General features: G+C 70.4%; 56 protein-coding genes and 1 pseudogene (1 of these 57 cut by a window edge). 42 read left to right on the top strand and 15 right to left on the bottom strand.

Translation table 11 applies throughout. The annotated features are described in order from the left end of the window. The 8 genes from ACIBHX_RS43050 to ACIBHX_RS43015 all read left to right on the top strand — a co-directional run. Positions 1-982 carry the 3' portion of an NAD(P)/FAD-dependent oxidoreductase gene (locus ACIBHX_RS43050; RefSeq protein ID WP_397073597.1) on the top strand. Its footprint begins 146 nt before the window's first position, so 982 of the gene's 1,128 nt are visible here — the last part of the coding sequence; its start codon lies off the left edge, out of view; it ends in the stop codon at positions 980-982. Continuing rightward, complete coding sequence (locus tag ACIBHX_RS43045) at positions 979-1,221, top strand: (2Fe-2S)-binding protein (protein WP_397073596.1); 243 nt, start codon at positions 979-981, stop codon at positions 1,219-1,221. Before ACIBHX_RS43050 ends, ACIBHX_RS43045 begins: the two co-directional genes overlap by 4 nt. After that, positions 1,218-2,630, top strand: coding sequence for an NAD(P)/FAD-dependent oxidoreductase (locus tag ACIBHX_RS43040; RefSeq protein WP_397073595.1), 1,413 nt, complete (start codon positions 1,218-1,220; stop codon positions 2,628-2,630). Before ACIBHX_RS43045 ends, ACIBHX_RS43040 begins: the two co-directional genes overlap by 4 nt. Further along, the gene (locus tag ACIBHX_RS43035) at positions 2,614-3,507 is read left to right on the top strand and encodes a dihydrodipicolinate synthase family protein (protein WP_397073593.1); all 894 of its coding nucleotides are present in this window, start codon (positions 2,614-2,616) and stop codon (positions 3,505-3,507) included. The genes ACIBHX_RS43040 and ACIBHX_RS43035 overlap by 17 nt, the downstream gene beginning before the upstream one ends. After that, the gene (locus tag ACIBHX_RS43030; protein WP_397073592.1) at positions 3,504-4,505 is read left to right on the top strand and encodes a proline racemase family protein; all 1,002 of its coding nucleotides are present in this window, start codon (positions 3,504-3,506) and stop codon (positions 4,503-4,505) included. The genes ACIBHX_RS43035 and ACIBHX_RS43030 overlap by 4 nt, the downstream gene beginning before the upstream one ends. Before the next feature lie 13 nt (positions 4,506-4,518). Next, on the top strand, positions 4,519-5,499 hold the full coding sequence (locus ACIBHX_RS43025) for a proline racemase family protein (protein ID WP_397073590.1): 981 nt from the start codon (positions 4,519-4,521) through the stop codon (positions 5,497-5,499). Positions 5,500-5,983: 484 nt separating this feature from the next. Beyond that, complete coding sequence (locus ACIBHX_RS43020) at positions 5,984-6,931, top strand: ornithine cyclodeaminase family protein (RefSeq protein ID WP_397073588.1); 948 nt, start codon at positions 5,984-5,986, stop codon at positions 6,929-6,931. A 94-nt stretch (positions 6,932-7,025) separates the two neighbouring features. Then, on the top strand, positions 7,026-7,700 hold the full coding sequence (locus ACIBHX_RS43015; protein WP_397073586.1) for a GntR family transcriptional regulator: 675 nt from the start codon (positions 7,026-7,028) through the stop codon (positions 7,698-7,700). Positions 7,701-7,709: 9 nt separating this feature from the next. Here ACIBHX_RS43015 and ACIBHX_RS43010 read toward each other — a convergent pair whose 3' ends face one another. Both ACIBHX_RS43010 and ACIBHX_RS43005 read right to left on the bottom strand, forming a co-directional pair. Beyond that, positions 7,710-8,510, bottom strand: a complete 801-nt coding sequence (locus tag ACIBHX_RS43010; RefSeq protein ID WP_397073585.1) for a class I SAM-dependent methyltransferase — start codon at positions 8,508-8,510, stop codon at positions 7,710-7,712. Positions 8,511-8,767: 257 nt separating this feature from the next. After that, a complete protein-coding gene (locus ACIBHX_RS43005; RefSeq protein WP_397073583.1) occupies positions 8,768-9,670 on the bottom strand; it encodes an EamA family transporter in 903 nt (300 codons plus the stop codon). 218 nt (positions 9,671-9,888) lie between these two features. Between ACIBHX_RS43005 and ACIBHX_RS43000 the strand changes: the two are divergent. Next, a pseudogene (locus ACIBHX_RS43000) lies at positions 9,889-10,770 on the top strand (MFS transporter); the annotation flags it as partial. Between the two features lie 377 nt (positions 10,771-11,147). Here ACIBHX_RS43000 and ACIBHX_RS42995 read toward each other — a convergent pair. Together ACIBHX_RS42995 and ACIBHX_RS42990 are read right to left on the bottom strand one after the other, a co-directional pair. Next, the gene (locus ACIBHX_RS42995) at positions 11,148-11,915 is read right to left on the bottom strand and encodes an ABC transporter permease (RefSeq protein ID WP_397073581.1); all 768 of its coding nucleotides are present in this window, start codon (positions 11,913-11,915) and stop codon (positions 11,148-11,150) included. After that, entirely contained in the window at positions 11,912-12,820 is a 909-nt protein-coding gene (locus ACIBHX_RS42990) for an ABC transporter ATP-binding protein (RefSeq protein ID WP_397073580.1), read from the bottom strand. The genes ACIBHX_RS42995 and ACIBHX_RS42990 overlap by 4 nt, the downstream gene beginning before the upstream one ends. A 138-nt stretch (positions 12,821-12,958) precedes the next feature. On the opposite strand from ACIBHX_RS42990, the gene ACIBHX_RS42985 reads away from it, so the two are divergent. The 18 genes from ACIBHX_RS42985 to ACIBHX_RS42900 all read left to right on the top strand — a co-directional run bounded on the left by ACIBHX_RS42985 (position 12,959) and on the right by ACIBHX_RS42900 (position 29,082). Then, the gene (locus ACIBHX_RS42985) at positions 12,959-13,738 is read left to right on the top strand and encodes a VOC family protein (protein ID WP_397073578.1); all 780 of its coding nucleotides are present in this window, start codon (positions 12,959-12,961) and stop codon (positions 13,736-13,738) included. Positions 13,739-13,834: 96 nt separating this feature from the next. Then, a complete protein-coding gene (locus tag ACIBHX_RS42980) occupies positions 13,835-15,043 on the top strand; it encodes a multidrug effflux MFS transporter (RefSeq protein WP_397073576.1) in 1,209 nt (402 codons plus the stop codon). An 82-nt stretch (positions 15,044-15,125) separates the two neighbouring features. Beyond that, entirely contained in the window at positions 15,126-15,818 is a 693-nt protein-coding gene (locus tag ACIBHX_RS42975) for a helix-turn-helix transcriptional regulator (RefSeq protein WP_397073575.1), read from the top strand. Continuing rightward, positions 15,815-17,227, top strand: a complete 1,413-nt coding sequence (gene sufB / locus ACIBHX_RS42970) for a Fe-S cluster assembly protein SufB (protein ID WP_397073574.1) — start codon at positions 15,815-15,817, stop codon at positions 17,225-17,227. Before ACIBHX_RS42975 ends, sufB begins: the two co-directional genes overlap by 4 nt. Then, the gene (gene sufD, locus ACIBHX_RS42965; protein ID WP_397073572.1) at positions 17,227-18,348 is read left to right on the top strand and encodes a Fe-S cluster assembly protein SufD; all 1,122 of its coding nucleotides are present in this window, start codon (positions 17,227-17,229) and stop codon (positions 18,346-18,348) included. Before sufB ends, sufD begins: the two co-directional genes overlap by 1 nt. Beyond that, positions 18,345-18,662: a Rieske (2Fe-2S) protein gene (locus ACIBHX_RS42960; protein WP_397073570.1), complete on the top strand. Its 318-nt coding sequence runs from the start codon at positions 18,345-18,347 to the stop codon at positions 18,660-18,662. The genes sufD and ACIBHX_RS42960 overlap by 4 nt, the downstream gene beginning before the upstream one ends. Beyond that, positions 18,662-19,408, top strand: coding sequence for a Fe-S cluster assembly ATPase SufC (gene sufC / locus ACIBHX_RS42955; protein WP_397073569.1), 747 nt, complete (start codon positions 18,662-18,664; stop codon positions 19,406-19,408). Before ACIBHX_RS42960 ends, sufC begins: the two co-directional genes overlap by 1 nt. Then, entirely contained in the window at positions 19,408-20,661 is a 1,254-nt protein-coding gene (locus ACIBHX_RS42950) for a cysteine desulfurase (protein WP_397073567.1), read from the top strand. The genes sufC and ACIBHX_RS42950 overlap by 1 nt, the downstream gene beginning before the upstream one ends. Positions 20,662-20,663: 2 nt before the next feature. Continuing rightward, complete coding sequence (gene sufU, locus ACIBHX_RS42945) at positions 20,664-21,101, top strand: Fe-S cluster assembly sulfur transfer protein SufU (RefSeq protein ID WP_397073565.1); 438 nt, start codon at positions 20,664-20,666, stop codon at positions 21,099-21,101. Positions 21,102-21,165: 64 nt separating this feature from the next. Next, on the top strand, positions 21,166-21,528 hold the full coding sequence (locus ACIBHX_RS42940) for a metal-sulfur cluster assembly factor (protein WP_397073563.1): 363 nt from the start codon (positions 21,166-21,168) through the stop codon (positions 21,526-21,528). A gap of 223 nt (positions 21,529-21,751) precedes the next feature. Further along, a complete protein-coding gene (locus ACIBHX_RS42935) occupies positions 21,752-23,641 on the top strand; it encodes a DEAD/DEAH box helicase (RefSeq protein ID WP_397073561.1) in 1,890 nt (629 codons plus the stop codon). 158 nt (positions 23,642-23,799) lie between these two features. Then, positions 23,800-24,063 carry a phosphoribosyl-ATP diphosphatase gene (locus ACIBHX_RS42930; RefSeq protein WP_397073560.1) on the top strand — a complete coding sequence of 88 codons (264 nt, stop codon included), beginning with the start codon at positions 23,800-23,802 and terminating at the stop codon, positions 24,061-24,063. A gap of 50 nt (positions 24,064-24,113) precedes the next feature. Further along, positions 24,114-24,962: an ATP phosphoribosyltransferase gene (hisG, locus tag ACIBHX_RS42925; protein WP_397073558.1), complete on the top strand. Its 849-nt coding sequence runs from the start codon at positions 24,114-24,116 to the stop codon at positions 24,960-24,962. Positions 24,963-25,005: 43 nt separating this feature from the next. Further along, on the top strand, positions 25,006-25,656 hold the full coding sequence (locus ACIBHX_RS42920) for a carbonic anhydrase (protein WP_397073556.1): 651 nt from the start codon (positions 25,006-25,008) through the stop codon (positions 25,654-25,656). Positions 25,657-25,725: 69 nt separating this feature from the next. Then, on the top strand, positions 25,726-26,610 hold the full coding sequence (locus ACIBHX_RS42915; RefSeq protein ID WP_397073554.1) for an ATP-binding cassette domain-containing protein: 885 nt from the start codon (positions 25,726-25,728) through the stop codon (positions 26,608-26,610). After that, a complete protein-coding gene (locus tag ACIBHX_RS42910) occupies positions 26,610-27,344 on the top strand; it encodes an ABC transporter permease (RefSeq protein ID WP_397073552.1) in 735 nt (244 codons plus the stop codon). The genes ACIBHX_RS42915 and ACIBHX_RS42910 overlap by 1 nt, the downstream gene beginning before the upstream one ends. Continuing rightward, positions 27,341-28,480 (top strand): sensor histidine kinase, encoded by a 1,140-nt coding sequence (locus tag ACIBHX_RS42905; RefSeq protein ID WP_397073550.1) that lies wholly within the window; start codon positions 27,341-27,343, stop codon positions 28,478-28,480. Before ACIBHX_RS42910 ends, ACIBHX_RS42905 begins: the two co-directional genes overlap by 4 nt. Beyond that, positions 28,477-29,082 (top strand): response regulator, encoded by a 606-nt coding sequence (locus ACIBHX_RS42900; RefSeq protein WP_397073549.1) that lies wholly within the window; start codon positions 28,477-28,479, stop codon positions 29,080-29,082. Before ACIBHX_RS42905 ends, ACIBHX_RS42900 begins: the two co-directional genes overlap by 4 nt. Before the next feature lie 4 nt (positions 29,083-29,086). Here ACIBHX_RS42900 and ACIBHX_RS42895 read toward each other — a convergent pair whose 3' ends face one another. Together ACIBHX_RS42895 and ACIBHX_RS42890 are read right to left on the bottom strand one after the other, a co-directional pair. Further along, complete coding sequence (locus ACIBHX_RS42895; RefSeq protein ID WP_397073547.1) at positions 29,087-30,373, bottom strand: aminotransferase class V-fold PLP-dependent enzyme; 1,287 nt, start codon at positions 30,371-30,373, stop codon at positions 29,087-29,089. A 14-nt stretch (positions 30,374-30,387) separates the two neighbouring features. Then, positions 30,388-31,413 (bottom strand): EAL domain-containing protein, encoded by a 1,026-nt coding sequence (locus tag ACIBHX_RS42890; protein ID WP_397073545.1) that lies wholly within the window; start codon positions 31,411-31,413, stop codon positions 30,388-30,390. 531 nt (positions 31,414-31,944) lie between these two features. Between ACIBHX_RS42890 and ACIBHX_RS42885 the strand changes: the two genes are divergently transcribed. The 5 genes from ACIBHX_RS42885 (at position 31,945) to ACIBHX_RS42865 (ending at position 37,604) form a co-directional block, all read left to right on the top strand. Further along, positions 31,945-32,589, top strand: coding sequence for an acVLRF1 family peptidyl-tRNA hydrolase (locus ACIBHX_RS42885; RefSeq protein ID WP_397073543.1), 645 nt, complete (start codon positions 31,945-31,947; stop codon positions 32,587-32,589). Between the two features lie 193 nt (positions 32,590-32,782). Then, on the top strand, positions 32,783-34,381 hold the full coding sequence (locus tag ACIBHX_RS42880; RefSeq protein WP_397073541.1) for an ABC-F family ATP-binding cassette domain-containing protein: 1,599 nt from the start codon (positions 32,783-32,785) through the stop codon (positions 34,379-34,381). 113 nt (positions 34,382-34,494) lie between these two features. Further along, positions 34,495-34,710 carry a helix-turn-helix domain-containing protein gene (locus ACIBHX_RS42875; protein WP_020547488.1) on the top strand — a complete coding sequence of 72 codons (216 nt, stop codon included), beginning with the start codon at positions 34,495-34,497 and terminating at the stop codon, positions 34,708-34,710. 119 nt (positions 34,711-34,829) lie between these two features. Further along, positions 34,830-35,630 (top strand): enoyl-CoA hydratase/isomerase family protein, encoded by an 801-nt coding sequence (locus ACIBHX_RS42870; RefSeq protein ID WP_397073539.1) that lies wholly within the window; start codon positions 34,830-34,832, stop codon positions 35,628-35,630. An 87-nt stretch (positions 35,631-35,717) separates the two neighbouring features. After that, positions 35,718-37,604 (top strand): ABC transporter ATP-binding protein, encoded by a 1,887-nt coding sequence (locus tag ACIBHX_RS42865; RefSeq protein WP_397073537.1) that lies wholly within the window; start codon positions 35,718-35,720, stop codon positions 37,602-37,604. On the opposite strand, the gene ACIBHX_RS42860 is transcribed toward ACIBHX_RS42865, so the two are convergent. After that, positions 37,576-38,460 (bottom strand): sulfotransferase family protein, encoded by an 885-nt coding sequence (locus ACIBHX_RS42860; RefSeq protein ID WP_397073535.1) that lies wholly within the window; start codon positions 38,458-38,460, stop codon positions 37,576-37,578. The two genes, ACIBHX_RS42865 and ACIBHX_RS42860, sit on opposite strands and share 29 nt — an antisense overlap. Before the next feature lie 30 nt (positions 38,461-38,490). Here ACIBHX_RS42860 and ACIBHX_RS42855 point away from each other — a divergent pair, with 30 nt between their 5' ends. Further along, a complete protein-coding gene (locus ACIBHX_RS42855; protein WP_397073534.1) occupies positions 38,491-39,402 on the top strand; it encodes an LD-carboxypeptidase in 912 nt (303 codons plus the stop codon). Between the two features lie 41 nt (positions 39,403-39,443). After that, entirely contained in the window at positions 39,444-40,370 is a 927-nt protein-coding gene (locus ACIBHX_RS42850) for a hypothetical protein (RefSeq protein ID WP_397073532.1), read from the top strand. 21 nt (positions 40,371-40,391) lie between these two features. Here ACIBHX_RS42850 and ACIBHX_RS42845 read toward each other — a convergent pair whose 3' ends face one another. After that, positions 40,392-42,146, bottom strand: coding sequence for a glycoside hydrolase family 15 protein (locus ACIBHX_RS42845; protein ID WP_397073530.1), 1,755 nt, complete (start codon positions 42,144-42,146; stop codon positions 40,392-40,394). Next, positions 42,122-42,715, bottom strand: a complete 594-nt coding sequence (locus ACIBHX_RS42840; RefSeq protein ID WP_397073528.1) for a YitT family protein — start codon at positions 42,713-42,715, stop codon at positions 42,122-42,124. The genes ACIBHX_RS42845 and ACIBHX_RS42840 overlap by 25 nt, the downstream gene beginning before the upstream one ends. Before the next feature lie 96 nt (positions 42,716-42,811). Here ACIBHX_RS42840 and ACIBHX_RS42835 point away from each other — a divergent pair, with 96 nt between their 5' ends. Then, positions 42,812-44,242 carry a PLP-dependent aminotransferase family protein gene (locus ACIBHX_RS42835; protein ID WP_397073527.1) on the top strand — a complete coding sequence of 477 codons (1,431 nt, stop codon included), beginning with the start codon at positions 42,812-42,814 and terminating at the stop codon, positions 44,240-44,242. On the opposite strand, the gene ACIBHX_RS42830 is transcribed toward ACIBHX_RS42835, so the two are convergent. Together ACIBHX_RS42830 and ACIBHX_RS42825 are read right to left on the bottom strand one after the other, a co-directional pair. Continuing rightward, complete coding sequence (locus tag ACIBHX_RS42830; RefSeq protein WP_397073525.1) at positions 44,226-44,840, bottom strand: trimeric intracellular cation channel family protein; 615 nt, start codon at positions 44,838-44,840, stop codon at positions 44,226-44,228. The genes ACIBHX_RS42835 and ACIBHX_RS42830 overlap by 17 nt on opposite strands. Before the next feature lie 10 nt (positions 44,841-44,850). Beyond that, a complete protein-coding gene (locus ACIBHX_RS42825) occupies positions 44,851-46,338 on the bottom strand; it encodes a peptide MFS transporter (RefSeq protein WP_397073523.1) in 1,488 nt (495 codons plus the stop codon). A 137-nt stretch (positions 46,339-46,475) separates the two neighbouring features. Here ACIBHX_RS42825 and ACIBHX_RS42820 point away from each other — a divergent pair, with 137 nt between their 5' ends. From ACIBHX_RS42820 to ACIBHX_RS42810, 3 genes are all read left to right on the top strand, one after another. Continuing rightward, a complete protein-coding gene (locus ACIBHX_RS42820; RefSeq protein WP_397073521.1) occupies positions 46,476-48,314 on the top strand; it encodes an AMP-dependent synthetase/ligase in 1,839 nt (612 codons plus the stop codon). A gap of 72 nt (positions 48,315-48,386) precedes the next feature. Beyond that, a complete protein-coding gene (locus ACIBHX_RS42815; RefSeq protein ID WP_397073519.1) occupies positions 48,387-49,187 on the top strand; it encodes a hypothetical protein in 801 nt (266 codons plus the stop codon). 95 nt (positions 49,188-49,282) lie between these two features. Then, positions 49,283-49,768, top strand: a complete 486-nt coding sequence (locus ACIBHX_RS42810) for a hypothetical protein (RefSeq protein WP_397073517.1) — start codon at positions 49,283-49,285, stop codon at positions 49,766-49,768. Positions 49,769-49,838: 70 nt separating this feature from the next. Here the strand turns inward: ACIBHX_RS42810 and ACIBHX_RS42805 are convergent, their stop codons facing one another. The 3 genes from ACIBHX_RS42805 to ACIBHX_RS42795 form a co-directional block, all read right to left on the bottom strand. Then, entirely contained in the window at positions 49,839-50,993 is a 1,155-nt protein-coding gene (locus tag ACIBHX_RS42805) for an RtcB family protein (protein ID WP_397073515.1), read from the bottom strand. A gap of 321 nt (positions 50,994-51,314) precedes the next feature. Further along, positions 51,315-51,644, bottom strand: coding sequence for a hypothetical protein (locus ACIBHX_RS42800; protein WP_397073513.1), 330 nt, complete (start codon positions 51,642-51,644; stop codon positions 51,315-51,317). Between the two features lie 177 nt (positions 51,645-51,821). Next, positions 51,822-52,085 carry a hypothetical protein gene (locus tag ACIBHX_RS42795; RefSeq protein WP_397073511.1) on the bottom strand — a complete coding sequence of 88 codons (264 nt, stop codon included), beginning with the start codon at positions 52,083-52,085 and terminating at the stop codon, positions 51,822-51,824. Positions 52,086-52,273: 188 nt separating this feature from the next. Here ACIBHX_RS42795 and ACIBHX_RS42790 point away from each other — a divergent pair, with 188 nt between their 5' ends. The 4 genes from ACIBHX_RS42790 to ACIBHX_RS42775 all read left to right on the top strand — a co-directional run bounded on the left by ACIBHX_RS42790 (position 52,274) and on the right by ACIBHX_RS42775 (position 55,201). Next, entirely contained in the window at positions 52,274-52,555 is a 282-nt protein-coding gene (locus ACIBHX_RS42790; RefSeq protein ID WP_397073510.1) for a hypothetical protein, read from the top strand. 40 nt (positions 52,556-52,595) lie between these two features. Further along, positions 52,596-53,609 (top strand): transcriptional regulator, encoded by a 1,014-nt coding sequence (locus ACIBHX_RS42785; protein WP_397073508.1) that lies wholly within the window; start codon positions 52,596-52,598, stop codon positions 53,607-53,609. Positions 53,610-53,650: 41 nt separating this feature from the next. Next, positions 53,651-54,175: an NUDIX domain-containing protein gene (locus tag ACIBHX_RS42780; protein ID WP_397073506.1), complete on the top strand. Its 525-nt coding sequence runs from the start codon at positions 53,651-53,653 to the stop codon at positions 54,173-54,175. Positions 54,176-54,751: 576 nt separating this feature from the next. After that, positions 54,752-55,201 (top strand): hypothetical protein, encoded by a 450-nt coding sequence (locus ACIBHX_RS42775; protein ID WP_397073505.1) that lies wholly within the window; start codon positions 54,752-54,754, stop codon positions 55,199-55,201. On the opposite strand, the gene ACIBHX_RS42770 is transcribed toward ACIBHX_RS42775, so the two are convergent. After that, on the bottom strand, positions 55,174-55,576 hold a 403-nt coding region (locus tag ACIBHX_RS42770; protein ID WP_397073503.1), incomplete at its 5' end, for a hypothetical protein. The genes ACIBHX_RS42775 and ACIBHX_RS42770 overlap by 28 nt on opposite strands.

Below are 55,576 nucleotides of genomic sequence, written 5' to 3'. Positions count from 1 at the left end.
CTCGGACAAGGAGCCGGGACCCGAGCTGGACCTCGCCCTGCTGTCCAACGAGCTGTGGCGCTCGCTCGCCGGCAGGATCGACTTCGAGTTCGAGGCCAAGGGCGGCCTGGTCGTCGCCGAGACCCCCGCGATTCTGGAGCAGCTCGTCGAGCTGGCCGCCAAGCAGGGTGTCGAGCACGAGGTCACGCGCGACGTGTCCGGCTATGAGCCGCATCTCACGCCGGACCTCGTGGGAGGGGTCTTCTACCCGCAGGACGCCCAGGTCCAGCCCATGCTGGCCGCCGCACGCCTGCTCAGCGCCGCGCGCGAGCGCTTCGGCGGGGTACGGCTGCGCACCGGCGTGACCGTGACCGGGTTCCTCACCAGAGACGGGGCCGTCACGGGCGTGCGGACCTCCGCCGGGGACATCCTGGGCGGAGCCGTGGTCAACGCCGCGGGCACCTGGGGCGGGTCGGTCGCGGAGCTGGCCGGCGTGCACCTGCCGATCCTGCCCAGGCGCGGGTTCATCCTGGTGACCGAGCCGCTGCGGGAGCCGCTCATCCGGCACAAGGTCTACACCGCCGCCTACGTGACGAACGTGGCCAGCGACTCGGCCGAGCTGGAGACCTCCGCCGTCGTCGAGGGCACCGCCGCGGGCAGCGTGCTCATCGGGGCCAGCAGGGAACGGGTGGGCTTCGACCGCACGCCGTCCACGACGGTGCTGCGGCGGCTGGCCGCGCAGGCGACGGCGCTGTTCCCGGTGCTGCGCGATGTGCGGGTGATCAGGACCTACTGCGGTTTCAGGCCGTACTGCCCCGACCACCTGCCCGTCATCGGCGCCGATCCCCGGATGCCCGGGCTCTACCACGCCTGCGGGCACGAGGGCGCGGGCATCGGGCTGGCGCCCGCGACCGGGCGGCTGCTTGCGCAGCTGCTGTCGGGGGAGCGTCCCTCGCTGGACCTGGGGCCCTTCAGGCCCGACCGCTTCGAGGGGGACCGATGAGCTTCGAGATCAGCGTGGACGGGCGGACCGTGAGCGTCGAGCCGGGGCAGAGCGTGGGAGCGGCCATGCACGCCGCCGGGATCCGGTCATGGCGGACGACCCGGTTCGGCGCGCGGCCGCGCGGGCTGTTCTGCGGGATCGGGGTGTGCTTCGACTGCCTGGTCACCGTCAACGGCGCGCGGGAACAGCGGGCGTGCCTGCTGGAGGCCCAGCCCGGGGACGAGGTGAGCACGTCATGACCTATGACCTGATCGTGGTCGGCGGCGGCCCTGCCGGGGTGGCGGGCGCGCTCGCCGCCGCGCAGGCCGGTCTCCGGGTGGCCCTGCTGGATCTCGGCGCCCGCCTGGGCGGCCAGTACTTCCGCCACTTCCCCGACGCCGACGGCGGTGTCCGCGGAGCCGGCCAGGCCGGGCTGCCGCGCTTCCTGCGGCAGGCCGCGGCCGTGAGCGAGCGGGCCGACGTGCTCCTCGGCCACCAGGTGTGGTCGGTGACCAAGGGCGAGACCTTCGCCGTGCACGCCACCCACGACGACGAGCCCGTCATCCTGCACGCCCACCACCTGCTCGTCGCCACCGGGGCGCACGACAGGCCGCTGCCCTTCCCCGGGTGGGACCTGCCCGGCGTGCTCACCGCGGGCGGCGCCCAGGCCCTGCTGAAAGGGCAGCACGTGATCGCCGGCCGCCGCATCGTGGTGGGGGGCACGGGACCGTTCCTGCTGCCGGTCGCCGCGGGGCTGGCCGAGGCGGGTGCCGAGGTGGCGGCCGTACTGGAGGCCGGATCCCGGGTGGGGCTCGGACGGCATCCGCTGCTGGCCATGGGCAAGGCGGGCGAGGCCGCCGGGTACGCGCTCACGCTGGCCCGGCACCGCGTGCCGTACCACGGCAGGCAGGCCGTCGTCGCCGCGCACGGGCGCGACGAGCTCACCCACGTGACCGTCGGGCGGCTCGACCGTGACTGGCGGGTGCGGGACACCCGGACGATCGCGTGCGACACGCTGGCCGTCTCGTACGGGTTCGTGCCGCAGACAGACCTGGCCGTCCAGCTTGGCTGCGCGACCCGCGCGGACCTCGACGGGACTCCGGTCGTGGCCGTCGACGCGCGCCAGCGCACCTCCGTGCCCGGGGTGTGGGCCGCCGGCGAGCCCACGGGTGTCGGCGGGGCTCCGCTGGCCGAGCTCGAAGGCCGCATCGCGGGCCTGGCCATCGCCGCCGCCGTGTCCGCCGCGTCCCACCACGCCGCCGTCCCGCATCACGACGGCCGTCACGAGGGCGCTGCGCCGGGCGGGCGGCCTGCCGTACCCGATGTTCTGGTGCGGAGGCGAGCGAGGTTGCGGGCGTTCGCGCGGGCGCTGCTCGAGGCCTACCCCGTGCGGCCCGGCTGGCAGGACTGGCTGGCCGGGGACACGCTCGTGTGCAGGTGCGAGGAGGTGCCGCTGTCGGCCGTGCGCGAAGCGCAGGCGCTGGGAGCCACCGACGCGCGCTCCGTCAAGCTGCTGGCCCGCCCGGGAATGGGCTGGTGCCAGGGCAGGATGTGCGGCTACGCCGTGTCCTGCCTGACCGGGGAGGCGCCCCAGGCTCCCCGGCGACCCGTTGTTCAGCCGATCACGCTCGGCGCACTGGAGAGGATCGATGATGACCAATCGCGTTAAGCCCTGGCATGGTGTGATGGTGGCGACGGCGCTGCCCCTCCGTGACGACCTGTCGGTCGATTTCGAGGGCTTCGCCGAGCACTGCCGGTGGCTCGTGGAGCAGGGCTGCGACGGCGTGGTGCCGAACGGCTCGCTCGGCGAGTACCAGACCCTCAGCCCTGAGGAGCGGGCGAAGGTGGTGGAGACCGCCGTGGCGGCCGTGGGCGGGCGCAACGTGATGCCGGGCGCGGGCGCCTACGGCTCGGCGGAGTCGCGGCGCTGGGCCGAGCAGGCCCGTGACGCCGGCTGCGGGAGCGTGCTGCTGCTGCCGCCCAACACCTACCGGGCCGACGAGCAGATCGTGGTCGAGCACTACCGCGAGGTGGCCAAGGCCGGGATCCCGATCGTGGCCTACAACAACCCCTACGACACCAAGGTCGACCTCAGCCCTGCCCTGCTGGCCCGGCTGTACGACGAAGGCCTGATCGTGGCGGTCAAGGAGTTCACCGGCGACCCCAGGCGCGCCTACGAGCTGGCCGAACTGGCGCCCGGGCTGGACCTGCTGATCGGCACCGACGACGTGCTGGTCGAGCTGGCGCTGGCGGGCGCCGTGGGCTGGATCGCCGGATACCCCAACGCGCTGCCCGCCTCGACCGTGGCGCTCTACCAGGCCGCCGTCGCCGGGGACCTGGAAACGGCCATGCCGCTCTACCGCAAGCTCCACCCGCTGCTGCGCTGGGACTCCAAGACGCAGTTCGTGCAGGCCATCAAGCTGTCCATGGACATCGCGGGCCGGCGTGGCGGGCCGTGCCGCGCCCCGCGCCTGCCGCTCGAGCCGGAGCTGGAGGCCGTGGTGCGCGCCGCCACCGAGAAGGCCCTGGCCGAGGGCCTGCGATGAGGAGCAAGAGAGTCTTCCACGCGGTCGACTCCCACACCGAGGGCATGCCCACCCGCGTCATCACCGGCGGGATCGGCGTCATCCCCGGCGCCACGATGGCCGAGCGGCGGATCTACTTCCGCGAGCACCTGGACCCGATCAGGCAGCTGCTGATGAACGAGCCGCGCGGCCACTCGGCCATGAGCGGCGCCATCCTCCAGCCGCCCACCCGGCCCGACGCCGACTGGGGCGTGCTGTTCATCGAGGTGTCCGGGTACCTGCCCATGTGCGGGCACGGCACGATCGGCGTGGCGACCGTGCTGGTCGAGACCGGCATGGTGGAGGTCGTCGAGCCCGTCACCACGATCCGGCTGGAGGTGCCCGCCGGGCTGGTGGAGGTGGACGTCGCCGTCGAGGACGGCATGGCCATGTCGGCCACGATCCGCAACGTGCCCGCCTACGCCGACAGGCTGGACGCCGTCGTGGAGGTGCCCGGGTTCGGGGCCATCGGCTACGACCTGGCCTACGGCGGCAACTTCTACGCCGTCGTCGACCTCGACGCCTACAAGCTGCCCTTCGACCGGGCTGCCAAGAACGAGATCATCGCCGCCGGGCTGGCCACGATGGAGGCGATCAACGCCGCCGACGAGCCCGTGCACCCGCTCGACTCGCGCATTCGCGGCTGCCACCACGTCTACTTCACCGCGCCCGGCTCCACCGCCGCGCACTCGCGGCACGCCATGGCCATCTACCCCGGCTGGTTCGACCGCTCCCCGTGCGGCACCGGGACCAGCGCCCGGATGGCCCAGCTGCACGCCAGGGGCGAGCTGGCGCTGGAGACCGACTTCGTCAACGAGTCGTTCATCGGCACCCGCTTCATCGGGCGGCTGATCGGCGAGACGACCGTCGGCGACCGGCCCGCTGTCCTGCCCACGATCACCGGCCGGGCCTGGGTGACCGGCACCGCCCAGTACTTCCTCGATCCCCGCGACCCGTTCCCCGAGGGATTCATCCTGTGAGCGAGCGTAGCGAGTGAACCGAACAGCACAGATCACCACGATCGACTACCACACCGCCGGGGAGCCCTTCCGGATCGTCACCTCCGGCGCTCCGGACATCCCCGGCGAGACGGTGCTCGAGCGGCGGGTCAACGCTCCCGGCCACGACTTCGTGCGGCAGCTGCTGTGCCAGGAGCCGCGCGGCCACGCCGACATGTACGGCTGTTTCCTCGTCCCGCCGGACGATCCCGGCGCCGACCTGGGCGTGCTCTTCTGGCACAAGGACGGCTACTCCACCGCCTGCGGCCACGGCACCATCGCCCTGGCGGTGCACGCCGTACATGAGGGCCTGGTCAAAGCCGACCCCGACGGCGTCACGCCCGTGGTCGTGGACGTCCCCTCCGGGCGTGTCACGGCCCTGGTCTCCTGTACGGCGGGCCGCGTCGAGTCCGTGACCTTCCGCAACGTCCCCTCCACGGTCCTGGCCAGGAACGTGTCCGTGGCCGGGGTCACGCTGGACGTGTCGTACGGCGGGGCCATCTACGCCTCGCTGCCCGCCTCGGCCGTCGGCCTGACGGTCGCGCCCGAACACCTGACGGACCTGATCGCGCACGCCCGCCGCATCAAGGCCGCCCTGGCGGACCATCCGGTCTCCCGGCACCCCACGGACGACCGCCTCTCGGGCGTCTACGGCGTGATCTTCTACGACGAGCTCCCCGGCACGGACACGGTCATCAGGCAGCGCAACGTCACGGTCTTCGCCGACGGCGAGGTGGACCGCTCACCCTGCGGCTCCGGGACGGCGGCCCGGCTGGCCCTGCTGGCCGCCGACCACCCGGCGCTGGAATCGCTCGAGCACTTCAGCATCATCGGCACTACCTTCCAGGCCCGCGTGGCCTCGGTGACGCCGGACGGGATCATCCCCGAAATCGACGGGATGGCCTACCGGACGGGCCGCCACACCTTCGACCTCGACCCGGCCGACCCTCTCGGCCCCGGCTTCACCCTCCGATGACCCCCTCCGAACCCCGCCGGCGCGGCGCCGAGGCGTCCCCCTCCAGGCGCCGCGCCGGCGGGGCCGTTCCACGCCCAACCCCAAATCGCGCGACCCGGCGCCCTCCGGCCCCTCGGCCCGGCGAGCCCCACAGCTCGCCCCACGGGCGCGGCGGCGGGACGGATGCGCCGCCTTCCCGGCGCCGCGTCGGCGAGACGGCGTACGGCGTCGCCCGGCGCCCTGGTACGGCGGGCCCGCACGAACCCCACGGCTCCGGGCCTCGGCGCCGCGTCGGCGGGGAGGTGTACGGCGTCGCCCGGCGCCCTGGCACGGTGAGTCCCCGCTCCACGTGCTGGGGTGAAGCAGGCTGGTGCCGGGGTGGCGGGCAGGGGTTCGGCGGTGGTCGGCGCGCTGGTGCTGGTCGCCGGTGCGGTGAGGAGGATTGGTGGAGCCGGATGGTGAGTTCGTCGCGAGATGGCGGGGTTCGAGGCAGGATGCTGGGGTCATGAACGCGCTTCCGTATCTCGACGCCGCGGAGATCGAGCGGCTGGTGCCCGTGACGCTCGCCGTACAGCTCCTCGAGGAGGCGTTGCGCGCCGGCCTCGACCCCGAGGACACCCCCCAGCGCCCGCACGTCGACCTGCCGGGTGGGCAGCTGCTCATGATGCCCGCCTCCGTGGGCCGGTACGCGGGACTGAAGGCCGTCACGATCGCCCCGGGGAACCCCGCCCGGGGACTGCCCAGGATCCAGGGGACGTATCTGCTGTTCGACGGCGACACCCTGACACCCGTGGCCGCCATGGACGGCATCGCCATCACCTCCCTGCGCACCCCGGCCGTGTCGGCGCTCGCCGTCAAGCACCTGGCCGGCCCCGACGCCCGCCGGCTCGTCGTGTTCGGCACGGGACCGCAGGCGTGGGGACACATCCTGGCGATGCGCGCGATCCGCCCGCTCGACCACGTCACGCTCGTCGCCCGCGACCCCGAGCGCGCCCGGGCCCTCGCCGGCCGTACGCACTCCCTGGGCCTGCCCGCGACCTCCCTGACCGCCGGGACGTCGGACGGGGAGATCGAGGCGGCCGTGGCGGAGGCGGACATCGTGGCCTGCTGCACCACGGCGCGCGAGCCGCTCTTCCCCGGCAAGGCCGTGCGGGACGGCACCGCCGTGGTCGCCGTCGGATCCCACGAGCCCGACGTCCGCGAGCTCGACTCCGACCTGATCGCCCGGGCCACCGTGGTCGTCGAGGCCAGAACCGCGGCCCTCACGGAAGCGGGTGATGTGATCATCCCGTTGCGCCACGGTACGATCACCTCTGGTCACCTGGCGGGAAACCTCGCCGACCTGGTCGCCGGCAGGGTGCCGCCCGCCAGGGGGCCACGCGTCTTCAAGAGCACGGGCATGGCATGGGAAGACCTGGTGGTCGCGGCCGCCGCCTACGAAGCGTGGACCTAGGGTCCCGCCGACGCTGCTCGGGCACGGGGAGTGGCGTGGGCTGGGAGGATGTGGGCGCGGGTGCGGTGGGTGCGAGGAAGGACGAGGTGGCCTGATGAGTGCGGAGGATCGGCTCGAATTGCCGGTGGTGGGGGAGCGGCAGAGCCTGCGCGAGCAGGTGGCGCACGCCCTCAGGGCCGCGTTGATCACGGGCGAGATGCGGCCGGGAGTCGTGTACTCGGCGCCCGTGCTGGCCGCGCAGTTCGGCGTCTCGGCGACGCCCGTGCGCGAGGCCATGCTCGACCTGGCCAAGGAGGGTCTGGTCGAGGCGGTCAGGAACAAGGGGTTCCGGGTGACCGAGCTGTCCGACCGCGACCTGGACGAGCTGACGGAGATCCGGCAGCTGATCGAGGTGCCGACCGTCGCCAGGCTGGCGGATGCGGGGCGGGCGGCCGAGTTCGCGCGGTTGCGGCCCGTCGCGGAGGAGATCGTCTCTGCGGCGGAACGTGGGGATCTGCTCGCATACGTGGACGCTGACCTGCGGTTTCACGTGGAACTACTGGCGCTGTCAGGCAACGCCCACCTGGTCGAGGTGGTCCGCGATCTCCGTAACAGGGCCCGCCTCTACGGACTCTCGCAGCTGTACGCCAGGGGGACGCTGACCGACTCGGGCCGGGAGCACCTCGCCCTCCTGGACGCCCTCCAGGCCGGTGACACCGCCACGGTCGAGCACATCATGTCCGAGCACATCCAGCACGTCCGCGGCATCTGGGCCGACCGCCCCGAATAGCCCGCCCGGTCAGCGATGGGCGCGGGTCAGCCAGATGTCCTGCTTACGCCCGCGCAGGCGAGGCGGCAGGGGCGCGAGCCACGGGCAACGGCCTTCGGCGATGTCACGGTGGGTGGCCGCCTCGGCGGTCCAGCCGTGCGGGGCGAGCCAGGCCACCGGGTCCTCCACGGCGCCGGCGAAGGGGACTCCGTGGGCGGCCATCTCGCGGAGGAAGGGCTGGTGATCCGGGTCCGTGAAGAAGCGGGGATGCGGGATGTCGAAAGTCAGCCAGGAGCCGGGACCCGACTGGCGAGTGATCCAGCCGATCACCGACTCGGCCTCGGCGGAGGTCAGGTAATAGAAGACGCCCTCGACGATCCAGTGCGTCGCCATGCTGGCGTCGAAGCCGGGAGCCACCGAGGGCGGCGGCGAACGCAGGTCCGTCTCCACGCAGACGACCCGGCACCGGGGATGGTAGCCCGCCTGGGCCAGCGCCTCCGCCTTGCCTGAGAGCTGCCCCGGCAGGTCCACCTCGTAGTAGGCGAACGACGGCTCGAGCGGCAGCCGGTAGGGGCGGCAGTCGCTGCCCGCGCCCAGCGACACGGCCTGCCGTACGCCGGAGGACAGCAGCGTTTTGTCGCCCAGCCTGGCCCGCACGGGCACGACCTCCGACGGCGGATGGAACGGCTTGAAGGCGGCCACCACCTGCCTGGCCTCCTCGGTGACGAACACCTCGGCGCAGGGATCGGCGTGGTAGGCGTCGGGCTGGGCGCTCTCCTCAGCTCGGACGACCGCCATCCAGTCGCTCGTCCGTCGGACGGGCGTGGTCACGAGGAGTAGCCGATGCATCTCATAGAGACATCATGCGAGGTCAGAGCGGCAAAGGGAAGCCTTGCACATTGGGTGAAATGTCCGATTCCCTGGTACGATGCTTTGTGAAAGTGTTCACGAGCTTTGGGCCAAGCGGAACCCACCCTCCGCCGGGGCCCTTCCGCGGCTCGGCCGCCCGCCCACTCCACAGGCCGAGCCGGAGTCGCCGCGCGCCCGAGGCCCCATCCTCCGGGCGCGCGGCGGCCGTATTTCCGGCGTCAGGAGCGCCGGCGGGTGGAGCCCAGGCTGGCGGCCACGATGCAGCACACCGCGGCCCACTGCTGCACGCCGAGGATCTCGCCGAGCACCAGCACGCCGATGAGCGCGGCCACGGCCGGCTCCAGGCTCATCAGGATGCCGAACACGTGCTTGGGCATGCGCCGCAGCGCCTGCAGCTCCAGGGAGTACGGGATCACCGACGACAGCAGGCCGACCCCGACCCCGATCAGCAGCAGGTGCGGCTGCAGGAGGTCGGACCCGCCGGTGGCGATGCCGACGGGGGCGATCAGCAGCGCCGACACGACCATCGCGAACGACAGGCCCTGCGTGCCGGGGAACCGCTTGCCCGCGGCCGACGACAGCAGGATGTAGGCCGCCCAGCAGGCCCCCGCCACCAGCGCGAACCCGATGCCGACCCAGCTCATCCCGGCCGACTGCCCCCACGGTGCCAGCAGCACCACGCCGAGCGCCGCTAGCCCCACCCACAGCAGGTCGAGCCGCCGCCGTGAGGCGGCGACCGCCACACCGAGCGGGCCGAGGAACTCGATCGCCACCGTGATGCCCAGCGGCTGCCGCGACAGCGCCTCGTAGAACGTCAGGTTCATCAGCGCCAGCACCGCGCCGAACGCCAGCCCCACCATCCAGTCGCGCCAGCCGAGCCCGCGCAGCCTGGGCCTGGCCACCGCCGCCATGATCGCGGCGCCCGCCGCGATCCGCACGAACACCACGGCGCTCGGCGGCAGCGTGCCGAACAACTCCTTGGCGAACCCGGCACCCAGCTGCACCGACAGGATCCCCAGGAACACCAGCGTGGAGGGCGGGATCGAGTTGGCGGCGGCACGCACCCCCTCGGGCACGCTCGGCCGGCGGTCGAAAGGTTCGTTCAACGCGAAGGCGGTCATCCAGGCTCCTCAGAGTGCACAGAGCTCCGAGAGTACAGACCCCGACCGACATAACCGGCTAAAGGGGGTAGCGATACACCCTGGATACCGGGACGGAGCGCCCGGATCATAGGGGGGTGACCGCGCTCGACCAGCCTCCCGCCATCCGGGTCCGCCCGCCGTACGCCCTGGCCGCCGCATCGTTCGCCAGCAGCTTCGACCGGTTCGCCGTCACCTCGATGCTGGTCCTCATCGCGGCCACGATGCACGCCCCGCTCGGGGCCGCGGTGGCGGCGGCCAGCGGATACTTCCTGGCCTACGGGCTCTCCCAGCCGCTGTGGGGCATCCTGTCCGACCGTTTCGGCAGGGTACGCCTGATGCGCCTGGCCCTGACCGGCGCGGCCGCCGCCGGGATCGCCTCGGCGCTGATGCCCGGCCTCGGCACGCTCGTCGCCGCGAGGATCGTCGCGGGCGCCTGCTTCGGCGCGATCATCCCGACGTCCCTGACCTACCTCGGCGACACCGTCGAGGCCTCGCTGCGTCAGCGCGCCCTGAGCGACCTCATGGGCTTCATGGCCCTGGGCACCGCCTCCGCGACCGCGCTCGGCGGCGTGCTGGCCGGCGCACTGAACTGGCGGATCGTCTTCGCCGTGCCCGCCGTCGCCGCGCTGGCCTGCTCCTACGGTCTGCGCGGGCTGCCCGAGCCGCCGCGCGCCGAGGTCGAGGGCCTGGCCGGGCACGTGCGCGCGGTGCTGGGCAACCGGTGGGCGCTGCTGGTGTTCGGGCTGGCCTTCGTCGAGGGCGCGGTCCTGCTGGGCACGATGGCCTTCCTGGCCGCCGCGCTCGAGCACCACGGCGTGGCCATCGCGGTCGCCGGCCCCGCCACCGCCGCCTACGGCGTGGGCGTCTGGCTCTTCTCCCGCCTGGTCAAGCGGCTGTCGCGGACCTGGCCGGGGTGGCTGCTCATCGCGGTCGGCGGCGCGCAGATGGTGCTCGGCTACGCCCTGGTCACGCTCGAGGTCAGCCTGGCCACGGTCGCCGTCACGGCGCTGCTGCTGGGCGGCGGCTGGTCGTTCATGCACTCCTCGCTGCAGACCTGGGCCACCTCGGTCGCGCCCCGGGCCAGGGGCACGGCCGTGGCCTTCTTCGCCGCCGCCCTGTTCGTCGGCAGCGCCGCCTCGTCCTGGGCGGCCGGCCCCGTCGCCGACCACGGCCCGCTACGCCCTGCTCTTCGGCCTGTCCGCCGCCGTCGCCATCCCCCTCACCGCCGTCGCCGCCCTCGCCAGAAAGCGGTACGGCAGTGTGATCTCCTGATTTTGTCGGCTGGGACGGCTAGAGTGGCCACGTCTCGCGATAGCCAAGCGGGGCATGCTGTACGGCCGCCGGGCGGGCGGTTGCTGCGCGGGAAGGGCTCGGGTTGCTGGGCCGGTGCACCGCGAACCGACAGGCCACCTTCGGGTGGTGCTGGAATCTTTGGCTACCCGGGCCGGAGAGGACGTCAATCCCAGCGGAAGAATCGGGACGCGAGTCCCAAGCTGAGCGCCGCCCAGGCGGCGAGGACCGCGACGGGCGCGAGTGGCAGGAACACGCCCGCGCCCAGAACGGCCCGCAGGCCGCCGGTGAGCGCCGAGATCGGCAGCAGCTCCAGCACCGACCGCATCCCCGGAGGGAACTTCGACAGCGGGAACACCACCCCGCCCAGCCCCAGCAGCACCAGGTAGACCAGGTTGGCGCCCGCCAGCGTGGCCTCGGCCCGCAGCGTGCCCGCCATCAGCAGCCCGAGCCCGCTGAAGGCCGCCGTGGCGAGCAGCACGAGCAGCAGCGCGCCCAGCGCCGAGCCGTGCGGATGCCAGCCGAGCGCCAGCGCCACGGCCACGATCACGACCACCTGCAGCAGCTCGACCGCCACCACGGCGGCGGTCTTGGCCAGCATCAGGCCCGGCCGCGACAGAGGCGTGGCGCCGAGCCGCTTGAGCACGCCGTAGCGCCGCTCGAACCCGGTCGCGATGGCCTGGCCGGTGAAGGCCGTCGACATGATGGCCAGCGCCAGCACCCCGGGCGCCAGGAAGTCGACCCGGCTGCCGCCGCCCACGTCCACCAGCGGGGCCAGCGAGAAGCCGATCAGCAGCATCACCGGGATGATGAGGGTCAGCAGCAGCTGCTCGCCGTTGCGCAGGATCGCGCGTACCTCGGCGCCGGCCTGCGCGAGCACCATGCGCGGGAAGGGCGCCGCCCCGGGCGAGGGAGTGAGGTCCAGCGTGGTCATCGCAGCTCCCTGCCCGTCAGCTCCAGGAAGACGTCCTCGAGGGTGCGCCGTTCGATGCGCAGGTCGTCGGCGGTCACGCCCTCGGCCGCGCACCAGGCGGTGACCGTCGCCAGCAACTCGGGGCCGACCTGCCCCTCGATGATGTAGTGGCCGGCGGGCGACTCCTTGGCCGCGCTGCCGTCGGGGAGCGCGTTGAGCAGCTCCTCCAGGGCCAGCGCGGGACGGGCGCGGAAGCGCAGTTGCCGCTCGGCGCCGGTCAGCGAAGCGGGGCTGCCCTCGGCCACCACCTGGCCCCTGTCGATGATCACCACCTGGTCGGCCAGGCGCTCGGCCTCCTCCATGTGGTGGGTGGTCAGCACCACCGACACCCCGGCCGTCCGCAGCTCGCCCACCAGCTCCCAGCAGGCGTGTCTGGCCTGCGGGTCGAGCCCGGCGGTCGGCTCGTCGAGGAAGACCAGCTCGGGCCGCCCGATCACGGCCGCCGCCAGCGACAGGCGCTGCTGCTGGCCTCCGGACAGGCGCCGGTAGGGGGTGCGGGCGTGATCGGCCAGGCCCAGCCGTACCAGCAGAGCCCGGGAGTCGAGCGGGTGGGCGTAGAAGCGGGAGACCAGGCGCAGCCACTCGGCGCAGCGCATCGCCGGCGGCACCCCGCCCGCCTGCAGCATCACGCCGACCCTGGGGCGCAGCGCGGGCAGGTCGGGCGGCTGCCCGAGCACCCGCACCGTGCCGCCGTCGGCCTTGCGGAACCCCTCGCAGATCTCGACCGTGGAGGTCTTGCCCGCGCCGTTCGGGCCCAGGATGGCGGTGACCGCGCCGCGTCCGGCCGACAGGGTCAGGCCGTCCACGGCGGTGGTGCCGCCGTAGCGCTTGACCAGATCGACGATCTGGACGGCAGGGGATTCCATGGCCACGAGTCTAGAGACCCCCTGGAGCGGTCTCCGACCTGGCCGGATATGGACAGCAATTGACCGCGTCGTTTCCCGGAATCTGGGCACAGGGAGTGAAAGTCTGAGGGGTAGGTCCACGTCAGAGGAGGGGTTGCAATGTCGCAACGCAGTGGATACGAACCCGGCGTACCTTGCTGGGTTGATCTGTCCAGCACCGACGTCGACGCGTCCCGCAGGTTCTACGGCGAGATCTTCGGCTGGCAGGCCGAGATGGTCGACGACCCCGCGGCGGGCGGATACGGCCAGTTCATCTACAACGGCAAGAAGGTCGCAGGAGTCGGGCCCACGATGGGTGAGGGCATGTCCTCGGCCTGGAACTCCTACATCGCCACCGCCGACGCCGCCGCCGTTGCCGACCGCGTCAAGAACTCCGGCGGCACCGTCGTGATGGAGCCCATGGCCATCTTCCAGGAGGGCAGCATGGCCGTCTTCCAGGGCCCCGACGGATCCTTCTGCTCCGTCTGGCAGGCCGGCAACCACCACGGCGCCGAGCTCGTCAACGAGCCGGGCTCCTTCTGCTGGAACGAGCTGGCCACGCGGGACATGAGCGCCGCCACGCGCTTCTACTCCGACGTCTTCGGCTGGACGCCCGCATCCCAGGACATGGGCGGCGGCATGACCTACACCGAATGGCACAACAACGGCAAGAGCGTCGCGGGCATGATGCCGATGTCGCCGAACTACCCCCAGAACGTCCCGTCGTTCTGGATGGTCTACTTCGCGGTCGCCGACCTCGACGACACCATCGCCAAGGCCCGGCGTCTCGGCGCGACCATCCTGGTCGACTCCATGGACGCGCCTCCCGGACGGTTCGGTGTGCTCCTCGACCCCCAGGGCGCCGCCCTCTCCGTCATCCAGCTCAACGAACCCGCATGAAATCACATGACAAATCGGGAATTAGGTTGACCTAATCCTGGTTAAGAACCCTCGGCCCTCGTGGGTCAGCCGCCTGCGAGGGAAGAGGGTTCACGCATGTCCGTGGTCGAAGCCGTACCCAAGGTGGGCCGCCGCGGACTGTTGCTGGTGATCCTGGGCGCGCTCAGCGCGATCGGCCCGCTGTCGATCGACATGTACCTGCCCGCGCTGCCCGCCATCACCGGCGAGATGCTCAGCGCCCCCGCCCAGGTCCAGCTCACGCTCACCGCCTGCCTCATCGGCGTCTCGGCCGGGCAGGTGATCGCCGGTCCCGTCAGCGACGTACGCGGGCGGCGCATCCCGCTCATCGTCGGCGTGGCCGGATATGCCCTGGCCTCCCTGCTGTGCGCCTTCGCCGCGAACGTCCCGATGCTGATCGTGTTCCGGCTGCTGCAGGGCCTGCTCGGCGGCGCAGCGCTGGTGCTCGTGCGCGCCATCGTCCGCGACCTGTACGACGGCGCCGCCATCGCCCGCATCTTCGCCACGCTGATGCTGGTCAGTGGCCTGGCCCCGATCCTGGCCCCCATCGCGGGCGCCCAGCTGCTCGCCGTCACCTCCTGGCGCGGCGTTTTCGTGGCGCTCAGCCTGGCCGGCCTGGCGCTGCTGCTGTTGGTCGTCACCGGGGTCCGCGAGACGCTGCCCGCCGGCCAGCGCGAGAGCGGCGGGCTCAGGCACACCGTGCTGACGTTCTGGCGCCTGCTGCGCGACCGGGCGTTCATGGCGTGCGCGCTGACCGCAGGGCTGGCCTTCGCGGCCATGTTCGCCTACATCTCCGGCTCGCCGTTCGTGCTGCAGGGGGTGTACGGCGCCTCGCCGCAGCAGTACTCCCTGATCTTCGGGCTGAACGCCCTGGGCCTGACCGTCATGGCGCAGGTCGGCGGCCGCCTGGCCGGGCGGGTGAACCCCCGGCGGCTGGTGTTCGCCGGGCTGGCCGTCGCGCTGACCGGGGCCGCCCTGCTCGTGCTGGCCGCCGCTGCCGGGCTCGGGCTGCTCGGCATCGTGGCCGGGCTCTTCGTGATCATGTGTGGCCAGGGATTGGTCCTGCCCGGCACGGGCGCGCTGGCGCTGGCCTCCCAGCCGCAGCAGGTGGCCGGCAGCGCCTCCGCCCTGCTGGGCGTGCTGCAGTTCGCGCTGGGCGCCGTCGCCGCCCCGCTGGTGGGCCTGGCCGGGGCCGGGACCGCGATGCCGATGGCCGCGGTGATGCTCGGGCTCGTGGTGGCCGCTGGACTGGCGTTCGTCCTGCTCGGTCACCGGGCTATTAGGTAAGGCTTGCCTGCGTGAGAAATTGCATTCCCCCTTTCTCCGGATCCGTTTGTGAAGAGGGAAGGAATTACGGCACACTGATGTTGTGAAAAACGTGACCCCATCGATCGAGCCAGGCAGCGAGCGCAGCACGCGCGCCCGCGTCGCCCGGCTGATCCTGGAGCACGGTCCCGTCACGGCGGCCTCGCTCGGTGAGCGGCTCGGGCTGACGCCCGCGGCCGTGCGCCGTCATCTTGACGCGTTGCTGGCCGACGGGATGATCGAGCCTCGCACGGTCCGGCCGCGCGGTCAGCGCGGGCGGGGGCGACCGGCCAAGCTGTTCGCCATCACCGACGCGGGGCGCAGTGCCTTCGTGCACGCCTATGACGGCCTGGCAGGCAGCGCGCTGCGCTTCCTGGCCGAGCGCATGGGCGAGGACGCGGTGGCCGAGTTCGCCCGTGCCCAGGTGGCAGACCTGGTCCGGCGGCTCGAGCCGATCATGCGCGATGTGCCGGAAGACCAGCGCACTCAGGTGCTGGCCGAGGCACTGTCGGCAGAGGGCTACGCGGCCAGCGCCAGCAAGGCGACGTCCGGCGGCGACCAGCTCTGCCAGCACCACTGCCCGGTGGCGCACGCGGCCGCGGAGTTCCCGCAGCTGTGTGAGGCCGAGACCGAGGCGTTCGCCCAGCTGCTCGGCACCCCCGTGCAGCGGCTGGCGACCATCGCACACGGTGACGGGGTGTGCACGACTCACGTCAGCCCCGTTCGGATAAGAGAGAGCAAGGAGACCGGAAGGTGACTGTCACCGACCGCCCGGAGCTGGAAGGCCTCGGGAATTACAAGTTCGGCTGGTCCGACTCTGACGCCGCGGGCGCCGCGGCCAAGCGTGGCCTGTCCGAAGAGGTCGTCCGCAACATCTCCGCGCTCAAGAACGAGCCGGAGTGGATGCTTGACCTGCGCCTGAAGGGTCTGCGCCTCTTCTCCAAGAAGCCGCTGCCGACGTGGGGCTCCGATCTGACCGGCATCGACTTCGACAACATCAAGTACTTCGTGCGCTCCACCGAGAAGCAGGCCGCTTCCTGGGACGAGCTGCCCGACGACATCAAGAACACCTACGACAAGCTCGGCATCCCCGAGGCGGAGAAGCAGCGCCTGATCGCCGGCGTGGCCGCCCAGTACGAGTCCGAGGTCGTCTACCACAAGATCCGTGAGGACCTCGAGGAGAAGGGTGTCATCTTCCTCGACACCGACACCGGCCTCAAGGAGCACCCGGAGCTCTTCAAGGAGTACTTCGGGTCGGTGATCCCGGTCGGCGACAACAAGTTCGCCTCGCTCAACTCCGCCGTGTGGTCGGGTGGCTCGTTCATCTACGTGCCGCCGAACATCGAGGTCGAGATCCCGCTGCAGGCCTACTTCCGGATCAACACCGAGAACATGGGCCAGTTCGAGCGGACCCTGATCATCGTGGACGAGAACTCCTACGTCCACTACGTCGAGGGCTGCACCGCGCCGATCTACTCCAGCGACTCGCTGCACAGCGCCGTCGTCGAGATCATCGTGAAGAAGAACGCCCGCTGCCGTTACACGACCATCCAGAACTGGTCGAACAACGTCTACAACCTGGTCACCAAGCGCGCCGTCGCCTACGAGGGCGCCACCATGGAGTGGATCGACGGCAACATCGGTTCCAAGGTCACGATGAAGTACCCGGCCGTCTACCTGATGGGCGAGCACGCCAAGGGCGAGACGCTGAGCGTCGCGTTCGCCGGCGAGGGCCAGCACCAGGACGCCGGTTCCAAGATGGTGCACCTGGCGCCGCACACCAGCTCCAGCGTGATCTCCAAGTCCGTCGCGCGCGGCGGCGGCCGTACCTCCTACCGCGGCCTGGTCCAGATCGAGGAGGGCGCCCACGGCTCCGCCTCGACCGTGAAGTGCGACGCGCTCCTGGTCGACCAGATCAGCCGCTCCGACACCTACCCCTACGTCGACGTCCGCGAGGACGACGTCAAGATGGGCCACGAGGCCACGGTCTCCAAGGTCAGCGAGGACCAGCTGTTCTACCTCATGAGCCGCGGGCTCAACGAGGACGAGGCGATGGCGATGATCGTGCGCGGCTTCGTCGAGCCGATCGCCCGCGAGCTTCCCATGGAGTACGCCCTCGAGCTGAACCGCCTGATCGAGCTGCAGATGGAAGGAGCCGTCGGCTGATGGGCCTGAACGAGAAGCCCCTGTCGACCCTGCACGAGAAGCAGTCCTACAACCTGGACGACTTCGAGGTGCCCGCCGGTCGCGAGGAGGCCTGGCGCTTCACGCCGCTGTCCCGCCTCAAGGGCCTGCACAACGGTACGGCTGCCGCCTCCGGCCACGTGGTCGTCGACGTCGACGCCGCCGCCGAGGTCACGGTGGAGACCGTGGGCCGCGACGACCCGCGCGTCGGCAAGGCCTACGTGCCCGCCGACCGGGTCAGCGCCCAGGCCTACAACAGCTTCGAGAAGGCCACGGTCCTCACCGTGCCCCGCGAGGCCGTCACCTCCAAGCCCACGATCGTCACGCTCACCGGTTCCGGAGACGGCGCGGCCTACGGCCACATCGTGGTGCGCGTCGAGCCCATGGCGGAGGCCGTGATCGTGCTCGACCACAAGGGCAGCGCGGTCTACGCCGACAACATCGAGTTCGTCGTCGGCGAGGGCGCCACCCTCAAGGTCGTCAGCCTGCAAGACTGGGACGACGACGCCGTGCACGTCTCCCACCACCACGCCCAGCTGGCCAAGGACGCAACGTTCCGCGGCTTCGTGGTGACCCTCGGCGGCGACCTGGTGCGGCTGTCGCCCAGCGTGTCCTACACCGCCCCCGGCGGCGACGCCGACCTGCTCGGCGTCTACTTCGCGGACGCGGGCCAGCACCTGGAGCACCGCCTGCTGGTCGACCACAGCACGCCCAACTGCAAGAGCAACGTGGACTACCGCGGCGCCCTGCAGGGCCAGGACGCCCACGCGGTCTGGATCGGCGACGTGATCATCCGCGTCGAGGCGGAGGGCACCGACACCTACGAGCTCAACCGCAACCTGATCCTGACCGACGGTGCCCGCGCCGACTCGGTGCCGAACCTGGAGATCCTCACCGGCGAGGTCGCCGGGGCGGGCCACGCCTCCGCCTCCGGCCGCCTCGACGACGAGCACATCTTCTACCTGCAGGCCCGCGGCATCCCCTACGACGAGGCCCGCCGCCTGGTCATCAGGGGCTTCCTCGGCCAGCTCATCGAGAAGATCCAGATCGAGGAGATCCGCGAGCGCGTGCTGACCGCGCTGGAAGCGGAGCTGGCCCGATGACCTACGAGAAGGTGTGCACGGTCGCCGACATCCCCGAGCTCGGCGTCATCGCCGTCGAGGTGGGGGAGACCCCGGTCGCGCTCGTGCGCAGGGGCGATGAGGTGTTCGCCCTGCATGACGTGTGCTCGCACGCCGAGGTTCGCCTCAGCGAGGGCGAGGTCTACGACGACACCCTCGAATGCTGGCTGCACGGCTCCTGCTTCGACATCCGCTCCGGCAAGCCGACCGGCCCGCCCGCCACCAAGCCCGTACCCGTCTACTCAGTGAAGATCGACGGCGACGACGTCCTCGTCTCGCTCTCGAAGGAGTCATAGTGAGCACGCTCGAAATCCGTGACCTCAAGGTCGCCGTCGAGGACAAGGAGATCCTGCGCGGCGTCAACCTGACCGTGAAGGCGGGGCAGACGCACGCCATCATGGGCCCGAACGGCTCGGGCAAGTCGACGCTCGCCTACGCCATCGCCGGTCACCCCAAGTACACGATCACCGGTGGCGAGGTGCTCCTCGACGGCGAGAACATCCTGGAGATGTCCGTCGACGAGCGCGCCCGCGCGGGCCTGTTCCTGGCCATGCAGTACCCGGTCGAGGTGCCCGGCGTCAGCGTCGCCAACTTCCTGCGCTCGGCCGTCACCGCGGTCCGCGGCGAGGCCCCCAAGCTGCGCGAGTTCAGCAAGGACCTGAAGAACGGCATGGACGCCCTGTCCATCGACACCGCCTTCGCCCAGCGCAACCTCAACGAGGGCTTCTCCGGCGGTGAGAAGAAGCGCCACGAGATCCTCCAGCTCGAGCTGCTCAAGCCGAAGATCGCGGTGCTCGACGAGACCGACTCCGGCCTCGACGTGGACGCGCTGCGCGTGGTCTCCGAGGGCGTCAACCGCTTCCGCGCCCAGGGCGACACCGGCGTGCTGCTGATCACGCACTACACCCGCATCCTGCGCTACGTGAAGCCGGACTTCGTGCACGTCTTCGCCGGCGGCCGCATCGTCGAGGAGGGCGGCCCCGAGCTGGCCGACAAGCTCGAGGCCGAGGGATACGAGGCTTACACGAAGGCGTTGGCGTAATGAGCGGCGCACTCGACGTTGAGAGGATCAGGAAGGACTTTCCTGTCCTCTCTCGCGAGCTGCCCGGCGGGCGCCCGCTGGTCTACCTGGACTCCGGTAACTCCTCGCAGAAGCCCACGCAGGTCATCGAGACCATGCGCGAGCACCTGGCCATGCACTACAGCAACGTCGGCCGGGCCATGCACGTGCTGGGCAGCGAGTCCACCGAGGCCTACGAGAGCGCCCGCGACAAGATCGCGGCGTTCGTGGGGGCACCCTCGCGCGACGAGGTGATCTTCACCAAGAACGCCTCCGAGGCGCTCAACCTGGTCGCCTACGCCTTCGGCAACCCCGTCAACGAGGACCCCCGCTTCCGGCTCGGCCCGGGTGACGAGATCGTCATCTCCGAGATGGAGCACCACTCCAACATCGTGCCGTGGCAGCTGCTCGTGCAGCGCACCGGCGCGACGCTGAAGTGGTTCGGCGTCACCGACGAGGGCCGCCTGGACCTCACGGGCGGCGTCATCACCGAGCGCACCAAGATCGTGTCGGTCGCGCACCAGTCCAACGTCCTGGGCACCGTCAACCCGGTCGCCGAGGTCGTGCGCAGGGCCCGCGAGGTCGGCGCGCTGGTCATGCTGGACGCCTCCCAGGCGGTCCCGCACCACCCGGTGAACGTGGCCGGGCTCGACGTCGACTTCGTGGCCTTCACCGGCCACAAGATGGTCGGCCCGTCCGGCATCGGCGTGCTGTGGGGACGCCGCGAGCTGCTCGACGCCATGCCTCCGTTCCTGGGCGGCGGCGAGATGATCGAGGCGGTCTGGATGGACCACTCGACCTACGCGCCGGTCCCGCACAAGTTCGAGGCGGGTACGCCGCCGATCGTCGAGGCCATCGGGCTCGGCGCGGCCGTCGACTACCTCACCAGTGTGGGCATGGAGGCGATCGAGGCGCACGAGCGGGAGCTGACGGCCTACGCGCTCGAGGCGCTCAAGGCCGTGCCCACGCTGCGCGTCATCGGGCCCGAGACGCTCGACGACCGCGGCAGCACCGTGTCGTTCACGCTGGAGGGGATCCACCCGCACGACGTGGGCCAGATCCTGGACGACGAGTTCGGCGTCGCCGTACGCGTCGGTCACCACTGCGCCAGGCCGCTGCACCTGCGCTTCGGAATACCCGCGACCACGCGGGCGTCGTTCTACCTGTACAACACCACGGGCGAGATCGACGCCCTGGTTCGCGGGCTCCACCACGTCCAGAAGGTCTTCGGATAGACATGATCGGCGAGTCGATGTACCAGGAGCTGATCCTGGAGCACTACAAGCACCCGCAGGGGCGGGGGCTGCGCGAGCCGTACGACGCCGAGGTTCACCACGTGAACCCCACATGCGGTGACGAGATCACCATGCGCGTGAAGGTCGGCGAGGGCGGCAAGATCGAGGACGTGTCCTACGACGGCCAGGGCTGCTCGATCAGCCAGGCGGCCGCGTCGGTGCTCTACGAACTGGCCGAGGGCTCGACCGTGGAGCAGACGCTGTCGGTGGTCGACGAGTTCACCCGCCTGATGCAGGGCAGGGGGAAGGTCGCGGCCGACGAGGAGATCCTGGGCGACGCGGTGGCCTTTGCCGGAGTGGCGAAGTTCCCGGCTAGGGTGAAATGTGCGCTGCTGTCCTGGATGGCCTACAAAGACGCTGTGGTGAGGAGTGCTCCGTGAGCGAGCGCAGCGAGAGAACAATCAGACACTGCATGAGCCTCATTGGGCCGACGAAGGAGGCGCAATGAGCAAGCCTGTGGAGACGCCCACTGGGACCTACGACGGTGACATCTCCCTCGAGGAGGTCATGGAGGCGTTGAAGGACGTCGTCGACCCCGAGCTCGGCATCAACGTCGTCGACCTGGGCCTGGTCTACGGCCTCAACCTCGACCCGGCCGATGGCGGCCAGCCCGTCGCCACCATCGACATGACGCTGACCAGCGCCGCCTGCCCGCTCACCGACGTGATCGAGGACCAGGCACACTCCGCGCTCGACGGCATGGTCTCCGACGTGAAGATCAACTGGGTGTGGCTCCCGCCGTGGGGCCCCGACAAGATCACCGACGATGGGCGCGAGCAGCTCCGTATGCTAGGGTTCAACGTCTGATCTTTTCCGCTGGTACGGCTGGCGCTCACGTCAGCCTTTTCAGCGTGTCAGGCCTCGGGGGGAATACATGGTGTCTTCCCCTGTGTTGATACCACGTGCACCGGACGCCTCCTGCGCAGGCGTGTGCACCGATTTTTCCGGTACGGCCCCCGCCGTACATCGCGGCTCGTCCTTTCGCAGAAGTGACGTGCCACTTCGACTGAAAGGCACGAAGTTCGTGACCATGCTTGACGCTGCCCTGCCCGAAACCATCCAGGAGCCGGGTCCGTCCGAATTCGAGCTGCTCGGCCTGCCCAAGCCGCTCGTCAGCGGACTGGCCAGGCAGGGCATCGACAGCCCCTTCCCCATCCAGACCGCCACCATCCCCGACGTGCTGGCCGGCAACGACGTGCTCGGCCGCGGCCAGACCGGGTCCGGCAAGACGCTCGCCTTCGGGCTGCCCACCATGGCCCGCCTCGCCGGTGCCCGGCCCGCCCCGGGCCGGCCCCGCGCCATGATCCTCGTTCCCACCCGTGAGCTGGCCCTGCAGGTGCACGACGCCCTCGAGCCCCTCGGGCGCGGCCTGGGCCTGCGCATGAAGGTCGTCGTCGGCGGCATGTCCATGGGCAAGCAGATCGAGGCGCTGCGCCGCGGCGTCGACCTGGTCATCGCCACCCCCGGCCGGCTGGGCGACCTGATCAGGCAGGGCGAGTGCTCGCTGGCGGACGTCGAGGTCAGCGTCCTCGACGAGGCCGACCACATGTGCGACCTCGGCTTCTTCCCCGTCGTGACCGACCTGCTCGCGCAGACCTCGCCCGACGGGCAGCGGCTGCTGTTCTCGGCCACGCTCGACGGCGACGTCGACAAGCTGGTCCAGCGCTTCCTCAAGAACCCGATCACGCACTCCGTGGCGCCCGCGACCTCCCCGGTCGACACGATGGAGCACCACGTGCTGCAGGTGACGCGCGACGACAAGTTCGACGTCGCCGCCGCCATCGCCAACCGCGAGGGGCGCACGATCATCTTCGTCCGCACCCAGCACGGCGTCGACCGCCTGTGCAAGCAGCTGGCCAGGGTCGGCGTCAAGTCCGGCGGCCTGCATGGCGGCAAGCGGCAGAACCAGCGCACCCGCATCCTGGCGGAGTTCCGCGAGGGCTCCGTCAACGTGCTCGTGTGCACCGACGTGGCCGCGCGCGGCATCCACGTCGACAACATCTCGCTGGTCCTGCACGTCGACCCGCCGCAGGACCACAAGAGCTACCTGCACCGCGGTGGCCGTACGGCGCGCGCCGGCGAGAAGGGCACCGTGGTCACGCTCGTGCTGCCCAACGAGCGGCGCTCCACCGACCAGCTCACGCGGCGGGCGGGCATCCACCCGTTCCGCCTCAAGGCCACGTCGGACCACCCCCGCCTGGCCGAGGTGACCGGCGCCCGCACGCCTTCTGGCGAGTCGATCCCGGTCTGGGAGCCGGACGTGCGCAAGCCGCTGCGCCCGCGCCGCGAGGGCGGTCACGGCCCGTCCGAGCGTCGCGGCCGCCGCCCGCGCCGTGACTTCGACGGTGAGCGTCGTCCCTACCGTGACTTCGACGGGGAGCACCGTCCCCGGCGGGAACACGACGGTGAGAACCGCCCGCCCCGCGACTTCGACGCCGACCGCCGCCCGCGCCGCGACTTCGACGGTGACCGGCGGCCCCGCCGCCACGACGGAGCGCCGTCCGGCGCGAACGACCGTGGCCCGCGCGACGGCTTCCGTGCCGACGAGCGGCCCCGCGGTGGCTTCGGCGACGACCGCGGCCCGCGCGGCGGGTTCCGCGGGGACGATCGCGGTGACCGGCGTCCCTTCACCGCCGACCGGGGTGACCGTGGACGGCCGTTCTCGGGCGAGCGCCGTGACGGCGTCCGTTCGGACGAGCGCCCCCGTTCGAACGGCTTCCGTTCGGACGACCGTCCTCGCACGAACGGCTTCCGTTCGGACGACCGTCCGCGTACGAACGGCGTCCGTTCGGACGACCGTCCCCGTTCCAACGGCTTCCGTTCGGACGACCGTGGCTCCAGGGGCGGCTACCGCTCGGACGACCGCGGTTCCCGTGGTGGCTACCGCTCGGACGACAGCGGCCGCCGCTTCGGCCGCTGACCCACGGCCCCACCGGGGCCTGCCATGCCACGACTGCCCGCCGTACCCGACAAGAGGTACGGCGGGCAGTGGCGCACCGGGGGGTACCCGGCTGGCGGCGCGGGAGCCGGGGGGCGACTAGGCTTGTCACGCATGCCGGCCGAACGACGAGAGAGACCATGAAGACCTTCGAAGAGCTGTACGCCGAGCTGTCCGAGAAGGCGCGCACGCGGCCCGCGGGGTCGGGCACCGTGGCCGCGCTGGATGCAGGCGTCCATGCCATCGGCAAGAAGGTCGTCGAGGAGGCCGCCGAGAGCTGGATGGCCGCCGAGCACGAGACCAACGACAGGGCCGCCGAGGAGATCTCGCAGCTGCTCTACCACGTGCAGGTCCTCATGGTCGCCAAGGGCATCGGGCTGGACGAGGTCTACAAGCATCTCTAGGGCGCCCAGCGCCCACCCCACGAAGTCACGACATTTCCGACGAGACAGGGATGAAAGAGATGCTCCGTCTGGCAGTACCCAACAAGGGCGCCCTGAGCGATGCCGCCCAGACCATGCTCAAGGAGGCCGGCTACCGGTCCCGCAAGGACAGCAAGGAACTCGTCGTCGTCGACGAGGAGAACGGCTGTGAGCTGTTCTTCCTGCGCCCCCGCGACATCGCCGTCTACGTCGGCGAGGGCACGCTCGACGCCGGCATCACCGGCCGCGACATGCTGGTCGACTCAGGCGCGCCGGTCGAGGAGATCATGCCGCTCGGCTTCGGCGGCTCCACCTTCCGCCTGGCCGCCCCCCGCGAGACCGCCATGGCCTCGGTCAAGGACCTGGAAGGCCTGCGCGTCGCCACCTCGTACGCCGGGCTGCTCGGCAAGTACCTGGCCGACAGCGGGGTGGACGCGCGCGTCATCAAGCTCGACGGCGCCGTGGAGACCGCGATCCGGCTGGGTGTGGCCGACGCGGTGGCCGACGTCGTCGAGACCGGCACCACGCTGCGCAACGTCGGCCTGGAGGTGTTCGGCGAGCCGATCATGTACTCCGAGGCCGTGCTGATCAGGCGCAACGAGCCGTCGGGGCTGGACCAGCTGGTGCGCCGCCTGCAGGGCGTCATCCACGCCCGCGACTACGTGATGATGGACTACGACATCCGCGCCGAGCGCATCGAGGAGGCCACCGCGCTGGCCCCCGGCATGGAGGGGCCGACGGTCTCCCCGCTGCACCGCGAGGGCTGGGTCGCCGTGCGCGTCATGGTGCCGCGCAAGGGCCACCAGCAGGTGATGGACCAGCTCTGGGAGATCGGCGCAAGGGCCATTCTGGTCACCGATATCTACGCCTGCCGCGTGTGAGTACTGTCCGCTAGGTCACGAATGCGGCGGGCATAACGTAGCCGTGCGTGACGAGCTGCTTGCCCGCCGTGGTCTCCTCTTCAGTGCCGCACTGATCACCGGCTCCGCGCTCACCGGAGCCGCCGTCCTGTCCGACTCCCGCCCCGTCTCGGCCGCCCAGGCCTGGGCCGCGCTGCGCGACGGCAACCGGCGCTGGGCGGGCGGCGGCGCCCGCCGCCCCCGCCTGGACCCCGACCGGCGCCGCCAGGTGGCCACCGGCCAGTCGCCGTACGCCGTCGTGCTGTCGTGCATCGACTCCCGGGTGCCGCCCGAGGCCGTCTTCGACGCGGGCCTGGGCGACCTGCTCGTGGTCCGTACGGCGGGCCACACCACCGACCCGCTGGTGACCGCCGCCGTGCAGTACGGCCCCCAGGATCTGCGGGCACCGCTGGTCGTCGTGCTCGGCCACCAGCGCTGCGGCGCGGTCACCGCGGCCGCCACCGCGCTGCGGGAGGGCACCACGCTGCCGGGGGAGCTGCAGCGGATCGTGGAGGCGCTGCGCCCCGTCTACACCGACGACGTCGAGGAGATGATCAAGGCGAGCACCGTGCACACGGTCGCCCGGCTGCGCTCGGACCCGCTGCTGCGCGGCAGGACCGCGGTGATCGGCGCCTACTACAGCCTCGACAGCGGCCTGGTGACCCGGGTGGCCTGACAAATGTCACAGTGAACCCCGGATGGACGGCACTAAGCGATCGCGATCATCGCCCCTAGCGTCTATTCCATGAACGCCATCGTGTTCGACCGCGTCAGCAAGAACTACGGGGACGTGCTTGCCGTCGACGGTCTCTCCCTCTCCATCGAGCCCGGCAAGACCGTGGCCCTGCTCGGCCCCAACGGCGCAGGGAAGTCCACCTCCATCAACATGCTGCTCGGGCTGCTGCGCCCCGCCAAGGGCGCCATCAGCGTGTTCGGGCACACCCCCGACCAGGCCGTGGCCGCCGGCGAGATGGGCGCCATGCTGCAGAGCGGTCAGCTCATCCCCGAGCTGTCGGTCCAGGAGCTGATCGAGCTGGTCCGCCGGCTCTATCCCAACCCCCTGCCGCTGGAGGACATCCTCAAGCTGGCCGACCTCACCGACCTGGTCAAGCGCCGCGCCAACAAGCTGTCGGGCGGGCAGACCCAGCGCGTCAGGTTCGCGTTGGCCATCGCGGGTGCGCCGCGGGTCCTGGTGCTCGACGAGCCGACCGCCGCCATGGACGTGGAGTCGCGGCTGCGCTTCTGGGAGAGCATGCGCGCCTACGCCGCCGAGGGCAGGACCGTGCTGTTCGCCACGCACTACCTGGAGGAGGCCGACGAGTACTCCGACCGGGTCATCGTCATCGCCAGGGGCGTCGTGGTCGCCGACGGCACCGCCACCGAGATCAAGGCCGGAGTCGGCGGGAACACGGTCCGCTTCACCCTCGGCGATCAGGCGGCGGCCGGGCTCGACCTGCTGCCCGGCGTCACCGCCGTGGAGCTCACCGGCGGGGTCGCCACGCTGCGCACCTCCGACACCGACGCCACCGTCGCCGCCCTCTACCGCGGCACCACCCTCGACGTTCGCGGCCTGCAGCTCGGCGGCGCCGACCTCGAGGACGCCTTCCTCGCCCTCACCCGGGAGTCCTGATGCTCTACTACGCCAAGACCGAGGCGCTGCGCATGCTGCGCAACCGCCGCTACATCATCTTCGTCATCGCCTTCCCCGTCGTGTTCTACCTGATCAACGCCAACATCTACGGCCAGCAGAAGACCGACGGCGGCGTGACCGTGGCCACCTACCTGCTGGTGTCGATGGCCGCGTACGGCGCGCTTGCCTCGTCGATGATGAGCTCGGCGGTGCCGTGGGCGCAGGAGCGCCAGTCGGGCTGGCTGCGCCAGCTGCAGATCACGCCGCTGCCCAGCTGGGCCATCATCGTGACCAAGCTGGGCACCGCGCTGCTGCTCGTGCTGCCGTCGCTGCTGCTGGTCAGCCTGGCCGCGGTGCTGCAGCAGGGCGTGTCCATGCCGGTGAGCCGCTGGGTGCCGCTGCTGCTCGCGCTGTGGATCGGCGCCATCCCGTTCATCGCGGTGGGGCTGACCATCGGCTCGCTGTTCGGCCCCGACGCCGCCCAGCCCGCCTCGATGATCTGCATGTTCGCCCTGGCGCTGCTCGGCGGGCTGTGGTTCCCGGTGGACGTGATCGGCGGCACGATGAAGTCCATCGCCCACCTGATGCCGTCCTACCACTACGCCAACCTGGGCTGGACCATCATCGCCGGCGGCGGCGTCCCCATGACCGACCTGCTCATCGTGCTCGGGTGGGCCGTCGTGCTCGGCGGCGTGGCGACCTACGCCTACCGGCGGGCTACTGTTCGGGCATGAGCTTCGCAGACAAGCTGACCTTCGGCGGTGCGGACGGCGTTCCCAACCGCCGCAGGCGGCTGTTCGGCGTCTCGATCGGGCTGGTCTACGTGCTGTTCCCGATCAGCTCGCTGCTGTCGGGCCAGGTCACGGGCGTCAAGGCGGTGTGGGGGGCGCTGTCGATCGTGGCGTTCCTGGTCAGCTACATCGCCACCACGCTCAGCCCGCGAACCTTCTACGAGCGCGGCAGGTGGACCTACCAGCTGCTGGGCGTCACCACGGCCATCGCGGTGGTCTCCGCGCTGGTCTTCGGCGACACGTGGCTGACGCTGCCCGTCTTCACCGTGGTGCTCTACAGCTTCACCCTCCAGCCGCGCGGGGCGCTGGTGGGCATGGTCGGGATGCTGGCCGCGGTGATCGCCGCCGGACTGCTGTCAGCGTCCGAACCCGGCGAGATCGTCATCTTCGGCGTCCAGGTGGTCACGCTCGGCCTGCTGTTCATTGGCGTGCGCAACACCCGGGTGCTGGCCCAGCAACTGCGCGACGCGCAGGGCGAGGTGGCCAGGCTGGCCGCCGCCGACGAGCGGCTGCGCATCGCCCGCGACCTGCACGACCTGCTCGGCCACAGTCTGTCGCTGATCGTGCTGAAGAGCGAGCTGGCGGGCCGCCTGGCGGAAGACTCGCCCACGGTGCTGCGCGAGGTACGCGACATCGAGTCGGTGGCCAGGCAGGCGCTGGTCGAGGTCCGCGAGGCCGTCACCGGCTACCGCCAGCGCAGCCTGCCGGAGGAGCTGGACAACGCCCGCGCGGTGCTGCGCGCCGCGGGCGTCGAACCCCACGTCAAGGTCTCGGGCACGCCGCTGCCCGACCTGCTCGACGGTCTGCTGGGCTGGGCCGTGCGCGAGGGCGTCACCAACGTCGTACGGCACGCCGGGGCGAAACGGTGCGAGATCGAGGTGACGTACGACGGAAAAGCCGCCACCCTGGAGATCATGGACGACGGACGCGGCGCAGAGCCGCGGCAGCCGGGCAGCGGGCTGTCCGGCCTCAGCGAACGGGTACTGGGCGCGGGCGGCTCGGTGACGGCGGGCCGCGCCCCGAAGGGCGGCTTCGCGCTGAAGGTGCGGGTGCCGGCGTGCGTGGAGGCGCCCGCGTGATCAGAGTCGTGCTGGCCGAGGACCAGGGAATGGTCCGCGGCGCTCTCGCCTCGCTGCTCGGCCTGGAGCCCGACATCGAGGTCGTCGGGGAGGCCGCCAACGGCGAGGAGGCGGTCGCCGTCGTCCTCAGGCAGGGGCCGGACATCGCGCTGCTCGACATCGAGATGCCGGTGCTGGACGGCATCGGCGCGGCGGCCAGGATCGCGGCGGAGGCGCCCGGGTGCCGGGTGATGATCCTGACCACGTTCGGCAGGCCCGGCTACCTGCGCAACGCGATGGAGGCCGGCGCGGTGGCCTTCCTGGTCAAGGACAGCCCGGCACGGGACCTGGCCGCGGCCATCCGGCGGGTGCACGCGGGGGAGCGGGTCATCGACCCAGCCCTGGCCGCGGCGGCGCTGAGCGCCGGGCCCAACCCGCTGTCGGTCCGCGAGCGCGACGTGCTGGCCGCCGCCGCCGACGGCTCGACCATCGGCGACATCGCCAGGAAACTGCACCTGTCGGAGGGCACGGTGCGCAACTACCTGTCGTCGGCCATCCAGAAGACGCACGCCCGCAACAGGATCGCCGCCGTGCAGCGCGCCCAGTCCCAGGGCTGGCTCTAGCGGCTCAGGTGAGCGCGGCCACGGCCTTGACCGCCTGGTCGACCTGCTCGGGCGTGGTGACGATGCTGGTACCGAAGCGCAGGAGCGACTGGCTGTAGGGCGTCGAGCTGGCCACGATCCCGGCCTGGCGCAGGCGGTCGACGGCTTCGAAGGGGTTCAGCCCGTCGACCGCGCAGCACACCACGCCCGCCGACAGCTCGGGGGCGAGGGGGGTAGCGAGTTGGACGTTCGCCAGCCCCGACAGCCCCTGTTTGAGCCGGGTGGCCAGCTCCTGGGTGCGCTGCTGGACGCGGCCGGCGCCGATGGCCGCGTGGAAGGCGAAGGCCTCCGGCATCGCCCAGCGGTGCTCGAACGCCTTGAACCCGCCCGGCGTGACCAGCTCCGCGGTCGTGGCCTTGGGCGGCGTGCCCAGCTGCCAGGACTCGAACGACGCCTGACCGAAGCTGGTGATCACCGGGGACAGCGCCTCCCAGGCCCTGCCCCACAGGATGCCGGTGCCACGCGGCCCGAACAGCCACTTGTGCGCGCCGCTGGCCAGGAAGTCGCAGCCGAGCTCGTCCACCTGGTCGGCCATGGCGCCGAACCCGTGCACGCCGTCCACGCACAGCAGCGCCCTGTCGCGCTCGTCGCGGCCCTTGTTGGCCTCGGCGAGCATGTCGGCGATGGCCCTGATCGGCAGCCGGACCCCGGTGCTCGAGTGCACCCAGGTCACCGCCACCACCCGGGTGCGCGGCCGCAGCCCGGCCTTCAGGCTGGACACGATCCGGTCGGCCGAGGACCGCGCCGGGTCGTCGTAGAGCCTGACCCGGCGCACGCGCGCCCCCGTGCGCTCGGCCAGCAGCCGCAGCCCCTCGTGGGTGGCCAGGAAGTCGTGCTCGGTGGTCAGCACGTCCTGGCCCGGCAGCAGCCTCATCCCGGAGTAGAGCAGGCCCAGGCCCATCGTGGTGCTGTCGGTGAGCGCCACGTCCTGCTCGCGCGCGCCCAGGTGCCGCGCGGCGGCCTGCCGTACCGTCGCATCGGGGTTGTCCTGGCCGGGCGGGAGGTATTCGGGGTCGGCGTCCAGCGCCGCCCTGTGCCGCGCGATGGCCGTCCTGACTGGCGCGGGGGCAGGGGCCAGCACGAACGCCGCGAACTGGGCGAGCTTCGGATCGAGCGCGAACTGCGCCCGCACCGAGTCCCACGCGCGCGGATCGAACGACGGAGACGGCGCGGGCGCGGGGGTGGCGGAGGTGCACGCGGCCACTCCTGCCAGCACCCCCGCGCCGAGCAGCGCCCTTCTGTTCAGCTGCATGATCTGTTCATAACTCAGCCGCGCATCGCCGACACCTGTCTGATCAGATCGGATACGCGGACGATGCCCAGGCACCGGTTGAGCTCGTCGGTCACCACCAGATCGTCGTAGACGCGGCCGGTGTCGCGGCCGGCCGCCTGCATGGCCGCCACCGCCGGGGTCGTGCGTGGAACGGTCCGCGGCGGATCGGCCAGGCGCCTGGCGGGCTTGGTGCCGTGCAGCGCGTGCCCGTAGCGGGCGGCGAACGACAGCAGGAAGCGGGAGCGATCCAGGCTGCCCTTGGGCCGCTGGTACTCATCCACCAGGATCACGCTGGTGATGGTGGGCTCGTTCCCGAAGGCGGCCATCGCCTCCTCGGCGTTGGCCTGCTCCGGCAGCGTCACCGCGGGCAGCAGCAGCTCCTGCACCCGCGGGCCCAGCATGATCGCGGCAGGCGACTCGTCGGGCGTGGGCAGCGGCACCCGCACCCGGCCGTCGGGGCCCGGCGTCAGCAGCGGCCCGCTCGCCATCCGCACGCCCCAGCCGCGCAGCACGGACAGCTGGGCCTCACGCTCGACGCCGTTGGCCAGCGCGTGCGCGCCCAGCCCGCGCGCCAGCGCCACGACGGACCTGGTCACCGCGCCGGCACGGTGGTCGCCGGGGAGCCGGTCGACCAGCTCGGGCGACAGCGCCAGCAGGTACGGCGCGGCGTCGGCGACCTGGTCGAGCGGGACGCTGCCCGCCCCCACGCCGCCGAAGGCCAGCAGGTAGCCGATCGTCCGCAGGCCGTCCAGGCCCACCTTGAGCAGCTGCCGCTCGCCGGGCCCGCAGGAGCCGGTGATCAGCAGGGTGACGTCGCGCGGATGCCGTCCGGCGCGCCGCACCGTCTCGTGCAGCGGCGCCAGCGACCCGGCCCCCGAGAGCACGACTCCGACGGGCAGCTCCAGCATCAGCGGGAGGCGTACCGAGGGGAGGTTTCCCTCGGCATCCACGGCCACGTGCAGTGCGATGACCGCCCCGGTGTCGAGATCTATCACGGGGCCGGTGAGCAGGGAAGACACGAGGCGATGATGGAGTTTCCGCTATTTCGGCGAAACCCCTGAGAGCCGAAGTTCACACATATTTCCCACGAAGTTGGGGGGAATCCCGTTCGGTTCATCCGCGTCCTGTCAAGTCCTGTTACGGCAGGCCTTACTTCGGCTGGGCCCCGACCTTGGATGGTCCGACAGGCCTCACTTCGGCTGGCGTCCCGACCTTTGCCGGCCGCACTTCGGCTGGGGTGCCGGCCTTTGCAGGTACGGCAGGCCACCCCACCGGCCGCCCGCCGCACTTCGGCCGGGGGCCCGCGTCCGGCGATTCCGGCGAGTCGGCGCCGCTTCCCGCCGCCACGGCGCACGGAACCCGCCGGGGTGGGGGCGGGACCCGGGCCGGACAGGGGTGGGTTTGGACGCGCCGTAACGGCGGGGACCCGTGTGCCCGAATGGCGTGGATGTGACAGGCGGGCACGGGCGGCGGCGGGGAGCGGGTGGGGCGGCTTGCCGTACATTCGTCAAGGACCTGACAGGGAGTCGGGAACACGACAGGGAGGACAGGTGGCGCGGGAGGCCAAGGGCGGCGGGCGGTGGGTGGAGGTCGCGCCCGAGCGGCTGCACCGATGGATCGACGGGTTCGCCGAGCGGCACGGGCCCTTCGAGGCCACCGGAGACCCGCTACAGGTCCGGCTCGTGGCGGCCGACGGGGCCGTGGCCGAGATGAGCGTGCCGTTCCCGCCGATGGAGAGCGGCCCGCCGTACATTTCCCGATTTGTCGCCCATGCCCGGGCGGACAGGGACATAGGCGTCGTCCTGGTCCGTCAGGGAGGCTATGCCGCGGGCGTGTTCCACGGGGCCGAGCTGGTCGCCTCCAAGGTGGGCTCCCGCCTGGTCCAGAGCAGGACGGCGGCCGGCGGCTGGTCGCAGCAGCGCTTCGCCAGGCGGCGCCGCAACCAGGCCGCGCAGGCCTTCGAGAGCGCCGCCCAGACCGCCGTCCGGGTGCTCTCCCCGCACCTGGACAGCCTGACGGCGGTGGTGTTCGGCGGAGATCACAGGGCCGTCGACGCCCTGCGTGCCGACCGGTCGATGGCCCCGCTGTTCGCCCTGGAGTCCGAGCCCTTCCTGGTGGTGCCCGACCCCCGGCTGGCCGTCCTCAAGGACACGCCCCGGCTGTTCAGGGCCGTCAGGATCCGGATACTGGACTGAAGTCCGCCGATGAACGTCTTCGCCTGCCGTCCGGCCGAACTGCCCGCCGAGGTCTCCGCTCAGCCGTCGCTGATGCTTGACAGAATGGGCGCGCGGGATTATTAGCGGCCGAGTCGGCCGTTAATCCTTAGACTGATCGGCGCCGGCAAGCCGTCGAGCCCCCAATCACTGTAGCCAGGAGTGCTCCATCCCCATGATCATTGCCAGTGACATCGAGCTGCGCGCGGGCTCGCGGCTGCTGATCGAGAAGGCCACCTTCCGCGTCAACCCCGGCGACAAGGTCGGCCTGGTCGGCCGCAACGGCGCGGGCAAGACCACCCTCACCAAGGTCCTGGCCGGCGAGGGCCTGCCGGCCGGCGGCGCCGTCACCACCAGTGGCAGCGTCGGCTACCTGCCGCAGGACCCGCGCACCGGCGACCTGCAGGTGCTGGCCCGCGACCGCATCCTGTCGGCCCGCGGGCTTGACGAGGTGCTGCGCAAGCTGCGCGCCGCCGAGCTCGGCATGACCTCCGCCGACGAGCGCACCCGCGAGAAGGCCGTCAGGCAGTACGGCAGGCTCGACGACCAGATGCACGTCCTGGGCGGCTACTCCGCCGAGGCCGAGGCGGCCTCCATCGCCTCCAGCCTCGGGCTGCCCGACCGGGTGCTCGGGCAGCCGCTGGAAACCCTGTCCGGCGGGCAGCGCAGGCGCGTGGAATTGGCCCGCATTCTTTTCAGCGGTGCGGAAACTCTCCTACTTGACGAGCCGACAAACCACCTTGATGCGGACTCAATCGGGTGGCTTCGTGATTTTTTGCGATCTCATCAGGGCGGCTTGGTGATCATCAGTCACGATGTTGGCCTTCTTGAAGCGACGGTCAACAAGGTCCTGCACCTGGACGCCAACCGCTGCGTGATCGATCACTACAACGTCGGCTGGAAGGCCTATCTCGCCCAGCGCGAGACCGACGAGAAGCGCAGAAAGCGCGAGCGCGCCAATGCCGAGAAGCAGGCCGGCGCGCTGCTGGCGCAGGCCGACAAGATGCGCGCCAAGGCCACCAAGGCCAAGGCCGCGCAGGACATGATGCGCCGCGCCAACCGGCTGCTGTCCGGCACCGAGGAGGAGCGCAAGTCCGACAAGGTGGCCAAGCTGCGCTTCCCTGACCCGCTGCCGTGCGGCCGCACTCCGCTGATGGCGCAGGGCCTGTCCAAGTCCTACGGCTCGCTGGAGGTCTTCACCGACGTCGACGTGGCCATCGACCGCGGCCACCGGGTGGTCATCCTCGGGCTCAACGGCGCGGGCAAGACCACGCTGCTGCGCGTGCTCGGAGGGGTCGAGACACCCGACACGGGAGAGGTCAGGCCAGGTCACGGCCTCAAGGTCGGCTACTACGCGCAGGAGCACGAGACCCTGGACGCCGACCGCACGCTGCTGGAGAACATGCGTTCGGCCGGAGGCGAGTTCACCGACACCGAACTGCGCAAGGTGCTCGGCTCGTTCCTGTTCACCGGCGACGACGTGGACAAGCCCGCGGGGGTCCTGTCGGGCGGCGAGAAGACCCGGCTCGCACTGGCGATCCTGGTGCTGTCAAGTGCGAACGTACTCCTGCTCGATGAGCCCACGAACAACCTCGATCCGATCAGCCGCGAGCAGGTTCTGAACGCTCTGAGGACCTATTCAGGAGCAATCGTCCTGGTCACGCACGACGAGGGTGCCGTTGATGCCCTTTCACCGGATAGGGTGATCTTGCTACCTGACGGAACTGAAGACGCATGGAGCGACGAATTTTCCGATCTTGTGGCACTTGCCTGATCTTAATTTGAGTGGGTACGGATCTTTTCCCGTGGAGTAGGTAGCCGATCCCGCTGAAATGACTGATCATGGCGGAGTAACGCTGCGGAAGTCCGGCACTACAGGAGGTACTCGTGGCCGAGACACTGAAGAAGGGCACCCGGGTCACCGGGGCCGACCGGGAAAAACTGGCCGGCGATCTCAAGAAGCGCTACGCCGCGGGTGAGAGCATCCGCGCCCTGGCCGCTTCGACCGGCCGGTCCTACGGGTTCATCCACCGCATCCTGAGCGAGTCCGGCGTGACTCTGCGGGGACGCGGCGGGGCGACTCGAGGCAAGTCCAAGCGCTGACGGCCGCCTCGGAACGTGCGACCGCAGCCGCTCGTCCCTAGTCAGCCACCGTCGCGCCCGGGCCAGAATCATATTCTGTAAGCTCGGGCGCGACGGCTCAGTGCGGACAGGAGCAGGCGATGGCGGAAGCACAGGCGCAACAGCGCGGGGGGTTCGCGGAGGCCGATGGTGGCCTGCGTTACGAGGTGGACGGTGAGATAGCGACGATCACGCTGGACCGGGCAGAGAAGCGGAACGCACAGACGTTCGCGACCTGGTCGGCCCTGGCCCGCATCGGCGAGAACATGCCGGAGCAGGTGCGCGTCGTCGTCGTGAAAGGTGAGGGACCGTCCTTCTCGGCAGGAATCGACCTGCGGATGTTCACACCTGAGGGGGTGCCGGGAGAGGGGTCGTTCGGTTCGACCGCCAAGCTCCCGAACGAGACGTTCGAGCAGCGGCTCGGGCAGGCCCAGCAGGGTTTCCTATGGCTGCGCCGACCGGAGATCGTCTCCATCGCGGCCGTGCAGGGGCACGCGATCGGCGCGGGGTTCCAACTGGCGCTCGCCTGCGATCTGCGGATCGTCGCGGACGACGTCAAGTTCTGCATGAAAGAGCCGGCTCTGGGGCTGGTGCCCGATCTGACCGGGACCAAGCCGCTGGTGGAGCTGGTCGGCCTGGCCAAGGCCATCGACATCTGCCTGACGGCCAGGATCGTGGAAGCCGACGAGGCGCTGCGGATAGGCCTCGCGGAGAAAGTGGTCGCAGGGGGCGACCTGGCGAAAGCCGTAGAAGACAAGATCGCGGAGCTGCTGTCGGTCAACAGGGACGCGGCGGTGGCGACCAAGCGACTCCTCCAGGGAGCGCGATCGCGTTCCCTGGAGGAGCAGAGCAGGGCGGAAGGCCTGGAACAGGCCAAGCGCCTCAGAGCGCTCTTCGGTTGATCACGCGGGTTTGATTACGCGGTGAGCTGATCGGGGAATCGCGAGGCCCTCTGGCACGCTGTGCGGGGTGGAGAAGGGATCCCCTCGATGGCGATGATGGGCGGGGGCTTCGGCCCCCACGCGATGATGTCGTTGCGCCGCGACAACTCGGTGGTCAAGGAGCGCCTCAAACCCGGCACGGTTCGGCGCATCGCCAGGTACGCCAGGCCGTACCTGTGGCAGATCACGGCCTTCCTGCTGCTGGTGGTCGTGGGCGCGGTCATCGTGGTCGTCAACCCGCTGCTGATGAAGGCGATCATCGACGACGGCATCCTGCCGAAGAACGGCCGCGTCGTGATCGGGCTGGCGGTCGCGATCGGCGTGCTGGCGCTGGTGAGCGCCGGGCTGACGCTGGCGCAGCGGAGGTTCTCCGTGCGCATCGGCGAGGGGCTGATCTACGACCTGCGCACCGAGGTGTTCGACCACGTCCAGCGCATGCCGGTGGCCTTCTTCATGCGCGCGCAGACCGGCGCGCTGGTCTCCCGGCTCAACTCCGACGTCATCGGCGCGCAGCGGGCGCTGACCTCCACGCTGTCGTCGGTGGTCTCCAACGTCATCAGCCTCGTCCTGGTGCTCGGCGCCATGATCGCGCTGTCGTGGCAGGTGACGCTGGGCGCGCTGGTACTGCTGCCGATCTTCATCGTGCCCGCCAAGTACGTCGGCCGCCGCATGTCCGCACTCACCCGCGAGCAGATGCAGCTCGACGCCGAGATGAGCTCGGTCATGACCGAGCGTTTCAACGTCGCCGGCGCGATGGTCGCCAAGCTGTACGGCAGGCCGCGCGAGGACGGCGAGATGTTCGGCAGCCGCGCCGCCCGGGTCCGCGACGTCGGCGTGACCGTGGGCATGTACGGCACGATCTTCGGCGTGGCGCTCGGCCTGGTCGCCTCGCTGGCCACGGCCCTGGTCTACGGCATCGGCGGCGTGCTGGCCGTGGACGGCGCCTTCGAGCTGGGCACCCTGGTGGCGCTGACCGCGCTGCTTGCCCGCCTGTACGGGCCACTGACGTCGCTGTCGAACGTGCACGTGGACGTGATGACCGCGCTGGTCAGCTTCGACCGGGTCTTCGAGATCCTGGACCTGAAGCCGATGGTGTCGCAGAAGCCGGACGCCCGCCCGATCCCCGACGGGCCCGTCTCGATCGAGTTCGACGACGTCCGCTTCCGCTACCCGGCCGCCGAGGACGTGTCGCTGGCCTCGCTGGAGTCCGTCGCCAGGCAGGACACGGGGCCCTCGAACCCGGTGCTGAAGGGCGTGTCGTTCACCGCCAAGCCCGGTCAGCTCATCGCGCTGGTCGGTCATTCGGGGGCGGGCAAGACCACGATCACCTCGCTGGTGTCGCGGCTCTACGACGTCGACGAGGGCGCCGTGCGGATCAACGGGCTCGACGTGCGCGACGCCACGCTCGACTCGCTGCGCGAGACCGTGGGAGTGGTCATGCAGGACGCCCATCTCTACCACGACACGATCGGAGCCAACCTGCGTTACGCCAGGCCGGAGGCCACCGAGGAGGAGATCTGGGACGCGCTCAGGGCCGCGCAGATCGGCGAGCTGATCGAGTCGCTGCCCGAGCAGCTCGACACCGTGGTGGGCGAGCGCGGCTACCGGCTGTCCGGCGGCGAGAAGCAGCGACTGGCGCTGGCCAGGCTGCTGCTGAAGGCGCCGCGCGTGGTGGTGCTCGACGAGGCCACCGCGCACCTGGACTCCGAGTCCGAGGCCGCCGTGCAGCAGGCGCTCAAGACCGCCCTGGCAGGCCGTACGTCGCTGGTGATCGCGCACCGGCTGTCGACGATCAGGGAGGCCGACGAGATCCTGGTGGTGCAGGACGGGCGGATCGCCGAGCGGGGCGGGCACGAGGAGCTGCTGCAGCGCGACGGGCTGTACGCCGAGCTGTACCGCACCCAGTTCAGCTCGTCAGGTAGCCCAGCCGGGTGAGCTCCTGCCTGGCCACCTTCTGCACCAGCTCCAGTTCGTCGGTGCGGAGCCGGCTGCGCCACGAGCCCACCTTGGGGATCCGCCTGCCGTACAGGGCGACCTTGGAGATGCGCGACTCCAGGAACTCCGAGACGGAGGCGATGGTCTTGGCGGGCTGCAGGACGAGGTCCTCGTAGCGCAGGGTCAGCAGCTGCTCGGCGGGCAGCTCGCGGCGCAGGGAGGCGCTCAGGCGGACCGCGCTGCGCCAGCGCAGGGCGCTCTTGCCGGCCGGCGGCATGCCCTTCCAGCGCTCGCGGTGCTCGTCGCGGTTGACGCCCAGGAACGGGTTGGGGAACTCGGTGTGGTCGCTCAGCATGACCGGCTTGAACCAGGCCAGGCAGGCCGGGTCGTTCAGCATGTCCACGGCCACGTCCCTGCCGTCGCGGATGAGCTGCACGAAGCGCGCGTCGGGGAAGGCGCGGTACAGCACCTCGGCGCTGTAGAGCAGGTCGGGGCTGGCGTCGCCGAAGCGGACGACGGTGTTGGTGGACACGCACGGGCCGAGCCCGGTCACGCCGCCGGCCTCCCTGCACGGCGCCGCGCACAGCCCGCACGAGCCGGGCAGCACCTGCCAGGCCTCGGCCAGCGCGTCGCGCAGCACGCGGGCGGCGCCCGAGCTCTGACCGATGGACGGCTTGCGGGCGAAGGCGTACACCACGTGCGCCACCGACGCGCGGCCCATCGTCAGGTGGAAGCCGGGTGATCGTTTCAGGGCACGGGCAAGCAGGTCCGCGCCGGAATGCGGGGCTCCCAGCAGGAAGACCGGCCGGCGGACCTTGATGCCGTTGACCACGAGGATGTGGGGCGGAAGTCGCATACAGCATGCAAGTGTGACACCGTTTGCCTCGTGAGCGAGCCACTGCCCATCCGCCCTGGTGACACCGTGGCCGTGGTGTCGCCGTCGGGAACGCCCGACGCCATCCGGCTCAAGCGCGGCGTGGAGCGCTTGGAGAGCCTGGGGCTGAAGGTGGTGGTCGGCGCGCACGTGCTCGACCGCCAGGGCCTGGCCTACCTGGCGGGCCCCGACGCGGTCCGCGCCGGCGACCTGCAGTCCGCCTGGTGCGACCCGGCCGTCACCGCGGTCTTCTGCTCGCGCGGCGGATACGGCGCGGCCAGGCTGCTCGACCTGCTCGACTGGGCCGCGATGCGGGCCGCGGGACCCAAGACGCTGATCGGCTCGAGCGACATCACCGCGCTGCACCACGCCTTCTCCTTCGAGCTCGGCTGGCCCACCCTGCACGGCCCGATGCCCGCCTGCGAGACCCTCGCCGGCGAGCGCCGCCCCGAGCCGCGCACCTGGGACAACCTCCAGGCCGCCCTGTACGGCAAGCCGCACCCGATCGTGGGCGACAGGGTGCTGGCGCCCGGGCGGGCCCAGGGCGTCCTGGCGGGCGGCAACCTGGCGCTGCTCGCCTCGATGTGCGGGACCCGGTACCACCCGACCTTCGAGGGCAAGATCGTGCTCCTGGAGGACATCGGTGAAGACCCCTACCGCATCGACCGGATGCTGACCCAGCTGCTGCACGCCGGGGCCTTCCGCGGGGTCCGCGGGATCGCGCTGGGTTCGTGGGTGGACTGCGGAGACCCTTACCCTGTGCTACTCGACAGGCTCGCTCCACTGGGGGTTCCGATCGTCGCAGGACTGGCAGTAGGCCATGGATCGCCGCAGTTGAGTGTGTGGCTTGGGACTCTTGGGGTTATCGATACCGAATCGTGCTCGCTGGCTGGTCGGTTCCGCGACGAGGACCAGGCAAGGTAGAGACACGCCTCGGGACAAATCGGACAAGGGGGACACGGCGCGTGAAATTCTTCGAGCGTGACCGAGAGCCCTCGCGGCGCCCCATCGAGGACGTCGACCTGGACTCGCTGCTCGCGCTCGTGGCCGACTCGCTCGGTTACACCTGTGAATTCGCCCAGGACGGCGCGACGATGACGCTGCGCGGCGGTACTCCGGCATGGGACACCGTGCTCGCCCGCCCCGCGACCGGTCTTTCCCAGCGCCCGGCGGAGATCCTCGTCAGGCTCACGGGGTTGCGCCGCGAGGCGGGGCGCAGGGCCCGCGAGGACTGGCCCATGCTCGTCTCCGAGCACGTGTCGCACGCCGTGGCCGCGGCCGGCGAGCACGTGGACGTCTGCGACCTGGACCAGGTCCGTCCGCTGCTGCGCACCCGGATCGACCAGGTGGACGAGATCGCGGACCTGACCCGGGTGGTGGGCCGCCACCTCAACGCCGACCTGGTGGAGCTGCTCACCGTCGGCACCCGCCCGGTGCGCCCCGAGCAGGCCGGTTGCTGGCCTGTGCCCTCCGGGCAGGCGCTGGAGCTGGCGGTGTCCAACGTGCACGCCGACGAGAAGCTCACCACCGAGACGATCGAGCTGTCGGGCACGCCCGTCATCCGCCTGACGGGCCGCACCCCGGCCACGGCCACCCACCTGCGCTGGCTGGCCGACTACGTTCCCGTGCCCGATGACGGTGTGCTGGTGGTGCTGCCCGATCCCTACACGCTGCTGATCCACCCGGTGGACGGCATCGGCGTGGTCCGCGCGCTCGAGCGCCTGCGGGTCCACGCGGCCAGGGTCAACGGGCTCAGCGACCAGGTCTACTGGTGGCACGGGTCGCAGCTCACGCGCATCAGGGCGGACATCGTCTTCCAGGACGGCCAGACCCGCCTCGTGGTCGCCCCGCCCCCGGAGTTCGCCCGCGTCCTGGCGCGCCTGGCCGTCTAGCCCGTACCCGAGACCTGACCGTCAGGACAGGGCGCGGGCGGCCAGGACGAGGGGGACGTGGCTGAAGGCCTGGGGGAAGTTGCCGACCAGGCGGCCGTAGCGGGGGTCGTACTCCTCCGCCAGCAGCCCGACGTCGTTGCGCAGTTCGAGCAGCCGGTCGAACAGCTGCGCCGCCTCCTCCTTGCGCCCCTGCATGGCCATCACCTCGACCAGCCAGAAGCTGCACGCCAGGAAGGCGCCCTCACCGCCCGGCAGGCCGTCCACGTCGTTGTCCTCCGCCACCGGGTAGCGCAGCACGAACCCGTCCGACAGCAGCTCCTTCTCGATGGCCGACACCGTGCCGACGATGCGCGGGTCGTCCGGCGGCAGGAAGCCGACGATCGGCATCATCAGCAGCGAGGCGTCCAGTTCGGTCGAGCCGTAGGACTGGGTGAAGGTGTTGCGGGCCGGGTCGTAGGCCTTGGCGCAGATCTCGGCGTGGATGGTCTCGCGCAGCGCCCGCCAGCGCTCGACCGGCCCCTGCCGGCCGAAGTTCTCCACGTAGCGGACCGCGCGGTCCATCGCCGCCCAGCACATGACCTTGGAGTGGGTGAAGTGCCTGCGCGGGCCGCGCACCTCCCACAGGCCCTCGTCGGGTTCGTCCCAGTGCTCCTCCACGTAGTCGAGCAGCTCGCGCTGGATCGACCAGGCCCGTTCGTCGGCGCCGAGCCCCGAGGTACGTGAGGAGTACAGGCAGGCCATCACCTCGCCGTAGACGTCGAGCTGGAGCTGCTTGACGGCGTTGTTGCCGATGCGGACCGGCCGGGAGTCCTCGTAGCCGTCCAGCCACTCCAGTTCCAGCTCGGGCAGGCGGCGCTCGCCTGCCACGCTGTACATGATCTGCAGGTCCTGGGGGCGGCCGGCGATGGCGCGCAGCAGCCAGGCCCGCCAGGCGGCGGCCTCGTCCAGGTAGCCGGAGCCGATCAGCGCGTCCAGCGTCATCGTGGCGTCCCGCAGCCAGCAGAAGCGGTAGTCCCAGTTGCGCACGCCGCCCAGGTCCTCCGGCAGCGAGGTGGTGGGCGCGGCCACGATGCCGCCGGTGGGGCCGTACGTCAGCGCCTTGAGCGTGATCAGCGACCTGACCACCGCGTCGCGGTAGGGGCCCTTGTAGGTGCATTTGGCCACCCACTCGGCCCACAGGGCCTCGGTCTCGGCCAGCTGGTCCTCGCAGTCGATCCGGGGCGGCATCGGCTGGTGCGAGGGGTGCCAGGTGAACACGAAAGGCAGCCGGTCGCCCTCCTTGACCTGGAAGGTGGCCCGGTGGGCGTAGTCGCCGCCCTTCAGCGGGACGGGGGAGTGCAGCCAGACCGAGTCGGGCCCGCCGATGGCCTGCAGGTGGCCGTCGGTGCGCCGCACCCATGGCACGATGCGGCCGTAGTCGAAGCGGACCCGCAGCTGGGTGGAGACCTCCACCGTGCCTGAGACGCCCTCGACGATGCGGACCAGGTCGGGGCTGACGTCGCGCGGCGGCATGAAGTCGATCACGCGGACCGTGCCGGTCGGGGTGTCCCACTCGCTTTCGAGGATCAGCGTGTCGGGACGGTAGCGGCGCCGGGTGGCGGGCTGGCGGCCGGTGGGGCCGATCCACCAGTGGCCGTTGCGCTCGCTGCCGAGGAGTGCGGCGAAGCACGCGGGGGAGTCGAACCTGGGCAGGCAGAGCCAGTCGATCGAACCATCCCTGGCCACCAGACCCGCCGACTGCATGTCCCCAATCAGGGCGTAGTCCTCGATCTGCATGCCTCAGACGGTACTCGCCGATCCGGAGAATTCCGATCAAGTGGGAACCATCTGGTGAAAAGTTGCGTGACGGGCCCGATCGCCAGCGCGAAGACCAGGGTCCCGATGCCGATGGTGCCGCCCAGCAGCCATCCCGCGACCAGCACGGTGAGCTGGATGACCCAGTTGGCCATCCGCACTGACAGCCCCAGCCGCACCAGACCGGTCATGACCCCGTCCCGCGGGCCGGCGCCCATACCGGCGCCGATGTACAGGACGGTCGCCAGCCCGATCGACAGCACGCCGAGCGCCAGATACAGCCCGCTCACCGCCCAGTGCCCTGGGGAGGGCAGCGCCCACAGGGCCGCGTCGGCGAACAGGCCGAGGAAGACCACATTGCTGAGGGTCCCGATCCCCGGTTTCTGCCGCAGGGGGATCCACAGCAGCATCACCAGCGCCCCGACCAGGATGATGATCGTGCCGATCGACAGCCCGGTACGCAGGGCCAGCCCCTGGTGGAAGGCGTTCCACGGGTCGTTGCCCACCCCGGACTCCACCTGGAAGCCGATGCCGAGCCCATACAGTGCCAAACCGCCATACAGGCGGACAAGTCGTGCAAACATAGTGGCCCCAGAATGGCAGGCCACCACCTTGCCAAAACAGGGCCAATAATGAAAAGTGGCCTTATGGTGCACTTGTCTGCCGGGCAGGTCGCGCGGCTCGTCGACGTGCCGCCCGGGGCCAGGCCGTACTACCGGGCCCTGGCCGACGCCGTGCGGGCGCACATTCTGGACGGCCAGATCCCCGTGCACACCCGCATGCCCGCCGAGCGGCACCTGGCCGAGACGCTGCGCGTCAGCCGTACCACCGTGACCGCCGCCTACGACCTGCTGCGCGAGCGAGGCTACCTGGAGAGCAGGCAGGGCTCCGGCAGCTGGACCGCACTGCCCGACCCGGCCACCACCGGGGACAACCCGTGGCTGGCCACCGACGACGAGGGCTTGCTCCAGCTCCACCCCGCCGCCCCGCCAGGCCCGACCGCCCTCAGGGAGGCGATGCTGGAGGCCGTCGAGGACGCGGCCAGGTACGGCATGGGCAACGGCTACCACCCGATGGGCCTGCCCGTCCTGCGGGAGCGGATCGCCGCCCACTACACCGCCCGCGGCCTGGCCACCCTCCCCGAGCAGATCCTCGTCACCACCGGCGCCCAGCACGCCATCCACTGCGCCATGGGCCTGCTGGTCGGCCCCGGCGACCCGGTGATGGTGGAGTCGCCCACCTATCCGCACGCCATCGACGCCGTCCGCGCGCGCGGAGCCCGTATCGTGCCCGTCGGCGTCTCCCACGCCGGATGGCAGGTGGACCTGGTGGCCGGGGCGATGCGGCAGTCGGCCGCCCGCATGGCCTACCTCATGCCCGACTTCCAGAACCCCACCGGCGCGCTCATGGACGACGCCACCCGCGCCGCGATCGCCGGAGCCGCCCGGCGTAACGACACCACCCTGCTCGTCGACGAGACCTGGGCCGAGCTGGCCCTGGACGAGGTGCCCGCCACCGCGCCGATGGCCGCCTTCGACACCGACAGCCGCGTCATCACCATCGGCTCGGTCTCCAAACTGTGGTGGGGCGGCCTGCGCATCGGCTGGATCCGCGCCACCACCGCGCTCGCCCGCCGCCTGGCCCAGCAGCGCGCGGCCGTGGACATCTCCAGCCCCGTGCTGGAGCAGCTGGTAGTGATGAGGCTGTTCGACCGGCTGGAGGAGACCCGGGCCGAACGCCGCCGCGCGCTGCGCGCCTCGCGCGACGCGCTCGTGCTCGCGTTGCGCGAGCACCTGCCCGAGTGGACCTACACCGTGCCACGCGGCGGTGGCACCCTGTGGGTCCGGCTGGACGAGGGCGGCGCCACCTCGCTGGCCGAGGCCGCCGTCTCCCACGGCGTACGGCTGGCACCTGGGCCCTGGTTCGGGGTGGAGGGCACGCTGGAGGGGTATCTGCGCCTGCCGTACACCCAGTCTCCGCAGATCCTCACCGAGGCGGTCACCAGGATCGCGGCGGCCCGCGCCCGCGGGCCCGTCGCCGGGGTCAGGACTCCCGACACGCTCATTCCGTTGGTTTGACGCCGCGGGCCAGCGGGGCGCGCCAGCCGTATCGCATGGCGGCGATGCGCAGCAGGAACGCCAGCACCGCCGAGGCCAGGACGGCGGGCCAGCCGTGCAGCCCGGCCGTGTACAGCCCCGCCATGGCCGCGGAACCGGCCATGGCGGGCACCGCGTAGAGCTGGCGGTCGTACAGCAGCGTCGGGATCTCGCCGGCCAGCACGTCGCGCAGGATGCCGCCGCCGACGGCCGTGGTGACGCCGAGCAGCGCGGCGTGCAGCGGGCTCAGCTCGTAGATCAGCGCCTTCTCGGTGCCGACCGCGCAGAACAGGCCGAGACCGGCCGCGTCGAGCACCAGGATGGCCGGCATCAGCCTGGCCACGTGCGGATGCCAGAACACCACGATGACCGTGGCCACGATCGGGGCCAGCACGTACCCCAGGCTCTGGAAGGCGGCGGGGCGGACGTTGAGGATGAGGTCGCGCACGACGCCGCCGCCGAGCGCGGTCATCCCGGCCAGCACCACCATCCCCACCACGTCCAGGCGTTTGCGCACGCCCATGAGGGCGCCGGTCAGGGCGAAGACGAAGATGCCCGCGAGATCGAGAAGTTCCGACACGTGGCAATGTCTATCGGATGGGCGGACCCGCCGGTGTGGGGTGCTCCCGCATCATCGCCCGCAGCTTGCGGGTGAAGATGAACAGCGCGATCCCGGCCACGATCGCGATCGCCGCCAGGACGAGGAAGTACGCGGGGTCGGACATGATCTCGTTGAGCCGGCCCGTCTGCCCGCCGACCGCGTCGCCCACCGACACCGCGATGAACCAGACGCCCAGCATCTGGCCCTTGAACGCGTGCGGCGCCAGCTTCGTCGTCACCGACAGGCCCACCGGGCTCAGCGACAGCTCGCCGAACACCTGGATCAGGTAGACCAGCACCAGCCACCACACGCTCACCTTGCCGCTTTCCGCCAGCAGGGCGGCCACAGCCATCACGATGAAGCTCAGGCCCACCATCAGCAGTGCGAACCCGAACTTCTGCGACGTGCTCACCCGGTTGCCCAGCTTCAGCCAGAGCGCGGCGAAGAACGGCACGAAGATCATGATGAAGAGCGGGTTGAACGACTGCGTGGCCGAGGCCTGGATGGGGATGCCGAACAGCTCCAGTGTGGTGTTGTTCTCGGCGAAGAACAGCAGCTTGCTCGGCGCCAGGTCGTAGATCATCCAGAAGATCGCGGCGGCGATGAACAGCCAGATGTAGGCCTTCATGTGCGTCCGCTCGTCCTCCGTCAGCCCGTGCTCGCCGATCATGATGTAGCCGAAGTAGGCGACCGGCACCGCCAGGATGACGACCGTCACCACCACCGTGAACGCGTCCAGCGTGAACGTGCCGGTGGCCACCCAGGCCGCCATCGCGATCACCACGGCCAGCACGATGATCGACACCAGCCGGCTGACGCGCCTGCGCTCCTCGGGCGTCAGCGGCTCGCCGGGCTTGTCGCCGACGCCGCGCAGGTTCTTGCGGCCTAGCACGTACTGCAGCAGGCCGAGCGCCATGCCGACCGCCGCCGCGCCGAAGCCCAGGTGCCAGCGGTTGCCCGCGGCCAGCGTGCCCACCACCAGCGGGGCGAAGAACGCGCCCAGGTTGATACCCAGGTAGAACAGCGAGAAGCCGGAGTCGCGGCGGGCGTCGTCCTCCTCGGAGTAGAGCTTGCCGACCATGACCGAGATGTTCGGCTTGAGCAGGCCGGTGCCCACGATGATGGTGGAGAGGCCGAGCCAGATGAAGAACGACCCGCTGACCGGGATCGCCATGCTGATGTGGCCGCACATGATGATGAACCCGCCCCAGAACACCGAACGGCGAGGCCCAAGGATCCGGTCGGCCACCCAGCCGCCCGGCAGCGCCACCAGATAGATCAGCGCCCCGTACACGCCCACCACGGCCTGTGCGGTCTGCTGGCTCATCCCCAGGCCGCCCATCGCCGGCGAGGCCGCCAGGAACAGCGCCAGGATGGCGCGCAGGCCATACCAGGAGAAGCGCTCCCACATCTCGGTGCCGAACAGGGTCGCCAGGCCCCAGGGATGCCCGAAGAACGTCCTTTCGCGCTTGTTCATGCGTGCCCCCCGACAACACATCGCGTACCTAACACGTCACTCTACGTGACAGTTGTCCCAGCTCCTTGCCGCTACCCCGTCCGCGTGGTGCGATACATGCCACTCGTGCAAGTGGATGCTTTCTGGAGGCGGATGCCATGGCCGACGTCCTCGACGTACAGGCGGAGATCGCCGATCTCATCGCCGGCCGTACCGCGTGCGAGCAACTCCGGCAGGTCGCCGAGCGACACCCCGACGCGCCCGCCTACTCCGATCCCGCCGAGGACGGCTGGGCCACGCTCAGCTACGGCCAGGCGCGCCGCCGGATCCTGGAGATCGCCGCCGGGTTCGCCGCGCTCGGGCTGGAGCCGGGTGAGGCCGTGGCGCTCATGATGGTCAACCGGAGCGAGCACGTGCTCGCCGACCTCGGCGCCGTGCACGCCGGCGGTGTCGGCTGCACGATCTACTCGACCTTCGCCCCCGACCAGATCGCCTTCGTCGTCAACGACGCAGGCGCCCGCTACGCCGTCATCGGCGGACCCGCCGAGCTGGCCCGCTGGGAGCCGGTGCTCGGCGAGCTGACCGGCCTGCGCAGGATCATCATGCTCGAGGGCGCGCCTTCCGGCGACGAGCGGTTCATGGCCTGGGACGACTTCCTGGAGCTCGGGCGCGAGCGGCTGGAGGTCGACCCGGCCGCCGTCGACGCGCGCTGGCGGGCCGTCACCGCGGACGACACGCTCACCGTGCTCTACACCTCCGGCACCACCGGCATGCCCAAGGGCGTCCCGCTCAGCCACACCAACGTCTTCTACGAGGCCGCGGCCACCGACAGGATCACGTCACTGCCGGTTCTCGGCACCCAGATCTCCTACCTCACCTACGCCCACATTGCCGAGCGCGTGCTCAGCCTCTACATCCCGCTGGTCAAGGTCTCCCACGTGTACTTCTGCACCGACCTGGCCAACCTCGGCGCCACGCTCGGCCAGGTCAGGCCGATGATGTTCTTCGGCGTCCCGCGCGTGTGGGAGAAGATGGCGGCCCGCCTGCAGGCCGTCCTGGCCACCCAGCCGGAAGAGCGCCAGCAGGCCGTACGGCAGGCCATGGCGGCCGGCAGGGCCTACATCGAGGCGGGACAGTACGGCCGGACGATCACGCCGGAGATCGAGGCCGCCTACCAGGAGGCCGACAAGGCGGTCCTGGCGGCCGTGCGCGGCCTGATCGGCTTCGACCGCGCCCAGTGGACCGCCACCGGCGCCGCGCCCCTGCCGACCGAGGTGCAGAGCTTCTACGCCGGGCTCGGGCTCAAGGTCATCGACGTTTACGGCATGACCGAGACGACCGGCGCCTTCACCGGCAACAGCCCCTCCTGCTACCGCCTGGGCACCGTCGGCAGGGCCGAGCCGGGCGTCGAGGTCCGCATCGCCGAGGACGGCGAGATCCTCACCCGCAGCCCGCTCAACACCAGCGGCTACCTCAACAGGCCCGAGGCCACCGCGGACCTGCTCGACGACGACGGCTGGCTGCACACCGGCGACATCGGCTCGGTCGACGAGGACGGCTTCTACCGGGTCGTCGACCGCAAGAAGGAACTGATCATCACCTCGGGCGGCGAGAACATCTCCCCGGCCGCGATCGAGAACCACCTCAAGGAGCACCTGCTCGTCGGGCAGGCGCTGGCCTTCGGCGACAACCGGCCCTACCCGGTCGCCGTGCTCACGCTGGACGGCGAGGTGGCGCCCGGCTGGGCCCAGGCGCGCGGCATCACCTTCGGCTCCCTGGCCGAGCTGGCCGAGCATCCGGAGGTGCTCAAGGAGGTGGAGGCCGCGATCGAGGCGGCCAACGCCAAGTTGGCCCGCGTGCAGCAGGTCAAGAAGTGGGCGCTGCTCGGCGTGGAGTGGACGGCCGAGACTCAGGAGCTCACCCCCAGCCTCAAACTGAAGAGGCGGATCATCCACGCGAAATACGCCGACATCATCGAAGGGCTCTACTCCGGATGAACTCCGGGTTTTGCCAATCGGGGCCTGTGTCGTAACCCTGGGCATTACCGGACGGTTCCTACCGTCTCGATCATGACCAGAGGACTTCTTCTCGTCTCGCTCGCGGCGGGAGCGCTCGCGGTGCCCCTGCCGGCATCCTCCGCCGCGACCGATCTCGCCATCCGCGAGATCACCGTACGGCCGGCCGATCCGGTCGTCCGACCCAGCGGGTCCGTACGGCTCGTCATCGACGTCATCGCGCAGGGGGTGGCGGGGAAGGACGGGGTGACCATCAAGGTCGAGCCCGGGGCGCCGCCCTCCTCTGTGCCTTCCGCGACGCCTGCTCCGGCGCCTTCCGCCTCGCCCGGTTCCGGTCTGCGGGTGGCCGCGCCGCCGGCTCTCCGGATGGCGCGTGCCGTACCCGGCGCCGAAATGCAGGCGGACGAGTGGGAGACCTGGCGCTTCCTGCCGGAGAAGGGGCTCAACCGGTTCTACCCGGCCGGCGCGTGGACGATCACCGCCACCGCCAAGGGGGCCGACGGGCAGACCGTCACGAAGTACACCTCGTTCCAGCTCAGGCGTGAGACCCGGCTGACGTCGGTGCGCGTGGGGAAGGCGCGCACGGCGCAGGGGGTGCGGCTGCGCGGGTCGCTCAACAAGGTCGACCCCAGCGGATACAGCGACTACGTGCCCTTCGGCGGGCAGACGGTGGAGATCCTCTACCGCAAGGAGACCACGGACAGCTGGGACCTGGCGGGCACGACCGTGACCAAGTCGACCGGGGCCTTCGGGCGCACGATCCAGGGACGGCCCGGCGGATACTGGCGCCTCCGCTTCCCCGGAACCGCCCATTACGCATCAAAGATATCCTCAATCAGAAAAATCGGTGATTAACCGGCGTTGTGAGATTGTGATCGCGGGTTTCGCAACTTTTCTTCACTCCGTGCCGTCAATGACCTTGACATGTCACACGGGGAAGGAAGTTTGCAATGATGCGACGTCTCGCCGCCGGCCTGGCGGCGACCGCGCTCGGGGTGACCGCGCTCGCGACGGCGGCCGCACCCGCGATGGCCGATCCCGATCCCGACTACGACGGCGGCTCAACCAGCCTCTCGCTCGACGTGAACCCGGAGCCGGCCTGGCGCGGCAGGCCTCTGGACATCGACGGCAGGCTGTCGGTGAAGTGCGAGGACGACTACATCGACGGCTTCACCCAGGTGCTGCATTCCGACTGGTGCAAGAAGGACGAGAGCTGGCACCGTCTCGGCGGCAAGCGCATCGTCCTGCTGTTCCGTCCCGACGGCTCCGGCCGGTGGGAGTACGTGGAAACGGTCAGGACCGACGGCAGCGGCTCCTTCCATGACAGGGTGCCCGCCTACACCTCCGGTACGTGGCGCGCCATCTTCGAGGGCTCGCACTACCTGCGCTCGGCCGAGGCCACCGACTGGGTGAAGGTCATCGGCCACCACCACTGAACAGGCGACTCACCAGAACGCCCGGCCGACCCGGCCGGGCGTTCTGGCGTCTTGATTCTGTGATGCGGGATCATCCCTTGTAGTTGAAGATCTGGCGAAGCGTGTGCTGGACCTCCACCAGGTCCTTCTGGTCCGCCATCACCTGGTCGATCGACTTGTACGCCTCAGGGTGCTCATCCACCAGGGCGGCAGCCCGGTCGGCGTTCCAGGTGCGCCCGCTCATCGCCTGAGTGAGCGAAGCCGCCGAGAGCTCCCTCTTCGCCTTGGTGCGCGACATCCGGCGCCCCGCACCGTGAGAGCAGGAGTTGTAGGACTCCGGATTTCCCCGCCCGCGCACGATGTACGACTGGGTGCCCATCGAACCGGGGATGACGCCCTCGTCGCCCGTGTCTGCCTTGATGGCTCCCTTACGGGTGATCCACAACGACTTGCCGTAGTGGGTCTCCTGCTGGGTGAAGTTGTGGTGGCAGTTGATCGTGCGGAGCCGCTGGCCCTTGCCGACGACCCGGAACAGGGCGTTGATCAGGACCTTGTCCATGCGGGCGCGGGAGGCCATGGCGTAGTGCTGGGCCCACAGCATGTCCTCGATGTACGCGGTGAACTCCGGGGTGCTCTGGACGAGGTACGCCAGGTCCGGGTCCTCCAGGCCGATCGCCTGCTTCTTCATCAGCTTCTTGGCGCCCGTGATGTGCATCTGGGCGAGCTGGTTGCCGATGCCGCGGGAGCCCGAGTGCAGGACCGTCCAGACATGGTCACGTTCGTCGAGGCAGACCTCGACGAAGTGGTTGCCGGAGCCGAGGGTGCCGAACTGGTCGGAGACCTTCTTGGTCTGCTTCGGGTTGAGGTCGGTGTGGGGGAGCCCGAGGTCACTGAGGGCGCGGTCCACCGACGGGTCGTCGTGGCCCTTGCCGACGCCGGCGGGGATGCGGTGCTCCACCATCGGCATCAGGGCGGCCAGAGTCTCAGGCAGGTCCGCAGCCGTGAGCGTCGTCTCCGTGGCCACCATTCCGCAGCCGATGTCCACGCCGACGGCAGCAGGGATGATCGCGTTTTCGGTCGGGATGACCGAGCCCACCGTCGCACCGATGCCGACATGTGCGTCTGGCATGAGAGCGACGTGGCCGGAGACGAACGGCAGGCGGGCAGCGCGTGCGGCCTGCATGATCGCGCCTTCGTCGATCTCGCTGGCCCACGACAGCAGGTTCGGTGCGGGCTGGTTCGGCATTTCGTGAATCTCCTTACTGGTTGATGATCAGTTTGGCGGCACCAGGAAGGAAATCCCACTCATTTTATCGCCAAAGGGCTTTCTCGGCTGTGTACGGGACGCGGGCTGAGGTCCGTACCCGACACTGCATTGTTCGTGTCCCTCGGTCGGCGTCAACTCCGTCTGTGCGGCGTGGGTGTGGGCCGCGTGGAAGCCGCAGGGCAGCAGTATCCGAAGACGGAGTTGACACCTCGGTCGGGACACACAATCTGGCAGCTGTCGGGGGCGGGGGAAATGTGTCCGTGGGATGAAACGACCACGAGCAGGGAGCCGACACCTCGCTTAAGGAAGCGTCGCCAGGTGCACGCACTCAGGACAGGCATGAAGCGCCCTCGGAGAGAACCGGATCGACCGCCCGCAGATCGGCAGCCAGCGCACCGGCTCTCCGCACAGACTGATCATCGCGTCGTGGGGCACGGCGTGTTGGACCGCTTGCCTGTCCTCGCCTGAGAGCCCGAGGCGATAACCGTCGGCAGGCGTCTCCGACTCCATGGCGTACACCAGCAGGTCGTCCCAGTAAACTGGCCAGCGCCGCACCCCGCCGGGTAGCTCGTAGGCGTCGGCATCGAGCTGGAGCAAGGCCAGGGTGTTGTTGCGGAGAACCATGACCACCGTGCCACGCTGGCCGATCAACGAGGCGCCCCAGCTGCGGGTTCGGGCGGGACTGTGCAACACATCGATGATCTTCGCATGGGCGCCGACCTTTGAACTCATGAGACGGCTCGGACGCGAGGTCGCTAATCAGCTCTGACAGAGGGTGGTTCCCCCGTAGATCGGCATAGCGCATGGCTACGCGCTGAGCTGCCCGCGCCGCGTCCACGGCCGGATGCCAGGCGTAACAGGGCGTTTGCGCCGTGCATCCCACGCTGTGCGCCACCAGTACCGCTCGCCGTCGCACCAGACCACCAGGCCGACCCAGACGGAGACGAGTGCCAGCCCGAATCCCTCGTGGACATCCGTGGAGATGCCGAGCACCTGAAGCGATCGGTGTAGCTCCACTGCCGTGTTCAACGCCAGTGGGGGAGCCGTGATCTGGGTTTCCCGCCTGGTCATGAGTTCAGTTCATCGATCCCGAAGTACCCGGCATAAGCGCGTGATCAGCGGCGTCGGTGGGAAGCGGTTCACACCCCATGTGAATGCGATGCACCTGTGATCCCAAGCAGGGACGCACGCCTGTTCGGGCGGTGATGGCCCGCTTACACTCCCAACGGAGGTTGGCAGCCGACGGGAAGGGCCGATCAGTGGGTGAGCCGAACATCCTGTTGGACTCGCTGCTCTCCGAGGCGGGCATCTCCCATGCCGGGCTCGCGGCGCGGATCAACGCCGCCACCTCGACGGCCCGCCGCCCAACCCGGTACGACCACACGGCCGTGGTGCGCTGGATCAGAGACAACGCCATCCCCCGCGGAGATGTGCCGGAGATCATCTGCGAGATCGTCGGGGCGAAGGTCGGGCGGTCACTGTCACTTTCAGACTTCGGCATGATCAGGCGCACACGACATCGAGCTGCCGCAGGCGGTTGACCAGGCTGTCGCGCTCTGGCGGGGAGACCTCAGCAACAAGGTGTTCCTCGCGGGCGCATCCATGATCGATGGTCCAGCAGCCATTGCGCCCGTCTTCGAGTGGGAGAATCCGCCGCACGAGATCGACGTATCGCGCCGTGGCACGCGCCCCGTCCAGATGGACGACGTCCAGATCCTCAAGGACGCGCGTAAGCGATACGAGCAGATGTACCGCAGGGTCGGCGGCGTTCCGGTACGGCCACGCATCGTGGCATTCCTCAACACCAGCGTGACCCCGCTACTGAAGGGCGGCCACGACGACCGGGTCGGCAGGGAGCTGTTTCGCGCGGCAGGCGGTCTGGTCGCGCTCGCGGGTTTCTGCGCCTACGACTCCGACCGGCAAGCCCTGTCCCAGCGCTACTTGTTCCACGCTCTGCGCATGGCCAAGGCCTCCGGCAATCTCGCGTTCGGCGGGTACGTGGTTGCCCTGCTGGCCAACCAGGCGATGTCACGGGCGCGATACCGATACGTGATCCAGTACTGCGAGACCGCCCTCCGAGGCGCACGTGGACACCTCAGCCCAGCGCTTGTCACCGACCTTCACACCCTCCAAGCGAAGGCGTACGCGCGTGTCGGAGATCGGGCCAGTTGCCATGCACACTTGCGCCGATCAGAAGTCACGGCCTCCCGGATCCGCCACGACGAGGAGCCACCCGAGACGGGGTACGTACAGCCGGGCTTGCTGGAATGCCAGCACGCCGAGGCTCTGCGCCGACTCGGCGACCTCATGGCCGCTCAGGAGTACGCCGAGGAAGCTCTGCGCTCGTCCGATGGCTGCCATCTGAGAGGTCAGACCCACCGTCTCGCGACCCTCGCCCTGGTCCTGGCCGAGCGCGGCGAGTTGGACCAGGCCGCCGCGACCGCCGAGATCATGCTTGAGCGGGCCGAGGGCATGGAGTCCGGGCGCATCGCCGAGCGCATAGGTACGGTGGCCGCTGCCTTGCGAGCCTTTGATGCGAGACCGGTGCGCGAGTTTCTGGCGCGGGCTGGGCAGCAGGCGCGTATGCCCTTGTAGCGTGGAGCCGAGATCAGGCATCCACACCGGGAGCACGCCGTATGCGCTGGCAGGTCCACTCCGAGGAACCTCTCTACACCGACCGCTGGCTCGACGTCCGGGTAGCGGATGTGGAGCTCCCGGACGGCAGGCACCTGGATCACCGACTCATCCGGACGGCGCCCGGAGCCGGAGCCGTGGTCACCGACGACCAGGGCCGCGTCCTGCTGATCTGGAGGCACCGCTTCATCACCGACTCGTGGGGGTGGGAGATCCCCATCGGCAAGATCGACGACGGTGAGGAGCCGATCGCCGCAGCCGCTCGCGAGGTCGAGGAGGAGACCGGGTGGCGGCCTGGTCCACTGCGCCCACTGCTCTACGTCCAGCCGACCAACGGCATCTCCGATTCCGCGCACCATATCTTCCGCGCCGACAGCGCGACCCAGATCGGCCCGCCCACCGAAGCCTGGGAGGCCGAGCGCATCGAATGGATCCCGATCGCCGAGATTCGCAGGCTCATCGACAAGCGCGACATCGTGAGCGGCACCAGCATGGCCGCTCTGCTCTATCTTCTGGCTGAAGCTTAGATCTCCACGGCTGCGCCGCAGGCGATTGCAGATTGTTCTCTGCCGCGGCGTGGAGCGAGCGCTTCAGGGTTGGCGGGTTGCGATTCATGTGCGGGCAGCGCGTCGCGGGGGTGTGCAGGTCGTCACGGTAGGGGGCGCTGGTGGTGCGGGCCATGCGCTGCCAGAAGCCTTCAGCGGAGGGGTCTTGCGGGGTGGTGGTCCGCTCGTAGTCGGGGGCGGTGGCATACGCGGTGAGTACCAGCCGCCGGCCCAGGCCGAGATTTTGGTGCTCCTCACCGACCGAGGCCTTGCCACCAGGTTCTGCCGGCAGGCGTGGCAGACCTGGTAAGTGATGCTTGCGATCTGCTCATCGCGCCAGGTCAGCGTGAACTCGGCGGCGTCGGCAGGTCGTCCGCCGGGCGATGGTCGAGTTGGGCGGTGCGTAGTTGCCAGCGTCGGTACCACCAGCGCAGGTTGAGGCGGCGGACCAGCCGGCGCGGCAGCCGGTGGCGACCGAGCGGTCCGAGCGGGGACGGCTCGGCGTCAAAGTTGCCCGGCCAGTCGTTCCTGGCGTTGTCGGCGAGGGGTGCGCCGAGCGTGGACGTCGCGTTCTGCTCCCGCCTGGCGTACGCGGGCCAGGGACTGTTCGGCCATTTCGGCCGCGACCAGGCAGCGGCGCATCCTGCCAGGGTCGGCCTGCTTGGCCCGGAGTTCGCCGATGCGCTGAGCGGCAGCACTGGGGATGGCGGCCAGCCGTTCCGGATCGGCGCGGACGTGATGCAGCAGGCGGTCGACGTGCAGGCGGACCCGGTCTGGCTGCTGCCGCAGAGCCTGGCGCACGGCTTCGCGCTCGACGGGGGTATCCTCGTCGAAACGCAGGTGAATGGCCGCGCCCATGGCATACAGCAGATCGTCGCGGGTCTGCCTGGACGGATGCCCAGGCGATGTGCTGGTGCTCATCGTGCCCTCTTCCCCATCGTGGCCGGCATCGTGGGGATGATGACCGGTGTGCTCAGCGTTCACCAGCCGCCGAAGTCACCGCCGTAGTGGGAGTGCAGGATGCCTGCGGTGTCGGTGGCCATGCGAGCAGCGCCGCGAATAGTCGGTGGCAGGCTCTCGTTTTCCGGGAGTGCGGTGAGGGCGTCCTGCAGGGCTGCAGCGAGCGTGACCATCGCCGCGGCGATGTCGTCGATGTCTTCGGCGGTGGCATCCAGCAGTTCGCTCTCGCCGTGCCGGAGCATGGTCTCCAGATCCGTGTGGCGGGCTCCGCGGGAGCAACGGCGCAGGAGGTGATCGCCGAGCACCGACTCCTTGAACCCAAGCAGTTCACCTCGATCGCCTTCGGCCGGCGCTGCGAGCAGGCCGGCGTCCGTCCCTCGACGGGCAGAACCGGGACGTGCTTCGACAATGCAATCATCGAGA

The organism is Nonomuraea sp. NPDC050536 (genome assembly GCF_044457685.1).
In the GTDB taxonomy this organism is placed as follows: domain Bacteria; phylum Actinomycetota; class Actinomycetes; order Streptosporangiales; family Streptosporangiaceae; genus Nonomuraea.
The sequence above is the reverse complement of the archived record's forward strand: the minus strand, read 5'-3'. Positions and strand labels throughout refer to the sequence as shown.

What these genes read in the sequence shown, in the direction of transcription:
- ACIBHX_RS42810 (WP_397073517.1), top strand. Translation starts at nt 49,283, where the DNA reads ATGATGCGACGTCTCGCCGCCGGCCTGGCGGCGACCGCGCTCGGGGTG.
- ACIBHX_RS42895 (WP_397073547.1), bottom strand. Translation starts at nt 30,373, where the DNA reads ATGCAGCTGAACAGAAGGGCGCTGCTCGGCGCGGGGGTGCTGGCAGGA.
- ACIBHX_RS42815 (WP_397073519.1), top strand. Translation starts at nt 48,387, where the DNA reads ATGACCAGAGGACTTCTTCTCGTCTCGCTCGCGGCGGGAGCGCTCGCG.
- ACIBHX_RS43005 (WP_397073583.1), bottom strand. Translation starts at nt 9,670, where the DNA reads ATGACCGCCTTCGCGTTGAACGAACCTTTCGACCGCCGGCCGAGCGTG.
- ACIBHX_RS42990 (WP_397073580.1), bottom strand. Translation starts at nt 12,820, where the DNA reads ATGGAATCCCCTGCCGTCCAGATCGTCGATCTGGTCAAGCGCTACGGC.
- ACIBHX_RS42805 (WP_397073515.1), bottom strand. Translation starts at nt 50,993, where the DNA reads ATGCCGAACCAGCCCGCACCGAACCTGCTGTCGTGGGCCAGCGAGATC.
- ACIBHX_RS42795 (WP_397073511.1), bottom strand. Translation starts at nt 52,085, where the DNA reads ATGACCAGGCGGGAAACCCAGATCACGGCTCCCCCACTGGCGTTGAAC.
- ACIBHX_RS42940 (WP_397073563.1), top strand. Translation starts at nt 21,166, where the DNA reads ATGAGCAAGCCTGTGGAGACGCCCACTGGGACCTACGACGGTGACATC.
- ACIBHX_RS42865 (WP_397073537.1), top strand. Translation starts at nt 35,718, where the DNA reads ATGGCGATGATGGGCGGGGGCTTCGGCCCCCACGCGATGATGTCGTTG.
- ACIBHX_RS42825 (WP_397073523.1), bottom strand. Translation starts at nt 46,338, where the DNA reads ATGAACAAGCGCGAAAGGACGTTCTTCGGGCATCCCTGGGGCCTGGCG.
- ACIBHX_RS42995 (WP_397073581.1), bottom strand. Translation starts at nt 11,915, where the DNA reads ATGACCACGCTGGACCTCACTCCCTCGCCCGGGGCGGCGCCCTTCCCG.
- ACIBHX_RS42915 (WP_397073554.1), top strand. Translation starts at nt 25,726, where the DNA reads ATGAACGCCATCGTGTTCGACCGCGTCAGCAAGAACTACGGGGACGTG.
- ACIBHX_RS42845 (WP_397073530.1), bottom strand. Translation starts at nt 42,146, where the DNA reads ATGCAGATCGAGGACTACGCCCTGATTGGGGACATGCAGTCGGCGGGT.
- ACIBHX_RS42780 (WP_397073506.1), top strand. Translation starts at nt 53,651, where the DNA reads ATGCGCTGGCAGGTCCACTCCGAGGAACCTCTCTACACCGACCGCTGG.
- ACIBHX_RS43035 (WP_397073593.1), top strand. Translation starts at nt 2,614, where the DNA reads ATGACCAATCGCGTTAAGCCCTGGCATGGTGTGATGGTGGCGACGGCG.
- sufD (WP_397073572.1), top strand. Translation starts at nt 17,227, where the DNA reads ATGGGCCTGAACGAGAAGCCCCTGTCGACCCTGCACGAGAAGCAGTCC.
- ACIBHX_RS43015 (WP_397073586.1), top strand. Translation starts at nt 7,026, where the DNA reads ATGAGTGCGGAGGATCGGCTCGAATTGCCGGTGGTGGGGGAGCGGCAG.
- ACIBHX_RS42860 (WP_397073535.1), bottom strand. Translation starts at nt 38,460, where the DNA reads ATGCGACTTCCGCCCCACATCCTCGTGGTCAACGGCATCAAGGTCCGC.
- ACIBHX_RS42935 (WP_397073561.1), top strand. Translation starts at nt 21,752, where the DNA reads ATGCTTGACGCTGCCCTGCCCGAAACCATCCAGGAGCCGGGTCCGTCC.
- ACIBHX_RS42820 (WP_397073521.1), top strand. Translation starts at nt 46,476, where the DNA reads ATGGCCGACGTCCTCGACGTACAGGCGGAGATCGCCGATCTCATCGCC.
- ACIBHX_RS42870 (WP_397073539.1), top strand. Translation starts at nt 34,830, where the DNA reads ATGGCGGAAGCACAGGCGCAACAGCGCGGGGGGTTCGCGGAGGCCGAT.
- ACIBHX_RS42960 (WP_397073570.1), top strand. Translation starts at nt 18,345, where the DNA reads ATGACCTACGAGAAGGTGTGCACGGTCGCCGACATCCCCGAGCTCGGC.
- ACIBHX_RS43045 (WP_397073596.1), top strand. Translation starts at nt 979, where the DNA reads ATGAGCTTCGAGATCAGCGTGGACGGGCGGACCGTGAGCGTCGAGCCG.
- ACIBHX_RS42980 (WP_397073576.1), top strand. Translation starts at nt 13,835, where the DNA reads ATGTCCGTGGTCGAAGCCGTACCCAAGGTGGGCCGCCGCGGACTGTTG.
- ACIBHX_RS42950 (WP_397073567.1), top strand. Translation starts at nt 19,408, where the DNA reads ATGAGCGGCGCACTCGACGTTGAGAGGATCAGGAAGGACTTTCCTGTC.
- hisG (WP_397073558.1), top strand. Translation starts at nt 24,114, where the DNA reads ATGAAAGAGATGCTCCGTCTGGCAGTACCCAACAAGGGCGCCCTGAGC.
- ACIBHX_RS42930 (WP_397073560.1), top strand. Translation starts at nt 23,800, where the DNA reads ATGAAGACCTTCGAAGAGCTGTACGCCGAGCTGTCCGAGAAGGCGCGC.
- ACIBHX_RS42880 (WP_397073541.1), top strand. Translation starts at nt 32,783, where the DNA reads ATGATCATTGCCAGTGACATCGAGCTGCGCGCGGGCTCGCGGCTGCTG.
- ACIBHX_RS42905 (WP_397073550.1), top strand. Translation starts at nt 27,341, where the DNA reads ATGAGCTTCGCAGACAAGCTGACCTTCGGCGGTGCGGACGGCGTTCCC.
- ACIBHX_RS43030 (WP_397073592.1), top strand. Translation starts at nt 3,504, where the DNA reads ATGAGGAGCAAGAGAGTCTTCCACGCGGTCGACTCCCACACCGAGGGC.
- ACIBHX_RS42910 (WP_397073552.1), top strand. Translation starts at nt 26,610, where the DNA reads ATGCTCTACTACGCCAAGACCGAGGCGCTGCGCATGCTGCGCAACCGC.
- ACIBHX_RS43020 (WP_397073588.1), top strand. Translation starts at nt 5,984, where the DNA reads ATGAACGCGCTTCCGTATCTCGACGCCGCGGAGATCGAGCGGCTGGTG.
- sufU (WP_397073565.1), top strand. Translation starts at nt 20,664, where the DNA reads ATGATCGGCGAGTCGATGTACCAGGAGCTGATCCTGGAGCACTACAAG.
- ACIBHX_RS42985 (WP_397073578.1), top strand. Translation starts at nt 12,959, where the DNA reads ATGTCGCAACGCAGTGGATACGAACCCGGCGTACCTTGCTGGGTTGAT.
- ACIBHX_RS42835 (WP_397073527.1), top strand. Translation starts at nt 42,812, where the DNA reads ATGGTGCACTTGTCTGCCGGGCAGGTCGCGCGGCTCGTCGACGTGCCG.
- ACIBHX_RS43040 (WP_397073595.1), top strand. Translation starts at nt 1,218, where the DNA reads ATGACCTATGACCTGATCGTGGTCGGCGGCGGCCCTGCCGGGGTGGCG.